Annotated in this window: 57 protein-coding genes and 1 pseudogene (1 of these 58 cut by a window edge); 31 read left to right on the top strand and 27 right to left on the bottom strand. The window is 59.5% G+C overall.

The window, feature by feature from the left end; translation table 11 throughout:
* The first annotated feature begins 103 nt into the window (after window positions 1–103).
* From ACI77D_RS17865 to ACI77D_RS17830, 8 genes are all read left to right on the top strand, one after another.
* Window positions 104–418 (top strand): YqjD family protein, encoded by a 315-nt coding sequence (locus ACI77D_RS17865; protein WP_053255177.1) that lies wholly within the window; start codon window positions 104–106, stop codon window positions 416–418.
* A gap of 4 nt (window positions 419–422) precedes the next feature.
* The gene (locus ACI77D_RS17860; RefSeq protein WP_407017150.1) at window positions 423–809 is read left to right on the top strand and encodes a phage holin family protein; all 387 of its coding nucleotides are present in this window, start codon (window positions 423–425) and stop codon (window positions 807–809) included.
* Window positions 806–1,147, top strand: coding sequence for a hypothetical protein (locus ACI77D_RS17855; RefSeq protein ID WP_064451559.1), 342 nt, complete (start codon window positions 806–808; stop codon window positions 1,145–1,147). The genes ACI77D_RS17860 and ACI77D_RS17855 overlap by 4 nt, the downstream gene beginning before the upstream one ends.
* Before the next feature lie 92 nt (window positions 1,148–1,239).
* Window positions 1,240–2,403, top strand: a complete 1,164-nt coding sequence (locus ACI77D_RS17850) for an EAL domain-containing protein (RefSeq protein WP_064451558.1) — start codon at window positions 1,240–1,242, stop codon at window positions 2,401–2,403.
* A gap of 71 nt (window positions 2,404–2,474) precedes the next feature.
* Entirely contained in the window at window positions 2,475–3,806 is a 1,332-nt protein-coding gene (locus ACI77D_RS17845) for a deoxyguanosinetriphosphate triphosphohydrolase (RefSeq protein ID WP_407017149.1), read from the top strand.
* Window positions 3,807–3,963: 157 nt separating this feature from the next.
* A complete protein-coding gene (locus ACI77D_RS17840; protein WP_064451556.1) occupies window positions 3,964–4,359 on the top strand; it encodes a response regulator in 396 nt (131 codons plus the stop codon).
* 256 nt (window positions 4,360–4,615) lie between these two features.
* A complete protein-coding gene (locus ACI77D_RS17835; protein ID WP_064451555.1) occupies window positions 4,616–5,242 on the top strand; it encodes a response regulator transcription factor in 627 nt (208 codons plus the stop codon).
* 8 nt (window positions 5,243–5,250) lie between these two features.
* A complete protein-coding gene (locus ACI77D_RS17830) occupies window positions 5,251–8,886 on the top strand; it encodes a transporter substrate-binding domain-containing protein (RefSeq protein ID WP_407017148.1) in 3,636 nt (1,211 codons plus the stop codon).
* 25 nt (window positions 8,887–8,911) lie between these two features.
* On the opposite strand, the gene ACI77D_RS17825 is transcribed toward ACI77D_RS17830, so the two are convergent.
* A complete protein-coding gene (locus ACI77D_RS17825; protein ID WP_064451553.1) occupies window positions 8,912–9,394 on the bottom strand; it encodes a GAF domain-containing protein in 483 nt (160 codons plus the stop codon).
* The gene (locus ACI77D_RS17820) at window positions 9,391–10,281 is read right to left on the bottom strand and encodes an ATP-binding protein (RefSeq protein WP_064451552.1); all 891 of its coding nucleotides are present in this window, start codon (window positions 10,279–10,281) and stop codon (window positions 9,391–9,393) included. The genes ACI77D_RS17825 and ACI77D_RS17820 overlap by 4 nt, the downstream gene beginning before the upstream one ends.
* Window positions 10,282–10,444: 163 nt before the next feature.
* Here ACI77D_RS17820 and ACI77D_RS17815 point away from each other — a divergent pair, with 163 nt between their 5' ends.
* A complete protein-coding gene (locus ACI77D_RS17815; RefSeq protein WP_407017147.1) occupies window positions 10,445–12,754 on the top strand; it encodes a response regulator in 2,310 nt (769 codons plus the stop codon).
* Here ACI77D_RS17815 and ACI77D_RS17810 read toward each other — a convergent pair.
* The 3 genes from ACI77D_RS17810 to msrB all read right to left on the bottom strand — a co-directional run bounded on the left by ACI77D_RS17810 (window position 12,708) and on the right by msrB (window position 14,206).
* Complete coding sequence (locus tag ACI77D_RS17810) at window positions 12,708–13,199, bottom strand: MarR family winged helix-turn-helix transcriptional regulator (RefSeq protein ID WP_407017146.1); 492 nt, start codon at window positions 13,197–13,199, stop codon at window positions 12,708–12,710. The two genes, ACI77D_RS17815 and ACI77D_RS17810, sit on opposite strands and share 47 nt — an antisense overlap.
* Window positions 13,196–13,681, bottom strand: coding sequence for a glutathione peroxidase (locus ACI77D_RS17805; RefSeq protein WP_053255166.1), 486 nt, complete (start codon window positions 13,679–13,681; stop codon window positions 13,196–13,198). Before ACI77D_RS17805 ends, ACI77D_RS17810 begins: the two co-directional genes overlap by 4 nt.
* Window positions 13,682–13,813: 132 nt before the next feature.
* On the bottom strand, window positions 13,814–14,206 hold the full coding sequence (msrB, locus tag ACI77D_RS17800) for a peptide-methionine (R)-S-oxide reductase MsrB (RefSeq protein WP_064451550.1): 393 nt from the start codon (window positions 14,204–14,206) through the stop codon (window positions 13,814–13,816).
* Window positions 14,207–14,408: 202 nt separating this feature from the next.
* Here msrB and ACI77D_RS17795 point away from each other — a divergent pair, with 202 nt between their 5' ends.
* Both ACI77D_RS17795 and htpX read left to right on the top strand, forming a co-directional pair.
* Window positions 14,409–15,620 carry a pyridoxal phosphate-dependent aminotransferase gene (locus ACI77D_RS17795; RefSeq protein WP_058411776.1) on the top strand — a complete coding sequence of 404 codons (1,212 nt, stop codon included), beginning with the start codon at window positions 14,409–14,411 and terminating at the stop codon, window positions 15,618–15,620.
* A gap of 304 nt (window positions 15,621–15,924) precedes the next feature.
* The gene (gene htpX, locus ACI77D_RS17790; protein WP_064451549.1) at window positions 15,925–16,812 is read left to right on the top strand and encodes a protease HtpX; all 888 of its coding nucleotides are present in this window, start codon (window positions 15,925–15,927) and stop codon (window positions 16,810–16,812) included.
* Window positions 16,813–16,869: 57 nt separating this feature from the next.
* Here htpX and ACI77D_RS17785 read toward each other — a convergent pair whose 3' ends face one another.
* Complete coding sequence (locus tag ACI77D_RS17785) at window positions 16,870–17,526, bottom strand: thiopurine S-methyltransferase (RefSeq protein WP_407017145.1); 657 nt, start codon at window positions 17,524–17,526, stop codon at window positions 16,870–16,872.
* A 103-nt stretch (window positions 17,527–17,629) separates the two neighbouring features.
* On the opposite strand from ACI77D_RS17785, the gene ACI77D_RS17780 reads away from it, so the two are divergent.
* Window positions 17,630–18,397 (top strand): class III extradiol ring-cleavage dioxygenase, encoded by a 768-nt coding sequence (locus ACI77D_RS17780; protein WP_064451547.1) that lies wholly within the window; start codon window positions 17,630–17,632, stop codon window positions 18,395–18,397.
* A 389-nt stretch (window positions 18,398–18,786) separates the two neighbouring features.
* Here the strand turns inward: ACI77D_RS17780 and ACI77D_RS17775 are convergent, their stop codons facing one another.
* Window positions 18,787–20,460, bottom strand: coding sequence for a DEAD/DEAH box helicase (locus tag ACI77D_RS17775; RefSeq protein WP_053255160.1), 1,674 nt, complete (start codon window positions 20,458–20,460; stop codon window positions 18,787–18,789).
* Window positions 20,461–20,883: 423 nt separating this feature from the next.
* Between ACI77D_RS17775 and ACI77D_RS17770 the strand changes: the two genes are divergently transcribed.
* Window positions 20,884–21,675 (top strand): crotonase/enoyl-CoA hydratase family protein, encoded by a 792-nt coding sequence (locus ACI77D_RS17770; RefSeq protein WP_064451546.1) that lies wholly within the window; start codon window positions 20,884–20,886, stop codon window positions 21,673–21,675.
* Between the two features lie 99 nt (window positions 21,676–21,774).
* On the opposite strand, the gene ACI77D_RS17765 is transcribed toward ACI77D_RS17770, so the two are convergent.
* A complete protein-coding gene (locus ACI77D_RS17765) occupies window positions 21,775–22,530 on the bottom strand; it encodes a spermidine synthase (RefSeq protein WP_128591332.1) in 756 nt (251 codons plus the stop codon).
* A 124-nt stretch (window positions 22,531–22,654) separates the two neighbouring features.
* Between ACI77D_RS17765 and ACI77D_RS17760 the strand changes: the two genes are divergently transcribed.
* Entirely contained in the window at window positions 22,655–24,001 is a 1,347-nt protein-coding gene (locus tag ACI77D_RS17760; protein WP_064451544.1) for a class II 3-deoxy-7-phosphoheptulonate synthase, read from the top strand.
* A gap of 97 nt (window positions 24,002–24,098) precedes the next feature.
* Here the strand turns inward: ACI77D_RS17760 and ACI77D_RS17755 are convergent, their stop codons facing one another.
* A complete protein-coding gene (locus ACI77D_RS17755; RefSeq protein WP_407017144.1) occupies window positions 24,099–25,331 on the bottom strand; it encodes a winged helix-turn-helix domain-containing protein in 1,233 nt (410 codons plus the stop codon).
* Window positions 25,332–25,376: 45 nt separating this feature from the next.
* Complete coding sequence (locus tag ACI77D_RS17750) at window positions 25,377–25,583, bottom strand: DUF1127 domain-containing protein (RefSeq protein ID WP_064451542.1); 207 nt, start codon at window positions 25,581–25,583, stop codon at window positions 25,377–25,379.
* A gap of 70 nt (window positions 25,584–25,653) precedes the next feature.
* On the opposite strand from ACI77D_RS17750, the gene ACI77D_RS17745 reads away from it, so the two are divergent.
* Window positions 25,654–26,535 (top strand): LysR family transcriptional regulator, encoded by an 882-nt coding sequence (locus ACI77D_RS17745; protein WP_407017143.1) that lies wholly within the window; start codon window positions 25,654–25,656, stop codon window positions 26,533–26,535.
* On the opposite strand, the gene ACI77D_RS17740 is transcribed toward ACI77D_RS17745, so the two are convergent.
* On the bottom strand, window positions 26,525–27,274 hold the full coding sequence (locus ACI77D_RS17740; protein ID WP_407017142.1) for a sulfite exporter TauE/SafE family protein: 750 nt from the start codon (window positions 27,272–27,274) through the stop codon (window positions 26,525–26,527). The two genes, ACI77D_RS17745 and ACI77D_RS17740, sit on opposite strands and share 11 nt — an antisense overlap.
* Window positions 27,275–27,382: 108 nt before the next feature.
* Here ACI77D_RS17740 and ACI77D_RS17735 point away from each other — a divergent pair, with 108 nt between their 5' ends.
* The 3 genes from ACI77D_RS17735 to ACI77D_RS17725 all read left to right on the top strand — a co-directional run bounded on the left by ACI77D_RS17735 (window position 27,383) and on the right by ACI77D_RS17725 (window position 29,548).
* Window positions 27,383–28,333, top strand: coding sequence for a LysR family transcriptional regulator (locus tag ACI77D_RS17735; RefSeq protein ID WP_064454883.1), 951 nt, complete (start codon window positions 27,383–27,385; stop codon window positions 28,331–28,333).
* An 80-nt stretch (window positions 28,334–28,413) separates the two neighbouring features.
* Window positions 28,414–28,866 carry a MarR family winged helix-turn-helix transcriptional regulator gene (locus tag ACI77D_RS17730; protein WP_064451539.1) on the top strand — a complete coding sequence of 151 codons (453 nt, stop codon included), beginning with the start codon at window positions 28,414–28,416 and terminating at the stop codon, window positions 28,864–28,866.
* 262 nt (window positions 28,867–29,128) lie between these two features.
* Window positions 29,129–29,548 carry an organic hydroperoxide resistance protein gene (locus ACI77D_RS17725; RefSeq protein ID WP_034126737.1) on the top strand — a complete coding sequence of 140 codons (420 nt, stop codon included), beginning with the start codon at window positions 29,129–29,131 and terminating at the stop codon, window positions 29,546–29,548.
* Window positions 29,549–29,613: 65 nt separating this feature from the next.
* Here the strand turns inward: ACI77D_RS17725 and ACI77D_RS17720 are convergent, their stop codons facing one another.
* A complete protein-coding gene (locus ACI77D_RS17720) occupies window positions 29,614–30,186 on the bottom strand; it encodes an elongation factor P (protein ID WP_064451538.1) in 573 nt (190 codons plus the stop codon).
* Between the two features lie 49 nt (window positions 30,187–30,235).
* The gene (gene earP, locus ACI77D_RS17715) at window positions 30,236–31,369 is read right to left on the bottom strand and encodes an elongation factor P maturation arginine rhamnosyltransferase EarP (RefSeq protein WP_407017141.1); all 1,134 of its coding nucleotides are present in this window, start codon (window positions 31,367–31,369) and stop codon (window positions 30,236–30,238) included.
* A 132-nt stretch (window positions 31,370–31,501) separates the two neighbouring features.
* On the opposite strand from earP, the gene ACI77D_RS17710 reads away from it, so the two are divergent.
* The gene (locus tag ACI77D_RS17710) at window positions 31,502–31,870 is read left to right on the top strand and encodes a hypothetical protein (protein ID WP_064451536.1); all 369 of its coding nucleotides are present in this window, start codon (window positions 31,502–31,504) and stop codon (window positions 31,868–31,870) included.
* Window positions 31,871–31,882: 12 nt separating this feature from the next.
* Window positions 31,883–32,365, top strand: coding sequence for a GreA/GreB family elongation factor (locus ACI77D_RS17705; RefSeq protein WP_262667404.1), 483 nt, complete (start codon window positions 31,883–31,885; stop codon window positions 32,363–32,365).
* 5 nt (window positions 32,366–32,370) lie between these two features.
* On the opposite strand, the gene cysB is transcribed toward ACI77D_RS17705, so the two are convergent.
* The 5 genes from cysB to ACI77D_RS17680 form a co-directional block, all read right to left on the bottom strand.
* Window positions 32,371–33,345 (bottom strand): HTH-type transcriptional regulator CysB, encoded by a 975-nt coding sequence (gene cysB / locus ACI77D_RS17700; RefSeq protein ID WP_003189876.1) that lies wholly within the window; start codon window positions 33,343–33,345, stop codon window positions 32,371–32,373.
* A gap of 103 nt (window positions 33,346–33,448) precedes the next feature.
* Entirely contained in the window at window positions 33,449–33,949 is a 501-nt protein-coding gene (locus tag ACI77D_RS17695) for a universal stress protein (RefSeq protein ID WP_221294281.1), read from the bottom strand.
* 70 nt (window positions 33,950–34,019) lie between these two features.
* Window positions 34,020–34,937: a 5'-nucleotidase gene (locus ACI77D_RS17690; RefSeq protein WP_064451533.1), complete on the bottom strand. Its 918-nt coding sequence runs from the start codon at window positions 34,935–34,937 to the stop codon at window positions 34,020–34,022.
* Window positions 34,938–34,952: 15 nt separating this feature from the next.
* Window positions 34,953–35,918 (bottom strand): putative 2-dehydropantoate 2-reductase, encoded by a 966-nt coding sequence (locus tag ACI77D_RS17685; RefSeq protein ID WP_407017140.1) that lies wholly within the window; start codon window positions 35,916–35,918, stop codon window positions 34,953–34,955.
* Window positions 35,915–36,301 (bottom strand): hypothetical protein, encoded by a 387-nt coding sequence (locus ACI77D_RS17680; protein WP_064451531.1) that lies wholly within the window; start codon window positions 36,299–36,301, stop codon window positions 35,915–35,917. The genes ACI77D_RS17685 and ACI77D_RS17680 overlap by 4 nt, the downstream gene beginning before the upstream one ends.
* Here ACI77D_RS17680 and ACI77D_RS17675 point away from each other — a divergent pair.
* Together ACI77D_RS17675 and ACI77D_RS17670 are read left to right on the top strand one after the other, a co-directional pair.
* Entirely contained in the window at window positions 36,300–36,734 is a 435-nt protein-coding gene (locus ACI77D_RS17675; protein WP_064451530.1) for a PilZ domain-containing protein, read from the top strand. The genes ACI77D_RS17680 and ACI77D_RS17675 overlap by 2 nt on opposite strands.
* A gap of 131 nt (window positions 36,735–36,865) precedes the next feature.
* On the top strand, window positions 36,866–37,942 hold the full coding sequence (locus ACI77D_RS17670) for a 3-deoxy-7-phosphoheptulonate synthase (RefSeq protein WP_053255142.1): 1,077 nt from the start codon (window positions 36,866–36,868) through the stop codon (window positions 37,940–37,942).
* Window positions 37,943–38,006: 64 nt separating this feature from the next.
* Here ACI77D_RS17670 and ACI77D_RS17665 read toward each other — a convergent pair whose 3' ends face one another.
* On the bottom strand, window positions 38,007–38,288 hold the full coding sequence (locus ACI77D_RS17665; RefSeq protein ID WP_407017174.1) for a GNAT family N-acetyltransferase: 282 nt from the start codon (window positions 38,286–38,288) through the stop codon (window positions 38,007–38,009).
* 612 nt (window positions 38,289–38,900) lie between these two features.
* On the opposite strand from ACI77D_RS17665, the gene oprI reads away from it, so the two are divergent.
* On the top strand, window positions 38,901–39,152 hold the full coding sequence (gene oprI / locus ACI77D_RS17660; RefSeq protein ID WP_003172710.1) for an outer membrane lipoprotei OprI: 252 nt from the start codon (window positions 38,901–38,903) through the stop codon (window positions 39,150–39,152).
* 134 nt (window positions 39,153–39,286) lie between these two features.
* Here oprI and ACI77D_RS17655 read toward each other — a convergent pair whose 3' ends face one another.
* The 3 genes from ACI77D_RS17655 to ACI77D_RS17645 form a co-directional block, all read right to left on the bottom strand.
* On the bottom strand, window positions 39,287–40,258 hold the full coding sequence (locus tag ACI77D_RS17655; protein ID WP_064451528.1) for a L,D-transpeptidase family protein: 972 nt from the start codon (window positions 40,256–40,258) through the stop codon (window positions 39,287–39,289).
* An 84-nt stretch (window positions 40,259–40,342) separates the two neighbouring features.
* Window positions 40,343–40,633 carry a hypothetical protein gene (locus tag ACI77D_RS17650; RefSeq protein WP_064451527.1) on the bottom strand — a complete coding sequence of 97 codons (291 nt, stop codon included), beginning with the start codon at window positions 40,631–40,633 and terminating at the stop codon, window positions 40,343–40,345.
* 58 nt (window positions 40,634–40,691) lie between these two features.
* A complete protein-coding gene (locus ACI77D_RS17645; RefSeq protein ID WP_064451526.1) occupies window positions 40,692–41,297 on the bottom strand; it encodes an arylesterase in 606 nt (201 codons plus the stop codon).
* 10 nt (window positions 41,298–41,307) lie between these two features.
* On the opposite strand from ACI77D_RS17645, the gene ACI77D_RS17640 reads away from it, so the two are divergent.
* Together ACI77D_RS17640 and ACI77D_RS17635 are read left to right on the top strand one after the other, a co-directional pair.
* Window positions 41,308–41,991 carry an ABC transporter ATP-binding protein gene (locus tag ACI77D_RS17640; RefSeq protein WP_064451525.1) on the top strand — a complete coding sequence of 228 codons (684 nt, stop codon included), beginning with the start codon at window positions 41,308–41,310 and terminating at the stop codon, window positions 41,989–41,991.
* Window positions 41,991–44,501, top strand: coding sequence for an ABC transporter permease (locus ACI77D_RS17635; RefSeq protein WP_064451524.1), 2,511 nt, complete (start codon window positions 41,991–41,993; stop codon window positions 44,499–44,501). The genes ACI77D_RS17640 and ACI77D_RS17635 overlap by 1 nt, the downstream gene beginning before the upstream one ends.
* Window positions 44,502–44,544: 43 nt before the next feature.
* On the opposite strand, the gene greB is transcribed toward ACI77D_RS17635, so the two are convergent.
* Together greB and ACI77D_RS17625 are read right to left on the bottom strand one after the other, a co-directional pair.
* Entirely contained in the window at window positions 44,545–45,018 is a 474-nt protein-coding gene (greB, locus tag ACI77D_RS17630) for a transcription elongation factor GreB (protein WP_064451523.1), read from the bottom strand.
* A 125-nt stretch (window positions 45,019–45,143) separates the two neighbouring features.
* Window positions 45,144–46,148, bottom strand: coding sequence for a hypothetical protein (locus tag ACI77D_RS17625; RefSeq protein WP_064451522.1), 1,005 nt, complete (start codon window positions 46,146–46,148; stop codon window positions 45,144–45,146).
* Between the two features lie 239 nt (window positions 46,149–46,387).
* Here ACI77D_RS17625 and ACI77D_RS17620 point away from each other — a divergent pair, with 239 nt between their 5' ends.
* The 3 genes from ACI77D_RS17620 to ACI77D_RS17610 are packed head-to-tail and all read left to right on the top strand — an operon-like array spanning window position 46,388 to window position 49,794.
* Window positions 46,388–47,314: an ABC transporter ATP-binding protein gene (locus tag ACI77D_RS17620; RefSeq protein ID WP_407017173.1), complete on the top strand. Its 927-nt coding sequence runs from the start codon at window positions 46,388–46,390 to the stop codon at window positions 47,312–47,314.
* The gene (locus ACI77D_RS17615; protein ID WP_064451520.1) at window positions 47,311–48,036 is read left to right on the top strand and encodes a hypothetical protein; all 726 of its coding nucleotides are present in this window, start codon (window positions 47,311–47,313) and stop codon (window positions 48,034–48,036) included. Before ACI77D_RS17620 ends, ACI77D_RS17615 begins: the two co-directional genes overlap by 4 nt.
* A 15-nt stretch (window positions 48,037–48,051) precedes the next feature.
* A complete protein-coding gene (locus ACI77D_RS17610) occupies window positions 48,052–49,794 on the top strand; it encodes a Gldg family protein (RefSeq protein ID WP_407017139.1) in 1,743 nt (580 codons plus the stop codon).
* A gap of 4 nt (window positions 49,795–49,798) precedes the next feature.
* On the opposite strand, the gene ACI77D_RS17605 is transcribed toward ACI77D_RS17610, so the two are convergent.
* The 3 genes from ACI77D_RS17605 to ACI77D_RS17595 form a co-directional block, all read right to left on the bottom strand.
* Window positions 49,799–50,107 (bottom strand): class I SAM-dependent methyltransferase, encoded by a 309-nt coding sequence (locus tag ACI77D_RS17605; protein ID WP_128591366.1) that lies wholly within the window; start codon window positions 50,105–50,107, stop codon window positions 49,799–49,801.
* A gap of 259 nt (window positions 50,108–50,366) precedes the next feature.
* Window positions 50,367–50,801, bottom strand: a complete 435-nt coding sequence (locus ACI77D_RS17600) for a DoxX family protein (protein WP_407017138.1) — start codon at window positions 50,799–50,801, stop codon at window positions 50,367–50,369.
* Window positions 50,802–50,904: 103 nt separating this feature from the next.
* Entirely contained in the window at window positions 50,905–52,326 is a 1,422-nt protein-coding gene (locus ACI77D_RS17595; RefSeq protein WP_407017137.1) for a transglycosylase SLT domain-containing protein, read from the bottom strand.
* Window positions 52,327–52,562: 236 nt separating this feature from the next.
* Between ACI77D_RS17595 and ACI77D_RS17590 the strand changes: the two genes are divergently transcribed.
* The 3 genes and pseudogenes from ACI77D_RS17590 to ACI77D_RS17580 form a co-directional block, all read left to right on the top strand.
* Window positions 52,563–53,369, top strand: coding sequence for a TatD family hydrolase (locus ACI77D_RS17590; protein WP_064451515.1), 807 nt, complete (start codon window positions 52,563–52,565; stop codon window positions 53,367–53,369).
* Between the two features lie 96 nt (window positions 53,370–53,465).
* Complete coding sequence (locus ACI77D_RS17585; RefSeq protein WP_407017136.1) at window positions 53,466–54,941, top strand: methyl-accepting chemotaxis protein; 1,476 nt, start codon at window positions 53,466–53,468, stop codon at window positions 54,939–54,941.
* A 115-nt stretch (window positions 54,942–55,056) separates the two neighbouring features.
* Window positions 55,057–55,158 (top strand): annotated as a pseudogene (locus ACI77D_RS17580) (terminase) (its annotated part continues 147 nt past the right edge of the window); the annotation flags it as partial.

Raw genomic sequence — 55,158 nt, 5'->3', positions numbered from 1 at the left:
CACCAAGGCAAAGCAAAAGCTGTACCAGACAATTGAAGTGAACCTTCACAGAAGCCTGTGACTCGAAACCACACGTACAGATCAGCCAATCACGGAGATAACCATGGCCAGAAGAACTGCAAAGACTGCTCAAGAGATACTGATGGCGGATTTTCAAACCCTGGTCAGTGACACTGAAAAGTTGCTCGACGACACCGCCGTGCTGGCCGGTGATCAGGCCGATGAGCTGCGTACCAAGATCCACGACAGCTTGCTCAAGGCCCGCGAAACCCTGCAACTGACCGAAGACTCCCTGCGCGAACGCGGCGCGGCGGCGGTCACTGCAACGGAAGATTACGTGCAGGCCAACCCTTGGCAGTCGGTGGGCATTGCCGCCGGCGTTGGTTTTCTGATCGGTCTGCTGGCTACAAGGCGCTAACATTATGTCTATCGGCGAATCCGGCTCGTCCACGAGCTCAAGCTCCACTTCCCGACGCCTGGGCGCGGCCGTTCTGGGCTTGCTGCACAGCCACGTCGAGTTATTTGGCATCGAGTTGCAAGAGCAGAAATCGCGCACGGTGAGCCTGTTGCTGTTCGCAGGCCTGGCGCTGGTGTTTGCCCTGCTGCTGTTGGTGGGGCTGTCGGCGCTGGTGATGATTCTGGTGTGGGACACTTACCGTCTCACCGGGATCATTAGCCTGTGCGTGTTCTATTCCCTGGCCGCAGTGTTCTGCGGAGTGCGCTTGAAGGCGGCGATATTCGATGAGTCCACGCCGTTCCATGCCACCCTTGAAGAACTGGCCAACGACCGGGAGCGCCTGCTGCCATGAGCATGACTGAAATCCCGCAAACCGCTTCCCGCCGCGAAATGCGCAAGGCGTTGATTCGCCTGCGCATGGAAATGCACCGCCAGGAAATCCGCCACGAGTCCCAGCAACTGATGGCCCCCCTGAACAAAATGCGCGACATGCGCCATAACTGGCAGGACAGCCTGGGCATCAAGCACGCGCCACTGTGGGGCGTGGCCGCGGTGACACTGATGGGCTTTTTTACCGGCAAGGGCGCCAAGGGCGGCAGCATCAGCAGCCTGACACGCTTGGTGCGGCTGGGCGCCGGTTTGATCCCGCTGATTAAATTGGCCATGCAAGGGGCTTCGCGTAAAGGCTGAACCGCGCTGGCTGCATTCTTGCAAACAGAATCGGCCCGGCCCTCGAACATGAGGGCCGGGCCTTTTTTTGCCAGCTCTCTTAAGGAGGCCCCGTGATCGACGGGCAACCGCTCGCCTGCTTCCAGCCGTTCATCGACACCGCCACCGGGCGCATTGCCGGTGTAGAGGCCCTCGGCCGCCTGCGCCAGGCTGATGGCCGCTTGCTGTCCGTGGGCCCGCTGTTTGCTGACCCGCGGACACCCGGCGTAACCTTGCGCCGCCTTGACCGACAAATCCGTGACAATGCTTTAAGTCGCCTCCATGAAGCGCCCGAAGACTGGTTTCTCAGCCTGAACATCTCGCCACGCTGGATCAATCGCCTGCGCCCTGGCCAAGCCTTGCCCAGTTTGAAACAGGTGCACGCCTACGGTATCGATCCGCGGCGCATCGTGTTTGAAATCACCGAGTTGGGAGGCGACATCCAGCGCCTGGCCGACGTGGTGGTGCGTTATCGCAACGCCGGTGCGCGGATCGCCATTGATGACTTCGGCGCCGGCTATTCCCAGCTCGACCGCGTTCTGGCGCTGCAACCGGATATTCTCAAGCTGGACATGCGCCTGTTCCAGGAAGCCGCTAAAGGCGGGCCGAGCAGTGACGTGGTAAGGGCGTTGGCGCAGATGGCGGAAAAAACCGGGTGCTGGATTATCGCCGAAGGCGTGGAAACCGAGGCGCAATTGAGTTTCGCCCTGGAATGCGGGGCGCGGTATGTGCAAGGTTACCTGTTTGCTCAGGCGCAGCTGGAATGGTTTGCAGCGGATGCCTTCGTAACGCGATTTGCCCAACTGCGTACGGTTTACGTCCAGCACAAACTCGCAGAGCGGGGCCGCTTGATGCAGTTGCGTCTGCAATTGGTCGAGCTGATGCGAATCCTGCAAACCTGGGCACAGTGCCGGGCGCCTCTGAATCAATTACCCCAATTGCCGGACTTCCCCTGGCTGCTGCGCTTTTACCAGTGCGACCGCCATGGCACCCAACTCACACCCAACTTCGAATGGCGCCAGGATGCCTGGCAGGCGGACAGCCGCTACCTGGGCCACAACTGGTCGTGGCGCCCCTACTTCTATCATCTGCTCGCCGAAGGCTGGGAGGAGCGACGCCTGACGCTCTCGTCGACCTACCGCGACGCCACCACCAACCAGTATTGCCTGACCGCCGGACAATTCTTCGATAACGGCCAGCGCTTGCTGTTAATCGATATCGATGCGGCCGGCCTGTAGATTTTCGCTTGCCGAGGCCCCGCTGAACCGGGAAGCTGGGAGGGTCATTCACCGTACGGAGAGTACCCGCCTTGGATTGGCCCACCCTGCTGACACGCGAACGTCTTGGAAAGCCCCTGCACAGCCCCGAAGAACTCGGCCGCAGCCCGTTTCACAAAGACCACGACCGTATTATTTTCTCCGGCGCATTCCGCCGACTTGGCCGCAAGACCCAAGTGCACCCGGTATCGAGCAATGACCATATCCATACCCGCCTGACCCACTCCCTGGAAGTCAGCTGCGTCGGCCGCTCTCTCGGTATGCGCGTGGGCGAAACCCTGCGCAGCGCCCTGCCCGACTGGTGTGAGCCGAACGACCTGGGCATGGTGGTGCAATCGGCCTGCCTGGCCCATGACATCGGCAACCCGCCGTTCGGGCATTCCGGTGAAGACGCCATTCGCCACTGGTTCCAACAGGCGGCCGGGCGCGGCTGGCTGGATGACATGAGCACTGCCGAGCGCAATGACTTCCTCAATTTCGAAGGCAATGCCCAGGGTTTTCGGGTACTGACCCAGCTGGAATACCACCAGTTCGACGGCGGCACACGGCTGACCTATGCCACCCTCGGCACTTATTTGAAATACCCATGGACCGCCCGCCACGCGGACTCATTGGGCTACAAGAAACATAAGTTCGGCTGTTATCAGAGCGAGCTGCCAATCCTTGAGCAGATCGCCCACAAACTCGGCCTGCCGCAGTTGGAAGAACAACGCTGGGCCCGTCATCCGTTGGTCTACCTGATGGAGGCGGCAGACGATATCTGCTACGCCTTGATCGACCTCGAAGACGGCCTGGAAATGGAATTGCTGGAATATGCCGAGGTGGAGTCGTTGTTGCTCGACCTGGTGGGTGACGATTTGCCCCAGACTTACCGGCAACTGGGCCCGGAGGACTCTCGTCGGCGAAAGCTGGCGATCCTGCGCGGTAAGGCGATCGAGCATCTGACCAATGCAGCCGCTCGGGCCTTTGTCGAACAACAGGACGCCTTGCTCGCCGGTACGCTGCCGGGTGACCTCGTGGAGCACATGCACGGCCCCGCCAAGCGCTGCGTACTGGATGCCAAGGACATGGCGCGTAAAAAAATCTTCCAGGACAAGCGCAAGACCCTGCACGAAATCGGCGCCTACACGACTTTGGAAATCCTCTTGAACGCCTTTTGCGGTGCCGCACTGGAGCAGCATGGGGGACGCACGCCGTCGTTCAAGAACCGGCGCATCCTCGACTTGCTGGGCAACAGCGCGCCAAATCCAGCCTGGTCGCTGCACACTTCGTTTTTGCGCATGATCGACTTTATCGCGGGCATGACAGACAGCTATGCCACCGAGATGGCACGGGAGATGACCGGGCGTTCCAGCCCGCAGTGAAGATGATGGTCGCGCCGCCTGCTTCCCGTACAGATTTTACCTACGACGGGAACAGAGCGGCCTGATCGAATTCGCACACCCACTCGAGGAATAATCGCGCACGCTTCTGGCGGACTTGCTACGCCCGCGCCCCCTCTGAATGAGCCATGTGCCTTCTATGCCCCTACCCCGTCTTCGAATCCTGTTGGTGGAGGATCATCCCTTTCAGCTCCTGGCCACTCAGTGCCTGCTCAAAAGCTTCGGCTTCGAGCACGTGACCCTTGCAGAAAATGCCGAACAGGCCATCCGCACGATGTCCAGCGCCACGACTCCGTTTGACCTCATGCTGTGCGACCAATGCCTGCCTGATCTGCCAGGGCTGGAACTGGTGGAAATTGCCAGCCGCCGCCACTTCATAAGCGGCGCCATTCTACTGAGCGGGCTGCCGGCGACGGAACTGTCCACCCTGACAACACAAGCCTTGCAACGCGGCCTGCCACTCCTTGGCTATTTATTGAAGCCTCTGAATAAAGACGAACTTGCAGCGTTGATCGCGCCAATAAGCCCACTATAAATACCGGACTTTAAACGCTCTTCAGCGACGGATGAGCGTCTGAAAACCAGCGCTGAATCTGTAGCTCCGTCCATCAGCACACTGATTCAAACATTGCTTACATCCGACGGCGCAAAGCCTTAATGGAGGGTAGGCAACTACCTTTTTTTATGTAGGAATTCTCCTGTTTTATATCTACTCCCCCAAAGGCTCATCCTACTCCGTCATCTTCTGAGCTAATGTGCCCGCTTTATTTGCACTTGCATGGAATATGATTATGAACACAGTTTTTATCATTGATGACCACCCGGTTATCAGGTTGGCGATTCGTATGTTGTTGGAGCACGAAGGTTATAAAGTCGTTGGCGAAACGGACAACGGTTGTGACGCGATACAAATGGTTCGCGAATGCCTGCCGGACCTGATCATTCTGGATATCAGCATCCCGAAACTGGACGGCCTCGAAGTGCTGTGCCGATTCAACGCCATGAACACCTCCATGAAAACCCTGATTCTGACCGCCCAGAGCCCGACGTTGTTTGCCACGCGTTGCATGCGCTCGGGCGCAGATGGCTATGTGTGCAAGGAGGGTGACCTGAGCGAACTGCTGAGTGCCATTCGCGCGGTGCTGTCCGGTTACAACTACTTTCCCAGCCAGGCATTGAATAGCAATGGCGCCGACGGCAAGGACGGCCTGGAACTTGAACTGTTCAAGGCGGTAAACGACCGGGAACTGATGGTGTTGCAACTTTTCGCACAGGGCCGCACCAACAAAGAAATCGCCAAAGGTATGTTTCTAAGTAACAAGACAGTAAGTACTTACAAAAAAAGGCTGATGCAAAAACTTAAAGCCAAATCCTTGGTAGAACTTATCGAGATGGCAAAACGAAACGCGCTAGTGTGAGAAAGCGGATGCCCAGGCGTATAAAGGACTATCTGATTGTATTAATTGCCAGTATGTGCTTGAGCACTACTGTGCCCGCGACCCCTCAACCCGGTCCGGAACACTTCACCTTATTGAGCCGCGCGGGTACCGTTCAAATGGATACTCAACTGGACAAGGCTCAGCGCCAGTGGTTGCAGAACAAACGCGAACTGGTGCTGGGCACCTCGGCACCTGACTACCCACCCTTCGACCTGACCTCCAGCGGCCACGACTATGAGGGCCTGACCGCCGATTACGCCGGGCTATTGGCCAAAGCCATGGCCCTGCCCATCAAGGTAGTGCGCTACCCAACGCGGGAAGCATCGATCCGCGCTCTGGAAACAGGTGAAATTGACCTGCTGGGTTCTTCCAACGGCTTTGAGGCCGCCAACCCGAATCTCATCCTGTCACAGCCGTACGCGGTGGATCAGCCGGTGCTGGTGACCCGCGAAAGGGAAACGCGCAGTTTGAGCGATGGCCTGGCCGGGCTGCGCTTGAGCCTCGTCTACCATTACCTGCCGCTGAGCGAAGTGGAAAAGTTGTACCCGCAGGCGGATATCCGCGCCTTTCCCTCGTATCAAAACGCCTTGAATGCAGTGGCCTTTGATCAGGCCGATGTGTTTCTGGGCGACACCATCTCCACCCATTACATGATCAACAAGGGCTACCTGAAGAACGTTCGCATGGCCAATTTCGGCAAGCATGAAGCCTATGGTTTCAGCTTTGCGCTGCGTCAGGACCAGCCCATTTTGCTAAGCATTGTCGATTCGGTACTGGCGGCCGTTCCCATCAATGAGCGGGACAGCATCGCCAAGCGCTGGAGCGCCGGCAGCGATATCTTGCTGACCGACAAGAAACTGCAACTGACCCAACGCGAAGCGCGCTGGTTGAAAGAGCACCCGGTAGTCAAAGTCGTGGTCAATGAGACCTTCGCGCCGCTGACGTTCTTTGATGCCGACGGCAACTTTCGCGGCATCACCGCCGACCTGCTGGAACTGACTCGCCTGCGTACCGGCTTGCGTTTCGAAATCCAGAGCAGTCGCGAGGTCAACGCGATGATAGAGCGGGTCATCTCGGGTAAGGCCGACGTCATCGGCGCGATCATCCCCAGCGCCGAGCGGGAGGCTCAGCTCAGTTTCAGTCGTCCCTACCTGGAAAACTCCTATGTCCTGCTGACTCGCAAGGAGCCCAACGCACCCTCGAGCCTGGAGCAGATGGCGGGCAAACGCCTGGCAATCACTGTAGGCAACCCGTTGGAAAAAATCCTGCAAAAGGAATTCCCCAAGATTCGCCTGGCGGAAGTCAGTGACACCTTCAAGGCATCAGAAATGCTGGCCCAAGGGAATGTAGACGGTGCGGTGAACTCATTGGTAATCGCCAACTACTTTCTGTCCTCCCAGGTTTTCCAGGACAAATTACAGATCAGCGCCAGCATCGGCACCCTTCCAGCCACTTTAGCCCTTGCGACACCACGCCGCGCCGTCGAGCTGAGTTCAATCCTGGACAAGGCACTGCTGAGTATTTCCCCGGATGAAATGGGGGTGATCAACAGCCGCTGGCGGGGTTACACACCCGCCTCTGACAGCTACTGGCGCAATTACCACGAGTTGATTGCGCAAATCATCATCGGTACTGGGTTGCTGCTGCTGATTTCCCTGACCTGGAACGCCTACATGCGCCGCCAGATCAAACACCGGAAGATGGCCGAACGGGCACTCAACGACCAATTCGAGTTCATGCGCGCACTGGTCAATGAAACGCCGCACCCGATTTACGTACGCGACCGTAAGGGCCTGCTGCAAACCTGCAATGACAGTTACCTGCAAGTGTTCGGAGTCAAACGCGAAGAGGTGATTGGCAAGAGTGTGGTCCAAATGGACATGGCTCTGGAGTCGGAGGCGGCGCAGTACCACGCCGACTACCAACGGGTGGTAGCGGAAGGTAACCCGCTGATCCTCGATCGCTCCCTGCATATTCACGGAAAAAAACTGACGATCTACCATTGGATTCTTCCCTATCGCGACTCGGACGGCGAAGTTCAGGGCATTATCGGCGGTTGGATCGACATCAGTGACCGGCGCCAACTGTTCGACGAACTGCGCGCCGCCAAGGAACGCGCCGACGAGGCCAACCGGGCCAAAAGCACCTTTCTCGCCACCATGAGCCATGAAATTCGCACGCCGATGAATGCGGTGATCGGGATGTTGGAACTGACCCTCAAGCGCGCCGACCAGGGCCATCTTGATCGCCCGGCTATCGAAGTGGCCTACAACTCGGCCAAGGATCTGCTGGAGCTGATTGGCGATATCCTCGACATTGCTCGCATCGAGTCAGGCCGCCTGAGCCTTGCACCTGAGCGCGTAAATCTGCGGGAAGTGATCGAGTCGGTGGTACGCGTTTTCGATGGCCTGGCCCGCCAGAAAACCCTCAGCCTGTTGCTTGAATTCGACACGGATCTGGACGACACCGCCGTGCTGATCGACCCGCTGCGCTTCAAGCAGGTGCTGTCCAATCTGGTCAGCAACGCGATCAAATTCACCGAGCACGGACAGGTGAAGATCAAGGTGCAGGTGCAAGCCACCACACTGCCGAACGAGATCCAGATGAAACTGGTGGTCGAGGACACGGGCATCGGCATCAGCCGGGACGACCAATTGCGCCTGTTCGAACCCTTTGCCCAGGCCGACAACTCCGGACACCTGGCCAGGAGTGGAGCCGGCCTGGGGCTGGTGATCTGCCGCAGCCTGTGCGAAATGATGGGGGGGCAACTGAGCCTGAGCAGCGTGCCCATGGTGGGCACTCAAGTACAGGTCAGCCTGAAGATGACGTGCCTGCAGCCAAGCGAGGTACAGGACGAACTCAAGTCACAGCCGCCCGCTGCCGCGCCGGTACTCAATGTACTGGTGGTGGACGACCACCCGGCCAATCGCTTGCTGATGTGCCAGCAATTGGGTTATCTGGGGCATCAGTTCACGGCTGCCCAGCAGGGTGCCGCCGGGTTTCTGGCCTGGCGTCAGGAGCGCTTCGACCTGGTGATAGCCGACTGCAACATGCCCGTCATGAATGGCTATGAGTTGAGTCGCTCAATCCGTGAATATGAGCAGCGAGAGCAACAGGCACCCTGTGTGATACTCGGCTTCACCGCCAATGCCCAGCCCGAGGAGAAACATCGCTGCGCGCAAGCGGGCATGAACGACTGCCTGTTCAAACCCATCAGTCTTACGGCGCTGGAGCAGCAACTGGCGCGGATCAGACCTCAATCGGCGGTCCTGCGCCTGGACCTCGACTGCCTGGATGCACTGACCGGGGGCGATCCGCAATTGAGCCGGCGCTTGCTGGAGGAACTGTTGGACAGCAGTCGTCATGACCGCCAGGACCTGCTGACCTTGATGGCCAGACAGGCGCCGCCCCACGAAATCATTGAGCAAGCTCACAAGATCAAGGGCGCCGCGCGCATCGTCCAGGCATGCTCACTGGCCGCGCAATGCGAAGCACTGGAGCAGGCGTGCGCCCATAGCGATGATCGCCCCCTGATCGAGGCCGAGGTGAAGTTCCTGGAAAAACTCATGCTGGAACTGGAGAGGACACTGCAAGTGCAGCTCCATAAGCTGGACAGCCAATAACCGAGGCCAGCCCTCTACGCCCAGGTCAGCAGTCGGTCAAGCGTAGAAAAATCGCCGCCAATTGTTCGATACCCGCCTGGTCCTGCTCGTTAAAACGGGCCAGCGACGGGCTGTCCAGATCAAGAACGCCAATCAGCACGCCATCCTTGATCAATGGCACCACCAGTTCGCTGTTGGAGGCGCTGTCACAGGCGATATGGCCGGGGAACGCATGTACATCGTCCACCCGCTGGGTTTGCCGTGATGCTGCCGCTGCGCCGCATACGCCACGACCGAACGGAATGCGTACGCAAGCAATCTGGCCCTGGAACGGGCCAAGCACCAGCTCTTCATGGCGGTTGAGGTAGAAACCTGCCCAATTCAAGTCGTCCAACTGGTTGAACAGGAATGCAGAGAACTGGGCGCTGTTAGCGATAAAGTCACGCTCATCGGCCAGCAGCGATTCCAGTTGTGCACACAACATTGCATAGCCATCCAGGCCGGTGCCGGCCTGTTGCAAATCGATCATGGTTGACGCTCCAGCAGTTTGAGTCCTACCCAGTAACGGGCGAATTGATACGCGCAACGGCCGTTGCGATTGCCACGCCCGGTGGCCCAGCGTACGGCAAGGATGTCGAGGGCTTCATCGCGCTGCCACTGCAAGCCGGCCTTGCTGGCCAACTCCCCGATCCAGTGTTCGACCACCTCCAGAAAGTGTTCCTGGCTGAACGGGTAGAACGACAGCCACAGGCCAAAACGGTCGGACAGGGCGATCTTGTCTTCCACCGCCTCACTGGGGTGCAACTCACCGTCCACCCGCTTCCAGTTGTCATTGTCGCTCTGGTTTTCCGGCACCAGGTGACGACGGTTGGAGGTGGCATACAGCAACACGTTTTCCGGCGCCTGCTCCAGGGAGCCGTCCAACACGCTTTTGAGCACGCGGTAATCGCCCTCGCCCGCCTCGAAAGACAGGTCGTCGCAGAACAGGATAAAACGCTGCGGCAGCTTGAGCAGTTGCTCGACGACGCGGGGCAGGTCAGCCAGGTGATCACGCTCGATTTCAATCAGGCGCAACCCCGCCTTGGCGTGCCGGGCCAGCAAGGCGCGCACCATCGACGATTTACCGGTGCCGCGTGAGCCCCACAGCAGCGCATGGTTGGCAGGCAGCCCATCCAGAAATTGCTGGGTGTTACGTGCCAGTTGTTCACGCTGTTTGTCTATGCCGATGAGGTCAGACAAGCGCATATCCAGGCTCACTTCCAGCGGCAGCAAAAAGCCACTGCGGCCTTCGCGCTGCCAACGGGCAGCAAGGCACTGGTTCCAGTCGATGGCTTGGCGCGGCGCAGGTAACAGCGGCTCCAGACGAGCAAGTACCGCATCGGCGCGCTCAAGAAAGGCATTCAATCGAGAATCCACGATTATTCCTCTGGCAAGTTCTTGCAAAAGATGGCGTATTGGCAACCCTGTGGCAGACCGCACAAGGCTGCGTATAAAACGATTCATGCCGGCCAAGCCAGAGCCAGTGGATGTTCAGCTATGCTTGCCGGGCGAAGGGAAACGTGAAGTGGTTCAACACTCGATGGATATCAAGTTCGCCCACCGCTTGTCTTATAAACAAGCCAGATTGACTGTGCTGGTAGGTTTCGTCTTGGGAACCTTGCTCAGCCTGATCCAAATCGGCATTGATTATGCCAGCGAAGACGCATCGATCAACCGTGAAATACGCTCACTGATCGAAATCAGCCATAACCCCGCCTCGCGTATTGCCTACAACATTGATGCTGAACTCGCCCAGGAACTGACCCAGGGCCTGCTGCATTCCCCGGCGATTACCCGCGCGCAACTGATCGACAACAATGGCGTGGTCCTGGCCGACGTGAATCGACCGCGCAAGGAAAGTGCTTACCGGCCCATCAGCGATTTTCTGTTTGGTGCCAACCGTGAGTTCGAAGACCGGCTGTTCCTGAGCCACATGCCCAATGATTCTCTCGGCGTGCTGCGTCTGGACGTGGACACCTACACCTTTGGCAGCCGTTTCCTGCACCGTGCCGAGATTACCCTGCTCAACGGGTTCGCCCGCAGCCTGCTCCTGACAGGAATCCTGCTGGGCCTGTTCTACGTGATGCTGACCCAGCCGCTGGTGCGCATTATTCGCGCACTGAGTACCAGCAAGCAGGCCCGCCTGGATTGCCCACCGGGTCACGAAAACGATGAAATCGGCGTACTGGTCAACGTCGCCAACCAGCAATTTGAAAACATGGAAACCGAAATCGAGCAACGGCGCCACGCCGAGGACCGCCTTACCGAATACTTGGGCCAACTGGAAGATATCGTCTCCGCACGCACCTTGGAGCTCAAGGCCAGCAACCAACGTTTGAGCCAATCCAACGATGAGCTGGAGGCGGCAAAATTGACCGCTTTGGGCATGGCCCAGGCCCGCGCCGCATTCCTGGCCAATATGAGTCACGAGATCCGCACGCCGCTGAATGGTTTGCTGGGCATGATCGCGTTGTCACTGGACAGCCCGTTGAACGCCGAACAGCGCCAGCAGCTGTCCATCGCCCACGACTCGGGCAAAGTGTTGGTGGAATTGCTGAACGATATTCTCGACCTGTCTAAGTTTGACGCCGGCCAATTGGAGTTGGAGCGCATCCCGTTTGATCTCGGCTCCCTGGTGGAAGACACCGCCAACTTGCTGTCGCAGAACGCGGCGCCGAGTGTCGAGTTAACCTGCCTGATCGACCCACTCTTTCCCGCCCAGGTGATAGGCGACCCGACACGTGTGCGGCAAATCGTCAGCAATCTGCTCTCCAATGCCTTGAAGTTCACCCGCTTCGGCCGTGTCGATGTGCGCCTCAGCGCACAGGATGGCCGGGTAAAAATCGAGGTCTGTGACACGGGCATCGGTATCGCCCAGGAAGCGCAGGTGAAGATATTCCAGCCCTTCACCCAGGCAGGTGCGGGGATCACACGCCAATTTGGCGGAACGGGACTTGGGTTGGCGTTGACGCACAACCTGTGTGAGGCGATGAAGGGCCGGTTGAGTATCAGCTCGGAGGTTGGTTTTGGCAGCCAGTTCTGTGCTGATCTGCCGCTGCCCATGCATTTGCCCGCCGCCCGTTACGCGCCCCTGGCGGGTGAGGTAATCGTCATCACCAGCGGCAGCAATGGCCTGACAGAGTTGCTGACCACGCTGCTGCCCCATTGGGGCCTGGCACCGCGCTGCTATTCACAGGACGATGACCTGAGCGGGCAAACCCCCGACCTGCTGATCACTGACTGCCCGGAGTGCCTGTTCCGCCTGCGCCCGGCGATTAGCGCGCCCATTCTGCTGGTCACCGCCTATGGCAACTTCATGCCCAGCGAGGAAGTCGCCGCCCTTGCGCCGCTGCAGCAACAGGCACGCCCGCTGAGCCGCAACGCGCTGTACCAGATTCTGCAGCGCAACCTGCGCAGCGATGCGCAACTGATCCTCGACCCTATCCAAATGGAAAGCACACCCCTCGCGCAGCGGGCGCGCATCCTGTTGGTGGAAGACAACCCGGTCAATCAGTTGGTGGCCAAAGGCATGCTCAGCAAGCTGGGATGCGAAGTCATTGTGGCCGCCCACGGCGGCGAAGCACTCAGGCTCCTTGAAGAACAGCGCTTCGACATGGTGTTGATGGACTGCAATATGCCAGTGATGGACGGCTACGAAGCCAGCCGGCAGATTCGCCGCAGCGGGCGCTGGCCGGACCTGCCTATCGTCGCCTTGACCGCCAACGCCCTCTCGGAAGAACGCCAGCGTTGTCGGGCGGCGGGGATGGATGACTACCTGGCCAAGCCGTTCCGCCGCGAAGAACTCAAGGCCCTGCTGGACCTTTGGGTGCCTGACACGACAAGCCTTTGATCTGCGCCAGCAACTGGTCCAGGCCGTCGCGCAAGGCGTCGGCCTGGTTCAGGTCCACGCCGCTGTCGCACAGCAGCCGGGCTTTCAAGGCATGCGCCTGGTCGCGCAACTGCAAACCCGCTGTACTTAGACTCAGGTGCATCTCACGCTCATCCAGCGTGCTGCGCTGACGCTTCACCAGCGCGAGCAGCTCCAGACGCTTGAGCAATGGCGTCAGCGTCCCGGAGTCGAGCATCAGGCGCTCGCCCAGGGCTTTGACCGTGGGTTGCAGCGGCGTTGCGTCCTGCCACTCCCACAGCACCAGCATCACCACGTACTGCGGGTAGGTCAGGCCCAACTGATCGAGCATCGGCTTGTAAGCGCGCGTCACCGCGCGGGACGCGGCATAGAGCTTGAAACACAACTGGTCGTCCAGCGCCAGGGACACGGCGGGCACGTCGGTCATTTGAGCAGGGCTTCGATCTCTTGGGTCAAGTCCTCCGGCTTGGTGGTCGGAGCAAAACGCTTGACCACCTGACCGTCGCGACCGATCAGGAACTTGGTGAAGTTCCACTTGATGCCCTTCGAGCCCAACAAGCCGGGCGCCTGTTTTTTTAACTGCACAAACAGCGGGTGGGCATCGCTGCCGTTAACGTCGATCTTTTTGAACAGTGGGAAGCTGACGCCGAAATTCAGCTCACAGAACTCGGAAATCGCGCCTTCGTTGCCCGGTTCCTGCTTGCCAAACTGGTTGCAGGGAAAGCCCAGTACCACCAGGCCTTGATCCTTGTACTGCTGCCAAAGTTGCTCCAGCCCCTTGTACTGCGGGGTGAAGCCACATTTGCTGGCGGTATTGACCACCAGGACAGCCTTGCCGGCGAAATCGGCCAAGGTCTTTTGCTCACCCTTGATGGTGGTGCACGGGATGCTCAGCAGGTTGTCACTCATGGCAGCGCCTCGAAATGAAAGGGGGTAAGAGCCAGGAAGATAGTAGGCAATTCAATTGCGTGCAATTTAATTGACCAGACTAATACCTCGTCATGGACCGCCCCGGCACCTTTGGCCGGGGCGGTACAAGGCTTAGCGCGGCACCAGGTCCAGGCACACCGAATTGATACAGTAGCGCAGGCCGGTCGGCGGCGGACCGTCGGGAAACACGTGCCCCAGGTGCGCATCGCACTTGGCGCAAGTGACTTCGGTTCGGATCATGCCGTGGCTGACATCACGGATCTCGATCATCGCGCTGTCGGCAATCGGCGCGTAGAAGCTCGGCCAGCCGCAGCCGGAATCGAATTTGGTGTTGGAGTCGAACAGTGGCTCATTGCAGCAAATGCAGTGGTATACGCCATCTGTCTTGGTGCCATTGTACTTACCGCTGAAAGGTCGCTCGGTGCCCTTGAGACGGCACACGTTGTACTGCTCTGGATCGAGCATCGCCTTCCATTCATCAACGGTTTTCTGCAACTTTTCCATCGGTACACCTCGGCAACTGAAAAAGCCTGATCTGTGTCTTTTCCATGGATCAGGCGGCACGTATGATTGCGCCTCGTCAAAACGCCAGTCTGGCACCCGCGCTATCGGCATTCAAACGTATTTATGGGTGCAGGCCTCGCAGGATTCGCAGTACGGTAGTGTCCACACCGTCTGGATCGTTCATTTTCAGGATCACATCGCCATGCAGGTCAGCAAATCGAACAAGCTCGCCAACGTCTGCTACGACATTCGCGGCCCAGTGCTCAAGCACGCCAAACGCCTGGAAGAGGAAGGCCATCGCATCCTCAAGCTGAACATTGGCAACCCGGCGCCCTTTGGTTTCGAAGCGCCGGACGAAATCCTCCAGGACGTGATCCGCAACCTGCCGACCGCCCAGGGCTACAGCGACTCCAAAGGCCTGTTCAGCGCACGTAAAGCGGTGATGCAGTATTACCAGCAAAAACAGGTGGAAGGTGTCGGCATCGAAGACATCTACCTGGGCAATGGCGTGTCCGAGTTGATCGTGATGTCCATGCAGGCCCTGCTCAACAATGGCGATGAAGTGCTGGTGCCGGCGCCCGACTACCCGCTGTGGACCGCCGCCGTGACGCTGGCGGGTGGCCACCCGGTGCATTACCTGTGCGATGAAGGCGCCGACTGGTTCCCGGACCTCGCCGACATCAAGGCCAAGATCACCCCGAACACCAAAGCCCTGGTGATCATCAATCCGAACAACCCCACTGGCGCCGTGTATTCCAAGGAAGTGTTGCTGGGCATGCTCGAACTGGCACGCCAGCACAACCTGGTGGTGTTCTCGGACGAGATCTACGACAAGATCCTCTACGACGATGCTGTGCACATTTGTACGGGTTCCCTGGCACCGGACCTGCTGTGCCTGACCTTCAACGGCCTGTCCAAGTCCTATCGCGTGGCAGGTTTCCGCTCCGGCTGGATCGCTATCTCCGGTCCTAAGCACAACGCCCAGAGCTACATCGAAGGCATCGACATGCTGGCCAATATGCGCCTGTGTGCCAACGTGCCGAGCCAGCATGCGATCCAGACCGCCCTTGGCGGCTACCAGAGCATCAACGACCTGGTATTGCCCCAGGGTCGCCTGCTGGAACAACGCAACCGCACCTGGGAATTGCTCAACGCAATTCCGGGTGTCAGTTGCGTAAAACCGATGGGCGCGCTGTACGCGTTCCCGCGAATCGACCCGAAAGTGTGCCCGATCTTCAACGACGAGAAGTTCGTGCTCGACCTGCTGTTGTCGGAAAAGCTGCTGGTGGTCCAGGGAACGGCGTTCAACTGGCCGTGGCCGGATCACTTCCGAGTGGTGACCTTGCCACGTGTAGATGACCTGGACATGGCCATTGGTCGCATCGGCAACTTCCTGAAGTCGTATCGCCAGTAATGCAAATATCGCTGTACGATCACTATCAGGTCGTACAGCGAGTATCTGGCAACACTTCTCTGCACTGCCCCCCTCCTCTGCTGTCGCTGCACACCACGGACCGGTCAGCCCCCTATGATTACAGGGCGCCAAGGCAGGGGTGCGGTTATCCCGACCTACTTTTCAGGTGGGAAATGCCTTTCAAGACTCTACATTCATGCTGTAGGACACAGTTTGAAATAGTCGCTCGGTTGAATCACCCCAGGCCGCACCTTATATACCCCGCAGTACGCGACATATTAAGCATGAGGAGAACTCTACAACCATGATGCGCATCCTGCTGTTCTTGGCCACTAACCTGGCGGTCGTGCTGATTGCCAGCATCACCCTGAGCCTTTTTGGCTTCAACGGGTTCATGGCGGCCAACGGGGTTGATCTGAACCTCAATCAGCTGCTGGTTTTCTGTGCGGTCTTTGGTTTTGCCGGCTCACTGTTCTCGCTGTTCATCTCCAAGTGGATGGCAAAGATGAGCACCAGCACCCAGGTCATCACCCAGCCACGCACCCGGCATGAGCAATGGTTGCTGCAAACCGTTGAGCAATTGTCCCGCGAGGCCGGAATCAAGATGCCTGAGGTCGGGATCTTCCCGGCCTATGAAGCCAACGCCTTTGCCACCGGCTGGAACAAGAACGACGCGCTCGTTGCGGTGAGCCAGGGCATGCTGGAACGCTTCTCATACGATGAAGTGAAGGCAGTACTTGCCCACGAGATCGGTCACGTGGCCAACGGCGACATGGTTACCCTGGCGCTGGTACAAGGCGTGGTGAACACCTTCGTGATGTTCTTCGCACGGATCATCGGCAACTTCGTCGACAAGGTGATCTTCAAGAACGAAGAGGGCCGTGGCATTGCCTACTTCGTGGCGACCATCTTCGCGGAAGTGGTGCTGGGCTTCCTGGCCAGTGCCATCACCATGTGGTTCTCGCGCAAACGCGAATTCCGCGCAGACGAAGCCGGTGCCCGCCTGGCCGGTACCGGGGCAATGATCGCAGCGCTGCAACACCTGCGCTCCGAACAGGGCCTGCCGGTGCACATGCCCGACAGCCTGACAGCCTTTGGTATCAACGGTGGCATCAAGCAAGGCTTTGCACGCATGTTCATGAGCCACCCACCGCTGGAAGAGCGTATCGACGCGCTGCGTCGTCGGGGCTGATTACCGGTAGCTACGCAAAAAGGGGCGATTTGATCGCCCCTTTTTTATACCCGCGATTTACGCCTTGTCCAACCGATAGGCACGCTCTTCAAGGCGCGTGACGCCGTCCTGCATAGCCTTCCAGCTCTCGCTCAGTATGTCTCGCTCCTCCAACACCTCCAGGCCCCAACGGGAGCCGAGCAACACCCGGACTTCTTCGTCGGTTACCGCAAACGGTGGGCCGACCTTCTGCGTCTGGTCATAATCCAGCGTGATCAACAATCCCTTGCAGCCAGGCCGCAGCAGACTATTGAGATGCTCGGTATATTGCGCCCGCATCAGTGGTGGCAACGCGATCAACGCCGCGCGGTCGTAAAGCGCTGTGCAATCGTTCACCGCACCGGCGTCGAGAGCAAAGAAGTCGCCACACCACACCTCGATCAGCCCGGACTGATACACCTTGAACACACCTTGCTGGCGAATATGCGGTGTCAGCGACTGCTCACTGAAGAAGGCTTCAACTGCCTGCTCCGACAACTCCACGCCCATCACCGAATATTCGAGACTCGCCAGCCAGATTAAATCCAGGCTTTTGCCACACAGCGGTACCAGCACCTTGGCTCCGTCAGACAAGCCCAGCGTTGGCCAGTGCCGCAGCAGGTAGGGATTGACCTCGGGCAGATGAAAACCGATCTGGTTGCGCGCCCAACGCTCTTGCCAAAACTTAGGCTCCATAAATCACCCTGAAAATTCGATCAAAAGGGGCTAAAACTTATATTAGATTTAGATCAATGATCTGATTGAAGATGAGCCCATCTTAACGCTCAGGACCCCACTTATGCTCCCCAGCCTGTTTATCTCCCACGGCTCACCCATGCTTGCGCTGCAACCTGGCGCCAGCGGCCCGGCGCTGCGGCGTTTGGCGGCTGAACTGCCACGGCCCAAGGCGATTGTAGTAGTGTCCGCGCACTGGGAAAGCCAAGAATTACTGGTCACCGGCAGCGCCGCTCCGGAAACCTGGCACGATTTCGGGGGTTTCCCCCGCGAACTGTTTGCCGTGCAATACCCGGCGCCGGGCGACCCACAGTTGGCGAGTGAAATTGTCGACCTGCTCAATGCTGACGGCCTGGATGCGCGAATCGATGATCGCCGCCCCTTCGACCACGGCACCTGGGTGCCGCTATCGCTGATGTACCCGGCGGCGGATATTCCAGTGGTGCAAGTCTCGCTGCCCAGCCGCATGGGCCCGGCCCTGCAGACCCGAGTCGGGCACGCGCTCGCCGGTTTGCGCGAGCAAGGCGTGCTGTTGATCGGCTCCGGCAGCATCACCCATAACCTCGGCGAGCTGAACTGGCACGCCGGCCCCGAGAGCATCGAGCCATGGGCACGCGACTTCCGCGACTGGGTGGTGGATAAACTCGCCGCCAACGACGAAGCGGCCTTGCACGACTATCGCCGCCAGGCGCCCCATGCCGTGCGCAGCCATCCCAGCGATGAACACCTGTTGCCGCTGTACTTTGCGCGTGGCGCCGGTGGCGACTTCAGTGTGGCGCATCAGGGGTTCACGATGGGCGCGCTGGGGATGGACATCTACCGTTTCGGCTAACAGAGATCTAAAGGTGGGAGATGTGTTGCCCATCCTGCCCAGAAGAACTGGCGCGCCTGCTGGGCTGAGCCTGAAATGCTCTCTAATCGACAACAGAGATCAACTGTGGGAGCGGGCTTGCTCGCGAATGCGGTGGGTCAGTCAGCCTCCATGTGTCTGAAAGACTGCATTCGCGAGCAAGCCCGCTCCCACATGGGATCTTGGGTGTCTGGTCGAGCGGTGACTCAGGCGGCGGTGTGTCAGTTGCCCGAAATGTTGGCGGGTACACCGCTATCGCAGGCAAGCCAGCTCCCACAGTTGATCGCGTAGTCCTCCAGAAATGCCAGGCAAAAAAAATCCCCGAACCAGTCGGGGATTTTTTATGTGCGATCAATCAGCCCAAGGGCGGATCAATCTTCGCGGTAGCGACGCAGCTTCAGCTGCTTACCGGCAACGCGAGTGTCTTTCAGCTTGGCCAGCAGTTTTTCCAGGCCGTCTTCCGGCAGTTCCACCAGGGAGAAGCTGTCACGGACCTGAATGCGACCGATCGCTTCACGTGCCAGGCCACCCTCGTTGAGGATAGCGCCCAGCAGGTTCTTGGCTGCGATGCCATCACGCGCGCCCAGCGCGGTACGGCAGCGAGCACGGCCTTCAGCCAATGGAACCGGAGCGCGACGCTCACGATCACCACGGTCTGGACGGTCACCGGTACGCTCTGGACGATCACCGCGTGGCGCGTTGTTCGGAACCAGTGGGCGTTCTTTCTCGATGGCTGCCAGGGTCAGGGCCTGACCGTTGGTTGCTTTGCGCAGCAGAGCTGCAGCCAGGGCACGTGGGGTGCAACCGATATCGGCAGTCAGGCGGTCCAGCAGTTCGCCGTGGGTCGATTCAGCATCAGCCACCAGCGGCGACAAGCTGTTGGTCAGTTTCTTGATGCGCGCATCGAGAACAGCCTGGGCATCCGGCAGGCGGACTTCGGCAACTTTCTGACCGGTAACGCGCTCGATCACTTGCAGCATGCGGCGCTCACGTGGAGTCACCAGCAGCAGTGCACGACCTTCGCGACCGGCACGGCCGGTACGGCCGATACGGTGAACGTAGGACTCTGGGTCGTACGGCATGTCAACGTTGAACACGTGGGTGATACGTGGAACGTCGAGGCCACGGGCAGCAACGTCGGTCGCCACAACGATGTCCAGACGGCCATCCTTGAGGGAGTCGATCACGCGCTCACGTTGGTTCTGGGCAATGTCACCGTTCAGCGCAGCGGCTTTGTAGCCTTTGGCTTCCAGGGCACTGGCCAGGTCCAGGGTCGCTTGCTTGGTGCGCACGAACATGATCAGGGCGTCGAAGTCTTCAACTTCCAGCAGGCTCAATACAGCCGAGGTCTTCTGGTCAGCGTGAACCAACAGGTGAGCCTGTTCGATCGCGGTAACGGTCTGAGTCTTGGTCTGGATCTTCACGTGTTGCGGATCGCGCAGGTGGCGTTCGGCAATGGCACGGATCGACTGTGGCAGGGTCGCCGAGAACAGTACGGTCTGACGGGTCGGTGGCAGTGCCTTGAAGATGACTTCCAGGTCATCCATGAAGCCCAGCTTCAACATTTCGTCAGCTTCGTCCAGAACCAGGTGGTTCACGGTCGACAGGACTTTTTCGTCACGACGCAGGTGGTCGCACAGACGGCCCGGGGTGGCGACAACGATCTGTGCGCCGTTACGGATTGCTTTCAGTTGTGGGCCCATAGGCGCGCCGCCGTAAACGGCCACAACGGTTACGCCTGGCATTTGCTTGGCGTAGGTTTCGAAAGCGGTTGCTACTTGCAGCGCCAACTCACGGGTTGGCGCCAGGATCAGGGCTTGCGGCTCGCGCTTGGCAGGATCGATGCAATGCAGAATAGGCAGGGCGAACGCGGCGGTTTTACCGGTACCGGTTTGCGCCTGGCCAATCATGTCCTGGCCGGCCATGATGATCGGGATCGATTGCTGCTGAATAGCCGAAGGTTCTTCGTAGCCAGTCGCGATGACGGCAGCAAGAATGTTCGGGTTAAGATTAAAAGCGGCGAAGCCGCCGGTTTCCTGGGTCATGGGTCTGCCTCTAAGTGCATCCGCAAAGACCCATGCTCCAAAGCTGCGCATGCCGTGTTGAGACTCAAGAGTCGCCCTGGCTGCTTTGTCGGCGGGGATTTGCGAAAACGAATGAATGAAAAAGATTCGTCAAGGGAGAGTCCGCTATGCGGACGTGCAGCCGAAGCTGACTTCGGGGAATTGCGCTACCTAAACGCGGCCCGGTTAAAGGCCGGCGCGCACTATACCGGAAATACCTGAAAAAGGGAGCTTTTTTTATCTGAAAGCGCCGATAAACCGCGCTGCGTCACAGTCTTTGCAGATACCCGCTCCAGGGTCTATTTTTCAAAGGCCCGGCCCTGTTGGTCATAACACTTAAACGCTTCACCTATCCATCAAGACCCTTTGGTCTGAAACCTTAACCAAGCCCTGAGGGCCCACCCGATGAATCAAGCCAACAGCCGTCGCGTCAGCCGTGAATTACAGGGCCATGTCCTGCTGTTGGGCCTGAACCGGGTGGAAAAGCGCAACGCCTTTGACCTGGAGTTGCTCAATGAGCTAAGCCTGGCCTACGGCGAATTTGATCGAAACGACGACGCCCGGGTCGCCGTGGTGTTTGCCCACGGCGACCACTTCACCGCCGGGCTGGACCTGGCCAATGTCAGCGGCGTGATGTCGGGCGGCTGGCAACCGCCCTTGGGTGGGTGCGATCCGTGGGGCGTGTTCGCCGGGCCCAGGGTCAGCAAACCGGTGATCGTCGCGGCTCAGGGTTACTGCCTGACTATCGGTATCGAGTTGATGCTGGCGGCGGATATCAATATTTGCGCGAGCAACACGCGCTTTGCGCAGATGGAAGTACAGCGTGGGATCTTTCCGTTTGGCGGCGCGACATTGCGCTTCCATCAAGTGGCCGGTTGGGGAAATGCAATGCGCTGGTTGCTCACCGGTGATGAATTCGACGCGCATGAAGCGCTGCGTCTCGGGCTGGTGCAGGAAGTGATGGCCAGTGAAGACCTGCTGCCCCGTGCCATCGAACTGGCCAGCCGCATTGCCCGCCAGGCGCCGCTGGGCGTACAGGCGACGTTGATGTCGGCGCGTCAGGCGCGCATGGAGGGCGAGACCGTCGCGGCGGCAGGGTTGCAGCCATTGGTGGAGAAGCTACTCAACAGCGAAGATGCCAAAGAGGGTGTGCGGGCGATGATTGAGAAGCGCCCGGGGGTGTTCAAAGGTATTTGAACACCCAGCTGACGCCATCGCGGGCAAGCCCGCTCCCACACTTGGAATGCATTTCAAATGTGGGAGCGGGCTTGCTCGCGAAGGCGTCGGAACAGTCGACTAGGTCGCCGGCCGAATAGCCTTGATCAACGCCTGCAACGAATACCCCAACCGCGGCGCCAGCGCTTCGGCACGGGCCGACAGCGCAGGCAGGTCCAATTCCTGATCAAGCTCCGAAGGCACCAGCAGAATCACATTGCCCTCCTTCACCGGCAGCTCCCAGTAGTGCCGGTGATACAACCCGCGCAGCAAGGCCGCGCCCAGTGGTTTGCCGTCGTCGGTCGCCCACTGGTTGATCACCAGCCAGCCACCCGGGTTGAGTTTCTTTTGGCAGTTTTCCAGAAAGGTCCAGGCCAGATGCCCGACGCCCGGGCCAACATCGGTGTACAGGTCGACGAAAATCAGGTCGGCCGTCTCCGCGGTGTCGAGCAATTGCAGCGCGTCACCAATGCGGATGTACAGGCGCGGATCGTCATCCAGCCCCAGGTACTCAATAGCCAGGCGTGGCACATCCGGGCGCAGCTCGATGGCTTCGACGTCTTCCAGCGGCAGGAACTTGAGGCACGCCTGGGTCAGCGTGCCGGCGCCAAGGCCCAGGAACAGCGCGCTTTCCGGCTGCTCATGGCACAACGCACCAATCAACATTGCACGGGTGTAGTCGTACTCCAGCCAGCTCGGGTCGGCGGTAAATACGCAACTTTGCTCGATGGCATCGCCAAACTCGAGAAACCGGTAATCGGCCACTTCGAGCACACGGATCATGCCGAAATCATCATGGACTTCGGCCAGCAGGCGCTCGACACGCTCCTCGGTCATCACTACTCCTAAAGGGTTTACCGCACGGCAAAGGCGCGATTGTCGGCCAACCGGCGGCAACAGGTCACGCACTAATTGCTGATAACATTGGCGCCCGACCGTCAATCAACCAATCGAGTTCACGATGAGCCAACCCTGGAGCCCCGATAGCTGGCGCGCCCTGCCGATCCAGCAACAACCCCAGTACCCGGACGCTGCACACTTGCTGCAAGTGGAGCAGAACCTGGCCAGCTACCCGCCACTGGTGTTTGCCGGGGAAGCCCGCGAGTTGCGCCGTCAGTTTGCCGAAGTGACCCAGGGCCGCGCATTCCTGTTGCAGGGCGGCGACTGCGCCGAGAGCTTCGCCGAGTTCTCGGCTGCAAAAATCCGCGACACCTTCAAGGTGCTGCTGCAGATGGCGATTGTGATGACCTTCGCCGCCGGCTGCCCGGTGGTGAAAGTAGGGCGCATGGCCGGCCAGTTCGCCAAGCCGCGCTCGGCCAACGATGAAACCATCGACGGCATTACCCTGCCCGCCTACCGCGGCGACATCGTCAACGGCATCGGTTTCGACGAAAAAAGCCGCGTGCCGGACCCTGACCGCCTGCTGCAGTCCTATCACCAGTCCACCGCCACGCTTAACCTGCTGCGCGCGTTTGCCCAAGGCGGTTTTGCCGACCTGCATCAAGTGCACAAGTGGAACCTGGACTTCATCGCCAACTCCGCGCTGGCCGAGAAGTACAGCCAACTGGCGGACCGCATCGACGAAACCCTGGCCTTCATGCGCGCCTGCGGCATGGACAGCTCGCCGCAGCTGCGCGAAACCAGCTTCTTCACCGCCCACGAAGCGCTGCTGCTCAACTATGAACAGGCCTTCGTGCGCCGCGACAGCCTGACCAACGACTACTACGACTGCTCGGCCCACATGTTGTGGATCGGCGACCGCACCCGTCAGTTGGACGGTGCCCACGTCGAATTCCTGCGCGGGGTCAACAACCCGATCGGCGTCAAGGTCGGCCCGAGCATGAACCCGGAGGACCTGATCCGCCTGATCGACATCCTCAACCCGGACAACGACCCCGGCCGCCTCAACCTGATCGCGCGCATGGGCGCAGGCAAGGTCGGCGACCACCTGCCCAACCTGATCCGCGCCGTGCAGCGTGAAGGCAAGCAGGTGCTGTGGAGCTCGGACCCGATGCATGGCAACACCATCAAGGCCAGCAGCGGCTACAAGACCCGCGACTTTGCGCAGATTCTTGGCGAGGTGAAGGAGTTCTTCCAGGTGCATCAGGCCGAGGGCTCGTATGCCGGCGGGATTCATATCGAGATGACCGGGCAGAACGTTACCGAATGCATCGGCGGTGCACGGCCGATCACCGAAGATGGCTTGTCGGACCGCTACCACACCCATTGCGACCCACGGATGAATGCCGATCAGTCGCTGGAACTGGCGTTCCTGATTGCCGAGACCTTAAAACAGGTCAAACGCTGAGACGTTGACTTGACCGGCCGACGCCATCGCGAGCAAGCCCGGCTCCCACATTCCACCGCGTACTCCTGTGGGAGTCGGGCTTGCCCGCGATGGGGCCCTAAAGGCCACTATCCAAGTCGAGCATTGCCGCTCTTAACCGAGCGGCACTCGGCCGCTGACAATTGAGCTGGACCTGTTCCAACCCCAACCAGTCAGCCATTTGCCGCAGGTTCAACGCCAGTGCCTGCATCCCCGCTTCGTCCAGCCCCGGCTCTTCTTCGTGCACTGCATGCACCGCCAGGCGCCCGTTGGCGCGTTCGGCGCGCAGGTCCACACGCGCAGCGATCCGTTCGTTGTTCAAAAACGGCAGCACGTAGTAGCCGTACACCCGTTTTGCCTGCGGGGTGTAGATCTCCAGCCGATAGCGGAAACCGAACAGACGCTCGGTGCGGCTGCGCTCCCAGATCAGCGAATCGAACGGCGACAGCAATGCACTGGCCACCACCTTGCGGGATACTTTCGGCTCGGGCAGGCAGTAAGCCGGTTGCGTCCAGCCCTGCACCCGGCACGCCAGCAGTTGCCCATCCTCGACCAACTCCGCCAGGCGGTTACGGCCGTCGGCGGGGTCCAGGCGGAAATAATCGCGCAGGTCCTTTTCGGTTGCCACACCCAATGCACTCGCACTGTGCAGCAGCAAGCCGCGCTGGGCCTCAGCTTCGCTCAAGGTAGCCTGGTGAAGGATGTCGCCGGGGATGACCCGCTCCGGCAAATCGTAGAGCCGCTCAAAACCACGCCGCCCGGCGACGGTGACCAGGCCGGCAGCGAACAGCCATTCGAGCGCATGTTTTTCATCACTCCAATCCCACCAGGGGCCGGCGCGCTCTTCACGGGTGGACAAACTGCCCGCGCCCAACGCGCCCAGCTCCTCGACGGCGCGCAGGACGCGATGAACAGTGGCCTGCTGTTCACGCCCAAAACGCGCCATCTGCGCATAAATCCCCTGCCCCAGCTTTGCCCTTTCCATGCGCCAGCGCATCAACGGGTACAACGCCATCGGCAGCAAAGAGGCCTCATGGCCCCAATATTCAAATAGCGAGCGCCGCCGCCCCTGGCTCCAGGCGGCGTCCTCAAGGAGCAAAGGGGCGTAATGACCCAGGCGGGAAAACAGCGGCAGGTAGTGGGAGCGCACCACCGCATTGACCGAATCGATCTGCAACACGCCCAAGCGATCAATCACGCGGTTGAGGTGCGCAGCCTTGATCACTGCAGGCGCCTGGCGCCCGGAAAAACCCTGGGCCGCCAGCGCCATGCGTCGAGCTTGCTTGAGTGAAAAACACAGGTCGACGGGCATGGAATTCTCCGTATGGGCTCGCCGACTACCCTACTGCATCCTGGGTCACTTGCGCAGCGGGTCTTGCCAGAAATGCAGGTGACGGTCCTGCTCCACGTCGCCACGATTGAGCCCGATGTCCTTGAGCGCATCATCACTCAAGTTCGCCAGCACCTGACGCTCATGGTGCAGCGCCTGCCAACGGGCCACCACCTGAAACAGCCCGAAAAACGGGCGTTTCGTCATCAACACAAAACCTTTCTGACCTTTCATCTTCTCGCCCTCCAGTGGGGATGACGAGAGTGTGTGCCCGGCCTTATGATCAATCCAACGAATGTTTCTTATGCAATACATCTCGGAGATTGATCAATTGTCCGGCTACCCGAGCATCGACACAGAAGTGCTGCGCACCTTCGTCGCCATCGCCGATCAGGGCGGGTTTACCCGTGCTGGCGAGCTGGTCAATCGCACGCAATCGGCGGTGAGCATGCAGATGAAGCGCCTGGAAGAAGACGTGCTGCAACGCAAGCTATTCGAACGCGACGGCCGCCAGGTGCGACTGACACCTGAAGGCCAGGTCCTGCTGGGCTATGCGCGGCGCATTCTCAAGCTGCACAGCGAAGTGTTCAACACCCTGCGCGAGCCCCATATGGTCGGATTGGTGCGCATCGGTACGCCGGACGATTACGTGATGCGCTTCCTGCCGGGGATTCTCAAGCGGTTCTCCAAAGCGTACCCGCTGATCCAGATCGAAATGCACTGCGAATCGTCATTGGTGTTGATGCAGCGCCGCGATCTGGCCCTGACGGTGATCAGCCGGGAGCCAGGGAGTGAAATCGGCGAACTGTTGCGCAATGAGCGCATGGTCTGGGCGGCGGCGCCATGCTTCTGTGTGGACGAGCATGAGTCGCTGCCGCTGGCCATTTCCGGGGTGGACAGTTTCTGCACCCACTGGACCCGCTCCGCCCTCGAATCCATTGGGCGCGACTATCGCCTGGCCTACCACAGCTCCAACGGGGCGGCGATCCAGGCGGTAGTCAGCGCAGGCCTGGCAGTGACCGTCAGCATGGAAAGCCTGGTGACAGACGACCTGCGCGTACTCGGCAGTGACGAGGGATTTCCGCCGTTGCCGTCGGTTAATTTGCGGCTGCTGCGCAACCCGGCCATGACTTCGCCGATCACCGAATGCCTGGCCGAGTACATCCTCGAAGGCTTCAAACTTTAAAGGTCAGCATCACCGCGCACACCGCCAGAAAACCGCAGAACAAGCCGCGCAGCACCCGCTCCGGCAGCGCGTGGGCAACTTTCACGCCCCAACTGATACTCAACAGGCCACCCACCGCCAGTGGAACGCCGATCATCCAGTCCACTTCGTGGTGCCAGGCGTAGGTGACCAGGGTGACGCCGGTGCTGGGCAACGCCAAGGCCAGGGACAGGCCTTGGGCGACCACCTGGGAGGTGCCGAACAGGCTGGTCAACACCGGCGTGGCGACCACCGCCCCGCCCACTCCAAACAAACCGCCCATGGAACCGGAAGCGGCACCCAGCACGCCGAGCCAGGGCCAGGAATACCGCATCTGCGCAGTCAGTGGCGCATTACGGGTGAACATGCGCAACAGGTTGTACGCCGACAGCGTCAGCAAGAACGCGATAAAACCGATGCGCATGGCGCCGGCATCCAGGCCGACTGCCCAGATCGAGCCGAGCCAGGCGAAGCAGAAGCCCATGACGCCCAACGGGAGCGCGTGGCGCAGTTCGATGCGGTTGCGCTGGTGGTAACGCCACAGGGCCAGCATTACGTTGGGCACCACCATCACCAGCGCCGTGCCTTGCGCAAGCTGTTGATCGAGGCCGAACAACACGCCGAGTACCGGGATCGCAATCAGCCCGCCACCAATGCCGAACAGGCCGCCCACGGTGCCGAGGGCCGCGCCCAATACCAGATACATCGCTAGATCCAACACCGCTCATTACTCCAAAAGCCCAGGCCTCGCATGCTACGCAGTCGACTCTGGCGCGCAAAGGCACAGCAACGCACAATGGCTGTGCCAATCTCGCATAAGCGTTCGCCGATGAACCCGAATACCCTGACTGATCAACTGGGCCTGTTTCTTGATGTACTCGAGACCGGTAGCTTTTCCGCCGCCGCCCGCCGCCATCCGCTGACCCCGTCGGCAGTGGCCCGGCGCATCGACAGCCTGGAAAACTCGGTGGGCAGCCGCTTGTTTCAGCGCAGCACCCACGCGGTGGTGCCGACCCCGGCCGGCCTGGCCTTTGCGGAGCGAGCGCGGCGAATCGTCAGCGAGTTGCAGTTGGCGCGTGCCGAGGCGGTGTCGTTGAGCCATGCGCCGGAAGGCTTGATTCGTGTGGACGCCCCGGCCGCGTTCGGGCGACGGCACTTGGCGCCGGTGATTGCGGACTTTTTGAACGTATACCCGGGGCTGGATGTGCACCTGCATTTGATCGACAGTTTCGTCGATATGCAGGGAGCGCACCTGGGCAAGGTCGACCTGGTGCTGCGCGCGGGGCATATCGTCGATACCCGCCTGATCGCCACACCCTTGGCCAGCATCGTGCGTATCGCCTGCGCCAGCCCGGCGTACCTGAAAAACCGTGGCACGCCGACCCATCCCCGGGACCTGAGCGAGCATGACGGGCTCGACTGGGACGGCCTGGCGCCGATGTTCGCCTGGCGCTTTGAACTGGACGGGCGCCGCGCCACCTATCGCCCGCGGCGCATTCGCATGAGTGCCAATAACGCCGAAGCGCTGCTCTCGGGCGCTCTCGCCGGGCTGGGTATTGCGCATCTGCCGACCTGGCTGGCCAGTGAATACCTGGTGCGTGGCGAACTGCTGCCACTGTTTTGCGAAAACGGCCTGCCCAGCCCGGAAACCACCGGCATCTATGCCCTGCGCCTGGAACAGCAGGCCAATGCCCGTAGCCGGTTGTTGCTGGAATACCTCAAGTCGCGCTTCAGCCCCGTGCCACCGTGGGATCTGGCACTGCAAAGCGGCCTGGTCTGACTACTCGGCCAGAATTATCTGGCGCATTAAAGATTTGCCCGCTAGATTCCAGCTCAGACACGCTTTTTCGAGGCACCGCCATGAGCAAAAATCCCGCCCCTTGCGAATCCCTGATGCTGGACAACCAGCTGTGTTTCGCCCTGCACTCCACTTCGCTGCTGATGACCAAGGTTTACAAGCCCTTGCTGCAAGCCCTCGGCCTGACCTATCCGCAGTACCTGGCCATGATGGTGCTGTGGGAAGAAGATGGTTTGACCGTCGGCGAAATCAGCAGCCGTCTGCTGACCGATCCGGGCTCCCTGACACCCTTGCTCAAGCGCCTGGAAGCCGAAGGCCTGCTCAGCCGCACCCGCAGCCGTGAAGATGAGCGCGTGGTAGTGGTGGAGCTCACCGCCGCCGGCCGCGGCTTGCAGGAAAAAGCCAAGGGGATTCCCCACTGCATCCTCGGCGCCAGCGGCCTGGAGCTGGAGCAGTTGCGCACGTTGCAAAGCGATTTGATTGCATTGCGGGGAAAGCTGCAGGCTAACGTCTGACGCGGTAGACCAAACGCCAACTACCAAATGTGGGAGTTGGCTTGCCTGCGATCGTGGTACTTCAGTCATGAATACATCGACTGACACACCGTAATCGCAGGCAAGCCAGCTCCCACATTTGTTTGTGTGGTGGGCCAGTAGATTACGCAATGCAAAATTTTTTGTAATTTATCTTGCGCACTAAACATTAGCGCTATACATTTGCCTCACCAACTACTTAGCGCGCAAACATTTAGCGCTAACAACCCAAAAGGACGACACCATGCAAACTCTCTATACCGCAGTAGCCACCGCCACCGGCGGCCGTGATGGTCGTGCGGTTTCCAGCGACAACATCCTCGACGTCAAACTTTCTACCCCCAAAGAGCTGGGCGGTGCCGGCGGCCAAGCCACCAACCCTGAACAACTGTTTGCCGCCGGCTACTCGGCTTGCTTTATCGGTGCCCTGAAGTTCGTCGCCAGCCAGACCAAGCGCAAAATCCCGGATGACGCTTCGATCACCGCCCACGTCGGCATTGGTCAAATCCCCGGTGGTTTCGGCCTGGACATCGACCTGCACGTGAGCTTGCCGGGCCTGGCCCAAGATGATGCGCAAAGCCTGGTCGATGCCGCTCACCAAGTCTGCCCATACTCCAACGCCACCCGTGGCAACGTCGATGTGCGCCTGCACGTGACGGTCTGATTAATAAACGCCCATAAAAAAACCCGACGCCAGGTCGGGTTTTTTTCGTATCGGCAGGGCCAGAATTACTTCTTGGCGCGACCTTTGTACGAACCGCCTTCGCGGGTGTCGATCTCGATCATGTCGCCGATCTCGATGAAGTCTGCAACGGCCAGTTCGGTACCGTTTTTCAATTTGGCAGGTTTCATTACCTTGCCCGAAGTGTCGCCGCGAGCGGAACCTTCGGTGTAGTCAACCTGACGCACGATGGTGGTCGGCAGCTCTACGGAAACCAGGCGGTCTTCAAAGAAGATAGCTTCGCAGACGTCTTCCATACCTTCTTCCACGAACGGCAGAACGGCTTCGATATCTTCAGCGTTCAGTTCGTACATGGTGTAGTCGGAAGTGTCCATGAACGTGTAGGTGTCGCCGCTGATGAAGGACAGGGTCGCTTCTTTGCGGTCGAGGATCACGTCGTCCAGTTTGTCATCGGCGCTGTAGACGATCTCGGTCTTGTAACCGGTCAGCAGGTTCTTCAGCTTGGTCTTCATGATTGCGCTGTTACGACCAGACTTGGTGAACTCAGCTTTCTGAACCAGCCAAGGGTCGTTTTCGAGACGGATCACTGTACCGGGTTTCAGTTCTTTACCAGTTTTCATTGCGTATATCCGAAATTTGGATGGGATTTACAAAAATCAAGGTCGCGTATCATATCCAACTTTCATAAAACTGTACCAGCGCCGTCGCAAGATCGGCCTGCAAGCCTTGTTCCAGACACCACGTCTCGGCGTTCTGAGACACCTCAGGCCAGTGCTCCAGCAGCATTTTCCACGGTTGTGCCATATCGCCATCAGCGTTCCAGGCTTGCCAGAGCGCAACCAGCGCGACTTTGGCTGCCGGCGATAAGGCCGCGGTGTAGAGCTCGAGAAAAGCATCAAGCTTGTCCAGGTGGATGTCTTCATCCTGGCGATAGATGTGCCACAACAACGGGCGCCCGGCCCACTGGGCGCGTACGAACGAGTCTTCGCCGCGCACGGCGTTGAAGTCGCAGCACCACAGCAGGCGGTCATATTGTTCCTGGCGTACGAACGGCAGTACCTGCACGGTCAGGGCATCACGCTGATGGATATCCCCCACCGCCAGCCCTTCTACACCGAGCCAACGCTGTACATCGCCGAGGATGCGCCCTTCCGGCACCAATAGATGAGTGGCACGCCCGTCCGTCGCCAACACCTCCAGCCAACTGGCGAGCCCGGCGTTTTCGTAGGCAAACAGCAACATCAACCGTGTACCAATCGCAGGAAATACGCCCAGCGCTTGCAGGAATTGTTGCTGCGCGGCGCGATCCTGCTGAAAGGCATGACGCTGCTCCAGCAAGCCGGACTCTCGCAGCAACCCACCCGTACCCGGGCGAAAGCCAGGGAAGAAAAAGTACTTCTGCACGCCCTTGAACTTCACCGACGGCAAGCGATGGCACCCCACCACCCAGTCTTCAGCGCTAAGGTAATCCAGGTTCATCCACAACGGCGTGCGTTCCCGAGCGGCCATGGCTTCCATATAATCGGGCGGCAACTGGCAAGCGAAAGCGGCAATGACGACATCGGCAGAGGGCGTGTCGTGCCACGGCGCCGGCCAGTGGCGAACCTCCACACCCTCTTGCCATTGCTGGTCCAGTCGCACATCAATTTCGGGGCACATGCGCTCGAAGGCGCGTAGGTCATCGACCCACAAGCGCACTTCGCACCCATGCTCCACCACCAATTGCCGGGCCAGGCGCCAGGTCACGCCAATGTCGCCGTAGTTGTCGACGACGCTGCAAAAAATATCCCAGCGGGCTTTCATTCCGGGCTCCAACGCTCAAAGGCTCGATTGTCCGCATAAATGCGCTGATGCAGAAGGCTTGATCGCGATTATTCTGCACAGTGGCTGTGCGACAATCGCCGTCACGCCGCAACTACCTGCCAGGAGACAATCATGTCTGATCGTCCGTTATCGCTGTTCAAACTCAGTATGGCTGTGGCTTTTGGCCTGTGGCTTGGGTTTATCGCCATCGTGCTGACCGCGTGGCTGGCATCGCGCTACGTGTTTGTGCAAACCCTGGCGCCGGTTGCTCAGGCGGTTCAACAATTGGGCAAGCCCGCGGTTGTTGCGCCAGAGCCACCGAACCGCATGTTCGAGCAGTATCAGGAGAACCTGCGCAAGCAGGAACAACAGCAAACCCTGGACCAGGCGCGCAACAATGCGCGCAACCTGTCCAACCCCAAATGCCAGTTCTGGCTGCAGCAGGACCAGAACGCCCCCAATGAAAAGAGCAAGGCGAACGTCCTGCAATTTTGCGAATGATCAAGCACAGCCATGAATAAACACGCCGTTCACCAGTTGATCCTGGAAAAGCTCACCGTCGACCTCGACATCGCCCAGCGCGCCGCGCAGACCGCCTACGAAACCGCGACCCACGAAGAAAACATTGCGGAAAACAAGTACGACACGCTGGGGCTGGAAGCTTCCTACCTGGCGGCCGGGCAGGCCAAACGCGTCGAGGAAATCAAACAGGCGCTGACGCTGTGCCATACCCTGCAACTGCGTGCCTATGATGATCAGCGCGGCATAGAAGTCGGTGCGCTACTGGGGCTGGAGGACGAGAACGGTCGCCAGCAGTGGCTGTTCCTGGCGCCGGATGCAGCAGGTCTGAAAGTGGATGTGGTGGGGCAACCGATAACCGTCATCACCCCGCGCTCGCCTCTGGGCAAAAGCCTGTTGGGCAAGTTCGAAGGTGATGAGGTGGAGATTCTGGTGGCAGGCGCTCGGCAACATTTTACGGTTACCGAGGCCAAATAAACCACTCAGTGGACGGGCAATTCTACGCCGTCGAACAGCTCTTCCAGTTCCTGCTTATTGTGGCACTGGATCGCCTTGGCCATGACTTCGCGGGTCAAGTGCGGTGCGAACTTCTCGATGAAATCGCACATGAAGCCGCGCAGGAATGTGCCACGACGGAAGCCGATTTTGGTCACGCTGGACTCGAACAGCTCACTGGCGTCGAGTACCACCAGGTCTTTGTCGAGGTTGGTGTCGACCGCCATCTTGGCGACGATCCCCACGCCCAGGCCCAGGCGCACGTAAGTCTTGATCACGTCGGCGTCGGCGGCGGTGAACACCACTTTCGGGGTGAGGCCGCGATGGCTGAAGGCTTCGTCGAGCTTGGAGCGGCCGGTAAAACCGAACACGTAAGTCACGATCGGGTATTCAGCCAGGGCTTCCAGGGTCAACTTCGGCAGCTTGGCCAGCGGGTGACCCTGGGGCACGACGACGCAACGGTTCCAGCGGTAGCACGGCATCATCACCAGGTCGCCGAACAGCTCCAGGGCTTCGGTGGCAATGGCGAAGTCAACGGTGCCATCAGCGGCCATCTCGGCGATCTGCATCGGCGAACCCTGGTGCATGTGCAACGCCACGTCGGGGTACTGCTTGATGAAATCGCGGATCACCGGCGGCAAGGCATAACGCGCCTGGGTGTGGGTGGTGGCGATCGACAGGGTGCCTTTCTTCTCGTTGGAGAACTCCTGGGCAATCTGCTTGATGCTTTCGACTTTACGCAGGATCTCGCCGGCGGTGGTGATGATGCGCTCGCCAGCCGGGGTGACGCGGGTCAGGTGCTTGCCGCTGCGCGCGAACACTTCGACGCCCAGCTCGTCTTCGAGCAGGCGGATCTGCTTGCTGATACCGGGTTGCGAGGTGTAGAGGCTTTGAGCGGTAGCGGAAACGTTGAGGTCGTGGTGCGCCACTTCCCAGATGTAGCGCAGTTGTTGAAGCTTCATAGATGTCCCTCAAAGCAAATAGACGCCACGGGTATCAGCGACGGTATATAACTATATTAAAGGTCAGACGGATAAATCTAGAACTTTTTATCGCTTTTACCGATCAACTGTCATCACTGCGCCGACGCTGCAGCGACGGCACCATGTAAACCGGCACTGTCGCCAGTTGCAGCACCCTCGCTGCCGTGCGCCCGAGCGGTGTGGCGGCGGCGGTTGCATGGCTGTGACTACCTACGATCAGCAGGTCGACGGAAAGTTTACGCAGCTGGTCGAGAATCACCTCGCACGGGTCCCCCTGAATCACACGCACCGAGCGAATCAACTTCAAGTCTTGCTCCCCTTCCCCCAACTCCTCGCGAAAACTGTCCAGTACCCGCTGCTCAATCGTCGCCATCACGGTGTTAAGCCCCTGGCTTTGCCATTCACTCAAGGCTTTCTCATCAAGATAGCTCTGCAACACCGATTCGGCGAACAGCCCAATCGGCTCGACCACATGGATCACATACAAATCCGCCTTGAACGTTCGGGCCAGCGCCAGCGCGTGTTGCATGACATATGGCGCATACAGACCAAGGTCCGTGGCATACAGCATCGAACGAATCATAGAACCTCCTGGACTGCCAGGATGGCGGGGATTGAATGAGCTTAGCAGCGCCTTGACGACTTCGGCTGACTTAGCGCTCGGTCTGGATTTTCAGCTCATTACTGATGCCATGGGGCACATGCCCGGTGGCCACCACCTCCCTGGCTTTCTCACAATGACCGGCCTGGTCATCGAAAAACACGTCAGCGGCAAACGCCTCCAGAAATGCAGATTTCTCCAGGCCGCCAAGGAACAGCGACTCGTCCAGGCGGATATCCCATTCGCGCAATGTGCGAATCACGCGCTCATGCGAGGGCGCCGAGCGCGCAGTCACCAGCGCCGTGCGGATCGGGCACGCGTCATCCGCGAACTCACGTTGCAACAGGTTGAGCGCCGCAAGGAAGCCCTTGAACGGACCGCCGTGCAAAGGCTGGCGCGCCGACTCGCGCTCGCTGGCCTGAAACGCCTCGAGCCCGCCGGCCTGGTACACACGCTCCGACTCATCGGAAAACAGCACTGCATCACCGTCGAACGCAATCCGCAGTTCTTCACTCGATGCCCGACGCGCACCGCCCGACAGAATCGTCGCCGCCGCAAAACCGGCATCGAGTGCGCTGCGCACGTCTTCAGCATGGGTCGAAAGAAACAGATGGCAACCAAACGCAGCCAAATAAGGATAGGGACTACGCCCGCCGACGAAAGCAGCACGGGAAATATCCAGACCGTAATGCTGGATCGAATTGAACACCCGCAAGCCGGTATCGGCACTGTTGCGCGACACCAATACCACCTCGACGCGAGCACGCCCCAGGCTGGCGTTAAGACTGAGCAACTTCTTGACCAGTGGGAACGCGTCGCCGGGCTCGAGGGTTTCTTCCTCGTGTTCGATCTGGTATTTGCGGTAAGCCTCCACACCTTCGGCCAGGTAGACCTTGTGGCTGTCGCTCAGGTCGAACAGTGCCCGCGACGAAATCGCCAGCACCAACTTGTCGCCCAATCCTTTCGCCATGGTGTGCCCCCCGAATCAGCGGTTGTGCCGATCAATAAAACTCAATGCCTGATAAAGCGCTTCCATGCGTGGCAATTCGCAACCTGCGGCTTTGGCGGCGGCCAGTGGCCGTGCGTAAATCGCCGCCAACTCCAGCGGGCGTTTGTGCACATGGTCGTGGTACATGCTCGGCAGGTAGTCAACCATGGTTTCGGTCATGGCGAACATCTGCTCGGCATAACTGGCAGGGATTTCATGACCGCAGGCATGGGCGCCCTTCACCAATTCAGCCATCAATGCCTGGATCAGTTCGCGGCTCGATTCATCCGCCATCATTGCGGTAGTGCCGGTGCCCAACAACACGGAGAGGCCGTTGTAAGGCACATTCCACACCAGCTTGTGCCAGCGGGCCAAGTGGACGCTGGCCATGGCCTGGGACTCGATACCGGCCTTGTGAAAGAGCGCGGCGCCCTCTTCGACAATCGCCTTCTGGCGCGCCTCATCATTGGCCGCCGTGCCACTGTGATAGCCAAGATTGACCCGGCCCAGGGCCTGATGCTCGACGACGCCAGGCGCGGCACGATGCACGCCGATATAACACAGGCCGCCCAGCAGGTGCAGCGACGGCGGCAGGTGTTCACGCAGGCTGTCTTCGACGTCGAGGCCGTTTTGCAACAGCACCACCCTGGCGTCCGGCGCTGCGACCTGGGCGATGGTTGGGGCCAGGTCCACATTGCCGGTGGACTTGGTCCCGACCAACAGCCAATCGCAGGCAGGCATATCGGCGGCGCGGGCATAAGCCTGCACCGGGTGCAAGTGCAACTGGCCATGCAGCGTGCTGTTGAGGCGCAGGCCATGTTCGCTGACCGCTGCATATTCGCTGCGCAACAGAAAGTGCACATCGAACCCGGCCCGCGCCAGCATCACCCCATAGAACCCACCGATCGCACCGGTGCCAATAATGCCAATACGTGGAGACGACTCGGGTGCAACTGCGCTCATGGCAAATCCTCTGGTGTGCGGGTGAGTGCGTGATTCACCGCGTCGGTAAGGTCTTTATTCGTAAGGCGTGACTGTAATTGCCCAAGAAATTGACCCTCGCACACGAGGAACAACGCGGGCAAATGAAAGATCTGGTAGCGCTCGACCGCTCCGCCGTTGTTCCCGGCATCGACCCAGCACACGCGGTCCACCGGCAACGTCCAACTCGGTAACTGCTGGCGTGCCCAGCGGCAACTGGAGCAGCCTACGCTGGTAAACACCACCAGCGAAATACCTGGCAATCCCAGCAATTGCTGGTCAATATCCAGGTCGGTCAATTCCTGTTCCTTCACTATACTGCTGCCACTGCCGTCAACTGGACGGCGCTCGGAGTCCGTGTACATGGGTCGTTTTTTACCTCACCCTGATGATGTCGCTGTCGAGTTGATCCAACGTCCCTCCCCTGCCATTCCCCGGCAACGCCTGCACACTATCGGCCTGGGCGGCGTCGCCTGCAATTGCCCGCGTGCCTTGCGCCAGGGCACAGCCGTTGATTTGTACATCCCGTCCCTTGGCGCCACCGCCCGTTATCCGGGCTATGTAGCCTGGTGCCGCAAAGTCGACCAGGGCTATCGCGTCGGCATCTCTTTTACCGATGAGCACGCGTTGTTCGGTGCACGCATGGGCGAGCAAGTGTGCCAGATAGAACGCTACTGTCGCCTGCACGAAGACACGGAGCCGACCCCTGCCCAGCTCGAAGCCATGGCTCGCGAGTGGGTCTCGCGCCATGCCGTTGAGTTCTCCCACGAGGCTTTTGTGGCGCCAGCGCTGGATTAAAGCCGGTTTTGCCCATTGTCGCGGGCCCGTGTTACGCGCTAAGGTTCCTCCCCCCTGCATTCAAATCATGCTGTGCTCCGCCGCACGGGGATGGCTGGCGGCCGGCACCCGTGACCCTGACGAGTAACACGATGGCTGATTTACCGATCAATGACCTAAACGTCGAATCCAACGAGACCCTGATCACGCCCGATCAGCTCAAGCGCGAAATCCCTCTGAGCGACGCTGCCCTGCAGACCGTCACCAAGGGCCGCGAAGTCATCCGTGACATTCTCGACGGCACCGACCACCGCCTCTTCGTCGTCATCGGGCCGTGCTCGATCCACGACCTCAAGGCGGCCCACGAATACGCCGAGCGGCTCAAGGTACTGGCGGCGGAAGTGTCCGACACCCTGTACCTGGTGATGCGCGTCTATTTCGAAAAACCGCGGACCACCGTCGGCTGGAAAGGCTTGATCAACGACCCGTACCTGGACGACTCGTTCAAGATTCAGGACGGCTTGCACATTGGTCGTCAGTTGCTGCTGGACCTCGCCGAAATGGGCCTGCCCACCGCCACCGAAGCCCTCGACCCGATCTCCCCGCAATACCTGCAGGACCTGATCAGCTGGTCGGCCATCGGCGCGCGCACCACCGAATCCCAGACCCACCGCGAAATGGCGTCCGGCCTGTCTTCGGCCGTGGGCTTCAAGAACGGCACCGATGGCGGCCTGACGGTCGCGATCAACGCGCTGCAATCGGTTTCCAGCCCGCACCGTTTCCTCGGTATCAACCAGGAAGGTGGCGTGTCCATCGTCACCACCAAGGGCAACGCGTATGGCCACGTGGTATTGCGCGGTGGCAACGGCAAGCCGAACTATGATTCGGTCAGCGTTGCACTGTGCGAACAGGCGCTGAACAAAGCCAAGATCAAGCCGAACATCATGGTCGACTGCAGCCACGCCAACTCCAACAAGGACCCGGCCCTGCAACCGCTGGTGATGGAAAACGTCGCCAACCAGATTCTTGAAGGCAACCAGTCGATTATCGGTCTGATGGTCGAGAGCCACTTGAACTGGGGCTGCCAGGCGATTCCAAAAGACCTGGCCGACTTGCAGTACGGCGTGTCGATCACCGATGCCTGCATCGACTGGGCCGCCACCGAAACCACCCTGCGCAGCATGCACGCCAAGCTCAAGGACGTGTTGCCCAAACGCAAACGCACCTGAACCACGCAATTGCGCACACAAAAACGCCGGGCTAAGCCCGGCGTTTTTGTGTGCGACTGATCAGTTACAGCTTCGCGGCATGGTGCTGGTGGCGCTCCATGTAGCGTTCGACGTAGGAGCACGAAGGGATGACTGTGTACCCGGCGTCTTCTGCGAACTTCAACGCTTCCTCGGTCAACGCAGCAGCAATGCCACGGCCACGCAGTGCGTTGGGCACGAAGGTACGATAGATGTCCAGGGTCTGCTTCCCGAGGTCCATATAGGTCAGATAGGCACGATGACCGTCCACATTGGTCTCGAACTGATGACCAGCCTGGTCATGGTGGATGGACAACGCCTCGCTCATCACTACTCCTCGCGGGTCTTGAATTTCGACCCCTACCTTACCGATGTTTTTCCGGCGAAGGAACATCTACGCCACCCCGTGCCGGTTTCGACAACGAGAAAACCTATAGCGCTCACAACCAGCACGTAGAGAATAGTAGGCACCAATCCTGCAATAGCTCAAGGCGCACTCGTCATCCCCTGCCGCTGGTGGTTACAGAAAGAGCCTCGATCAATCAGCAATCGATAGCCTGAACATTGCCGGCAGTTGAAGCTTGAGACGAACTGCCGCTCTTAAAGTCACCTCTACATGCGCAAAAGATACCGGGTGAGGCAAAGGCAACCTGAAAAAAAGTGTCAACGTCGATATATAAATCTTCACGTGTTTGGCAGGCCCAACACATGCGGGCCGGACCTTTCAGCTTGGATCCAGTTCCCACTGATATGAAAATTCCCGGAGGGTTTTTATACAAACCCCCAAAAGATTAGCCAAAATAGATTCGGCGCAAGAATTTTTTTTGCTTCTTGCGCTACGTCAGTTTACTTACTACAAGTAATGAGTAGTATGTACGCCGGCTATCAGCTCACTCTGAGAAAGTAGCCATTTAATAGAAAGTCCTTGAAGGGGAACACGATGAACAACGTTCTGAAATTCTCTGCTCTGGCTCTGGCCGCAGTTCTGGCTACCGGTTGCAGCAGCGTCTCCAAAGAAACCGAAGCTCGTCTGACTGCAACTGAAGACGCAGCAGCTCGCTCCCAGGCTCGTGCAGACGAAGCCTACCGTAAAGCTGATGAAGCTCTGGCTGCTGCTCAAAAAGCACAACAGACTGCTGACGAAGCTAACGAGCGCGCTCTGCGCATGCTTGAAAAAGCAAGCCGCAAGTAATAATCCTTCGGGGTTGTTATCAAGCCGATCCATTCTTGGATCGGCTTTTTATTGCGCGGAATTCAGCCCTGAATCGCGTGCAATAAAAAGCCCGCCGCAGCGCAAGGCCAGGGCGGGCGTTTGATCGAGCCCGCTTATTGCTGCAGGTCGACCGGCGTACTCGACACCACTGGCGCGTTGCCGCCCGGCACACCAATCTCCGTTGGCAAACCGTCTTCCGCCGCCACCACGTCACGCACCTGATCCCAATTGACCCGCAGGTTATTGGCCAGGTCTTCGCGCTTGAGCAAGGCGTTGATCACCGCGGTGTGCTTGTCGACGACCGACGGTGTGCCGTCATCATTGAGCGGCGTATGCGCTTCCAGGTAGACCTTGCCGCCACTGCTGCCGAACTTGTAGGCATCGCTGATGATTCGCACCGACGTGCCAACCGGCACCATGCTCGCCATTTCCAGCACGTTGTTGTTGAACATGCGGAAGCAGCCGTGGCTTGTACGCGTGCCGATACCAAATTTCATGTTGGAACCGTGGATCAGATACCCCGGCGTGCCCAACGTGAACTTGAACGGCCCCAGCGGGTTATCCGGGCCGGCCGGCACCACGTTAGGCAGCGGGTCGCCGTTGGCGGCATGCTCGGCCTTGATCGAGGCGGGTGGCGTCCAGGTCGGGTTGGGGATCTTGCCCGTGATGGTGGTGTGCGCGACGGGTGAACCCCAGCCCTCGCGGCCAATCCCCAACGGGAACGTGTAAACCACGTTCTGGCCCTTGGGATAGTAATAAAGCCGATATTCCGCCAGGTTGATCACAATGCCTTCGCGGGGGCCAGGCGGCAGGATGAAACGCGTGGGCAGCACAATTTCCGTGCCCGCGCCGGGCAACCAGGCATCGACACCCGGGTTGGCCGCGACCATTTCCGAATAGCCCAGGTCATAGGTAGTACCCAGGTCGGCGAAGGTGTCTTCGTACTTGGCCTTGATCACCTGGACCTGACCAACGATGTCTTCACCCGGCGGTGGCAAGGGCAACTGCAAGGCTGACGCCGAACCGGCCGCACAAAGCGCAGCGAGAGACAGGCAGCAGGTAACGACGGAAAGGCGCGACAACATCCGGAAAATCCTTCGCAGAACGACGGGTAGGAAAAAACTGATTGTATACGTGAAGCGCACTTCAAGCATCAGTCTGCCCTGCTGCTATTCGAAGCGCAGTTCCGGCCAGATCAGCGGCGTGCCGCGCTTTTGCGATTCGAGAATCGCCCGGCACAATGGGCACAACCGCTGGTCCTGAAAGATCGAGCGACCCACCGACGACCAGCGCGGTTGCGCCGGCAATAATGTGCCGCAGAGTGTGCGGTCGATCGAGCCGCCCAACTCCAGTTGACGCGCCACCAGATGCACCCGGACTTCCTGGCAGGCGAACAGATCCAGCTGCTCGTCAGGCTCGATCAGTTGGTAGTTGAACAGGGACCAGGCAGGGCGCGACATCGGGGGCTCCAGATCGGGGGGGCGCCACCTTAGCCGAAAGCCTGCCGCTAGAAAAGCGTCATAGCAGCGGTTTTAGCGTCGGCCAGACATTTTCCAGCAACTTGCCCTGGGCGCCGACCGCCGGATGAAGCTGATCCGCCTGCATCAGTTCCGGGTGGCCACCGATTCCCTCGAGAAAAAACGGCACCAACGGGACACTTTTCTCCTTGGCCAAGGCCCCGTACACCTCGGCAAATGCCGTGGTGTATTTCGGCCCGTAATTAGGTGGCAACTGCATGCCCAACAGCAGCACCTTGGCACCACCGGCCTTGGACTGGTCAATCATCGAAGCAAGATTTTGTTTCAATTGCGCGGGCGGCTGGCCGCGCAGACCGTCATTGCCGCCCAACTCGAGGATCACGACATCTGGCTTATGCTCTGCAAGCGCCGCCGGCAGCCGCGCCAGGCCTCCGGCACTGGTGTCGCCGCTGATGGAGGCGTTAACCACTTTATCGTCGAAACCTTCGCTCTTGAGCCGTTGTCCCAACAACGCTACCCACCCTTTGCTGGTATCCAGTCCGAAACCGGCACTGATACTATCCCCAACGATCAGGACTGTACCCGCCGCTGCGTTCTGGGCCATGCACATCAAGGCCAGGCCAGCACTCAAAAACCACATTCGCATCGGATTCTCCATGGGCGCAAGCATTCTCACCGCGCGAAACCTTAGCAAAGTGGTTCCCAGCGCGGAAGGTGAACTGACTATCCTGCACGAACTGAGCCTGGAACTGAACAAGGGCGATAGCCTGGCGATCGTCGGCAGTTCCGGTTCCGGCAAATCCACCCTCCTCGGCCTGCTGGCCGGCCTCGACCTGCCCAGCAGCGGTGAAGTCACCCTCGCCGGCCAAGCCTTGAGCACCCTCGACGAAGACCAGCGCGCGCGCATTCGTGCCGAGCACGTGGGTTTCGTTTTTCAATCGTTTCAGCTGCTCGACAGCCTCAACGCCCTGGAAAACGTCATGCTGCCGCTGGAACTTGACGGTCGCAAAGACGCCCGGGAACGCGCCAGGTACCTGCTGGAGCGCGTCGGCCTGGGCCAACGGCTGACCCACTCGCCACGCCAGCTTTCCGGTGGCGAGCAACAGCGGGTCGCCATCGCCCGGGCCTTTGCCGCCGAGCCGGAGGTGCTGTTTGCCGATGAGCCTACCGGCAACCTCGACAGCCACACCGGCGAGCGCATCAGCGACCTGCTGTTCGAGCTCAATAAAGAGAGCGGCACGACCTTGGTGCTGGTCACCCACGACGAGCGCCTGGCCCACCGTTGCCGACGCCTGATCCGCCTTGAAGCCGGCCTGATGGTCGCGCCCCTGGAGCCTTGATGGCACGTATGCCGCTGTTGCGCCTGTTCAGCCTTGCCATGCGCCAATTACTGCGTGACGCCCGCGCCGGCGAATTGCGCGTGTTGTTTTTCGCCTTGCTGGTGGCGGTGACGGCCAGCACGGCCATCGGCTACTTCGGCGCACGCCTCAATGGCGCCATGCTGTTGCGTGCCACCGAGTTTCTCGGTGCCGACCTGGTGCTCGAAGGCAGCTCGCCGGCACGTCCCGAACAAATCAGATCCGGGACCGAACTGGGCCTGGATCACGCGCGCATCGTCGAATTCTCCAGCGTTATCGCCACGGATAACGGCATCCAGCTCTCCAGTATCAAGGCGGTCAACGAGCAGTACCCGTTGCGTGGCGAGCTGAAAAGCGCGACAGAGCCCTTCGGTGCCGAAACCCCGGGAGGCGGCCCAAAACCCGGCGAAGCCTGGGTGGAAGCTAGGCTGTTGACGGCGCTGAACCTGAAGGTCGGCGACAGCATCGACGTCGGTATGAAAACCCTGCGACTGGCTCGCATCCTGACCTATGAACCCGACCGCGCCGGCAACTTCTACAGCCTCACGCCTCGGGTGATGATCAACCTTTCGGACCTGGACGCGACCGGTGTGGTGCAGCCCGGCAGCCGCGTAAGCTACCGCGAACTGTGGCGTGCCCCCCAAGGCAGCACGGCGCTGCAAACCTATCGCGACCTGGTCAAGCCAGGCCTTGCCGCCAACCAGCGCCTGCAGGATTCGCGAGACGGCAACCAGCAGATCGGCGGCGCCCTGGGCAAGGCCGAACGTTACTTGAACATGGCCAGCCTGGTGGCGGTGCTGCTGGCCGGCGTGGCCGTGGCGCTGTCGGCCAACCGATTTGCCAGCCGACGTTTCGACGCCAGTGCACTGCTGCGCTGCCTCGGGTTGTCACGCCGCGAAACGATGGTGTTGTTCAGCCTGCAACTGAGCGTACTGGGCCTATTGGCGAGCCTGACCGGTGCCGTGCTCGGATGGCTGGCGCAATTTGGCCTGTTCTATTTCCTGCACGACCTGTTGCCGGCCGACGTGCCGCCCGGCGGGCTGCTGCCGGCAGTTGCAGGCATCGGCACCGGGCTGGTTGCGCTCGCCGGCTTCGCCCTGCCGCCGTTGGCGGCGCTGGGCCGCGTGCCACCGCTGCGGGTATTGCGCCGTGACATGCTGCCGATACCTTCCAGCACCTGGATGGTGTACGGCGCCGCACTGTTCGCCCTCGGCCTGATCATGTGGCGCCTGAGCCTCGATCTGGTGCTGACCTTTGCGTTGCTGGGCGGCGGCGTGATGGCGGCGCTGATCCTCGGCGGCCTGCTCTTGTTGTTGCTGCAGAGCTTGCGACGGCTATTGGCGCGCGCCTCCCTGCCCTGGCGCCTGGGCTTGGGCCAATTGCTGCGTCACCCACTGGCGGCGGCCGGTCAGTCCCTGGCGTTTGGGCTAATCCTGTTGTCCATGGGCTTGATCGCCCTGCTGCGCGGTGAACTGCTCGACACTTGGCAAAACCAGCTGCCCAAGGACGCCCCCAACTATTTCGCCCTGAATATCCTGCCGGCCGACAAGGACGCCTTTGGCGCGCGCCTGCTGGACCTGCAGGCGCAAGCGGCGCCGCTGTATCCGGTGGTGCCGGGCCGGTTGATCAGCATCAATGGCGAACCCGTGCAGCAAATCGTCAGCAAAGACTCCAGCGGTGACCGTGCCGTGCAGCGCGACTTGAGCCTGACCTGGGCGGCCGACCTGCCGCCGGGCAACGTCCTGACCGCAGGTTCCTGGTGGTCGCAGCAACCGGGCGATGAAATCCCTGGGGTGTCGGTAGAAGCCAAGGTCGCCGAAAGCCTGAAGCTCAAGCTGAACGATCACCTGGTGTTCACCATCGGTGGGGAGAATCGCGAAGCGCGGGTCACCAGCCTGCGGACCATCAACTGGGATAACTTCCAGCCCAACTTCTTCATGATCTTCCAGCCGGGCACGTTGAAGGACCTGCCCGCCACCTACCTGACCAGCTTCTACCTGGCGCCTGGGCACGACCAGCAGATCGTCGACCTGTCCCGAGCATTCCCGGCAGTCACGATATTGCAGGTCGAAGCCTTGCTGGAGCAGTTGCGCAGCATTCTCGCCCAAGTGACCCTGGCGGTGGAGTACGTATTGCTGTTTGTGTTGGCTGCCGGGATGGCCGTGTTGTTTTCGGGCCTGCAGGCCACGCTGGATGAGCGAATTCGCCAAGGTGCGCTGTTGCGTGCACTGGGCGCCGAGCGCAGGTTGCTGGTCAAGGCTCGGCGGATCGAGTTCGGCTTGCTGGGCGCGGTCAGTGGCCTGCTGGCGGCCCTGGGCACGGAACTGGTGACATGGGTGCTGTACCGCTACGCCTTCGACCTGGTATGGCATCCACATGCGTGGCTGCTACTGCTGCCAGTGATCGGTGCCGTGCTGATCGGCGGTGCCGGTGTATTGGGTACGCGCCGCGCGCTGAATGCCAGCCCGTTGACCGTACTGCGCGAAGGCTGAAACGACCGATGGCCAGCACGCGAAATCGCGTGCCGGCCATCGTCTACTTCACATACTCGATACCGGTAATCCACCAGCACACCTCACCATTCGGTGTCTGCACGATAGCCTCATCGTCGACTTCCTTACGCAACAGCGCCCGGGCCATGGGTGAGTCGATGGAGATGTAATCCATGCGCTCATAAATTTCGTCATAGCCGACGATTCGAAAACGCTTGGTCTCACCCTGCTCATTTTCGATATCGACCCAAGCGCCGAAGAACACCTTGCCTTCCTGCTCAGGCATGTACTCCACCACCCGCATGTCTTCCAGACGCTTGCGCAAGTAGCGCACGCGCCGATCAATCTCACGCAGCAGTTTCTTGTTGTATTGGTAATCCGCGTTCTCGCTGCGATCTCCGAGGGAAGCCGCCCAGGTCACCTTGCGGGTGGTATCCGGACGTTTCTCACGCCACAGGTAATCCAGCTCTTTTTTCAGCGCTTCATGACCTTCTTTGGTAATCAGCTTGGTACTCAAACGCTTGCATCCCCAGACAATGTCCAATGGTGCCGATACGCCACGGCATCATGCCTTGGCGTCGGCTGGCTGGGGTTGATAATAAATGAACCCTGAAAAGTAGCCAGACCAGAGAACCCATCGGTTCAACCCTGGCCATCCAAGGCGTGATCCAGCTCAAGGAGCACACCCTGCAGACGCTCACGCATCCCCGACACCTGCGATAGCGCCAGCGCCAACTTCTCAGCCTTCCGGCCAACCTCCAATGTCTGGTTCTGCAACTGCGTGGCGTGCTGCTCCAACTCAACACCCTTTTTATCCAACGCGCTCTGCTCTTGCTCCAGTCGAGCCTGCCACTGCTCCAGTATTTCTTCGCGTTCGATAACGGCGAGTTTCTGTTGTGCCAGCTCCTGGGCGACCTTGGCGAGGCTGGTCAGCGTGCTGTCCACCTCAACCATTGATGCATGTTCCATCTTGGCAGGGAGTTTGTGCGGCGCCGGTTCTCGGGGCTCAAGCCGAGCCGCTGGCGCACTGGGCTCGGCCGGCTCCGGCGCCTGCGTTGTCGCAACGGGAGAGTCCAGGGGTTGTGGCACGACGGGCTCGGAAACAGGCTGCTCGGCGGCCTTGGGTGGAGTCGTGGTTCGGGGTGGCGAAACCATCTGCGACGAGAAGCGAATGGACGGCACGATCAATGAAGCACTTTCGATCACAGGCAATGTGGGCGCGGACATGCCCAAGGTAATGACCTTCATGACCAAGGCTTTCTTGATCATCATTGAATGATGATCCTCAGGCCTCGCAGGTGGCAACTTGCAGCCTTTCAAATCAATGAAATGAAACGGGATCGAAGACTCGAGAACCGCGCCCGTCTTAGTGCCGGAAGCTGCCGCCATCATCAGGATTTGCTTAAAGACTTGCATGGCAACTTGCAGGTCTTCCTTGGACTCCACACCGCCCAGGAAATACCGATCGAGTTTCTTGCGTAACGCCGCGATATAGACCCTCGAGTTACCGGGTTCGATCTCTTCATCCAGGCTATAGACAAGAAAGTTGGAGTCGGTCTGCGCTACGGCAAACCCGCAGAGCAATGCACCGTTGACCGGTGCGTCCTGGCCGCTGCGTTCAAGAACAAGGGTACGTAGAAGCATCATGCTATTCAGGCCTCATTGCGAAAGAGTAAACCTTATATAAACGCCAGATAAACATCCGGCCATTAATAAGCTCGAAACAACGCAATTGTTTCAGCAAGTTATCCAATCTGACGTAGGACTTATCTGATAAACATGTCCCCACGTTCCCAAGTCCAATGTTTAAACGTAACCTTCTTGGCGCTCAACCGTTCATGACGGGCACATGCTCATACGCCTCGCAAAACTTATTCGGTAAACAAATGCTCGAGATAAGCAGCCTGACAAAGCACCTGGGCAAAAGAAACGTCATTACCCAACTCTCGTTTTGCGCCGAACGCCAGGAATGCATAGGCCTGTTCGGGGAGCATGGCGCAGGCAAAACCACACTGCTGAACCTGATATCCGGCGTAATAAAACCCTCTGCCGGGCATATCACTGTCCAAGGGTTCGACACTCAATCGCACCCACTTCAAGCCCGAAAAGCCCTGGGCTATCAACTCCAGGGCGGCCTCAGCCATCATTCGATGTCGGTCAAAGGCCTGCTCAATTTCATCGCTGACGTACGAGGTTTCAGCGGCGCTGAAAAACGCAGCCGGGTAGATCGAGCAGCCATGCGCCTGGAATTGTCCCGCGTGCTCAACGCCCCACTCGCCACGCTTTCCATCGGTTTGAAGCGCAAAGTAGCCATCGCCCAAGCGATCCTGCATACACCCGACCTGCTCTTGCTGGATGAACCGATCGAGGGGCTGGCGCCGGATCAATTGCTCAAGTTTAAGACATTTATCCAGTCTCTGGCCGAAGAAATGACGGTCATCATCGCCTCCCGTCATTGCGATGACCTTTCCAATCTCTGCACGCGCGCGCTGGTTATCGCAGACGGCCATCTTGTGGCCGACACCCCGCTGCCCGATTTGCAGCGCAACTCCCGGCATTACCAAGCCGTCACGCTGGCCGCGCAAACACCTCTGGATTTACTGGCCCTTGCCGTATTACCCGGCGTCGCTGGCATAGAGGAGGACCGGCACACGCCAGGCACCGTGACTGTTCTCGCGATGCCGGGGCACACCATCTACCCCCCTATAAACGCACTTATCGCCAGCCGCGGCTGGAATATCACGTCACTGAGCCTGGAACTAGGGCGCCTGAACGACGTTGTTCACCGCCTTAGCCACGAGGTATCCCTTTGAAGCTGCTGCCCGTTATTTTCAAGCGTCAACTTGCCAGTTACGCCTGCACGCCAAGCACCTACCTGAGTGTTGCTGCTTTCCTAGTGCTGTGCGCAACGCTGGGGTTGTATACGAGCCCGTGGATGGAACGGGACAGCGGCGACTTGCACGTATTTTTCCAGTTGCACCCCTGGCTCTATCTGCTGCTGATTCCAATGTTATCGACACACCTGTGGGCGGACGAACGCACCACGGGCCTGCGCGACATGATGAAAACACTGCCCATTACGTCAGCAGAACGCGTAATGGGAAAATTTCTGGCCGCGTGGGTCGTGTGTGGTATCGCGTTGATGCTCACGTTTCCTATAGTGATCCTCGCCAACTGTCTCGGCACTGCCGACAACCGTGTTATCAGCTCACAATTTCTGGCCAGTTGGTTACTGGCGGGAAGCTATCTGTCTGTCGGTAGTTTTATTTGCACATTCACGCGCCAACGCCTGGTTATTTTCCTGGTGACGTTGGGTTTATTGCTGACAGCCAGCGGACTTTCTTCTGTCCTGGATGCACTCGAACATCAGGCGCCCATCTGGGTGGTAGACAGTTTGATTGCGCTTGACCCCATCTCGCGTTTCGAGACGATCGACAATGGCAAACTGACACTTCGTGACAGTTTGTACTTCATCAGCATGATCCTTGCCTTTCTCTCGGCAACGACGGTCACACTCAACTACAAAACCAGTTGAGAAGGGAAGCAACGTATGCGATCCGTTCTTAGTACGGGCATGACACTGTTGGTCATACTGTTACTGTTCCTCGCGTTTAATCTGGCCTGGGTAAATAACCTGCCTGAGGTACGCTGGGACTTTTCACAGCAAAAAAAACACACTTTGTCGCCCTCGGCGCGACACTTGCTCGCGACACTGGAACATCCGCTGGATTTGTATTACTTCAACTCAAGCCATGATCCAAACAGAAGCCACGCATTAAAGCGCTACGGTGAACGCGTCGAAGACTTGCTCAATGAGTTCGAAAAAGCGTCAAAGGGCATGATTAACCTGCACGTTATTGATCCGGTACCTTATTCAGAAGATGCCTACAAAGCCGGCTTATTCGGCCTGGATGACAAGCAGGGTTTCATGGGCCTTATCGGTACCCGTGCCGGCCAGACTGCACAACGTATCGATGTATTCAGCCGCGATGACGAGCCACTGCTTGAATATGAAATCAGCCACCTGATCTACAAGTTGATGCACCCCGAACCGCCCACCATTGGCGTGCTGACGGGGCTGGCGCTGAATGAGTCTGCAGGCCGAGTGATGGCGCAGATGCATCAACATTTCAACCTTGTGAGCCTGGCATCAAGCACCTCCAAGGTGCCTGAATCGATCGGAACGCTGATGGTCGTGCACCCGCGCGCACTGCCCGAACACACCTTGTATGCGATTGAACAGTTTGTATTGAGGGGCGGCAAACTGATGATCTTCATTGATCCCGTGAGCGCGTTGGATGGGAAAACGCCATCGGCGGACTCCCGGCTCGACGGGCTACTTGCCGCGTGGGGCATACAGATGCCGACGGACAAACTACTGGTCGATCATCTCTATACCCTATCGTCTTCGCTCAGCCCTGAGGCGCCGGCATTACGCCTCGCAGCCAGGTTGAACCTGCCACGGCAAGCGATGACAGCCAACGATGTGAGCACCTGGAAACTGAATGCTGTTGTCGTATCAAGCAGCGGCGCACTTTCGCGCGTCAGGAAAGGCCGTACGACGCTGACGCCTCTGCTGCAAAGCTCCAGGCAGTCCGCATTAATGGACACTGACCGGGTTGCAGCGGCGCCTGCATTCGACTCACTCATCGACTGGACGACTCCCGGACAACGCCAGGTGATAGCGGCCCGCATCGATGGCCCTGCCTACTCCGCATTTCCAGAGGGTGTCAGTGGACAGCCCCCTGGTTTGCAAAAAGCCGCACACATCCAGGTGGTGGTGGTCGCCGACACGGATTTGCTGATGGATTCTGTCATCAGTTCGGCGCCCAACAACAACGTGCTGTTTGTCTTAAATACATTGGATAACCTGGCTGCCCCCGACATTCTCGCGAGCGTTCAACCCCGTGCGATGGCGAGCGATGCCCCCCAGGCACTGGAACAAATGCGCGAGGCCGCCGCACAGGCCTATACGCAAAAGGCGGGAGAACTGCAAAAACGGCTTGAGCAAACCGAACAGGAATGGCAACGATTGAACCCGCCGAGAATAGATTTCGGCACCCAAGCGGTGGATACCAATACCCAGTTGCAAGCGCTCAACAAGGAGCGCCTGCGACTGCCCATGGAGTTGCAAGCACTCAAGGCCCAGGCTTACGCCTCGGTGCATCGCATGGAACGAAACCTGAAACTGCTGATGATCGGCGCGGTACCGCTGCCGTTATGCTTGATCGCCTGGGCAGTTTTTGTGTACCACCGGCGGCGGCGAGCAGTCGTTGCTAAAGCCTTCCACTGACGCCTTAACGACGCGCAATCAAGCCTTGCCGGGCAATGCGCGTCAGTTGGCGAATCACCTCGTCGGCATCGCCGGCACTTGGCGCCTGAATAACCGCAAGATCAAAGCTGTTGCTGGCAAAACGGGCCAGGGAGTCGCCATCTTCCACAAACTGGATCAGGAAGGCCGAAGGCCGCCCCGTGCGACGCGGCCAACCGTCCAGATAACGCAACAGCGTTGGCTGGTGCTTGCCGCCCAGCAGAATTCTCGGATTACGTTGAGTCAGGCCCGCAGTGATCGGGGCCAGGCGTATGAGGGGGCGTAGTGCATTCATCGTGTCGTGTCTCTGCCTCAAAAGTCTGCGGGCAGGTGAGAGGCAACACCGAACCAGCGCTTTAGCGGTATTTCGAAGCCTGGCGCGGAATAAGCGCAGGCTTCTGTCGGGCTGCAATGAGTCCCAGTGGCGCCCCGCAATTAGCTGTTTAAATCGGCGCATGAGCAGCATCCTAGAGAAGCCGATGGGGCGGTGTCAAGAATCGCGAGCAACGAAAAAACCCGCTCATGGCGGGCTTTTTCAAGGTGCGTCGTGGGTATCAGTTGGCGATGGCACGGTCGACTGACAGTTTGCCAGCGCCTTCCAGCAAGACCGCAAGCGCGCCGCCGAGCAAGGCCAATGCAAACTCATAACCGTTGTTCGCCATGAACAGCCCGTTGTGGATGTGCACCGAGAAAATCGCCACCAGCGACAGGAAGGTCAGGCCCAATGCGGCCGGGCGCGCCAGCAAACCGATGATCAATGCCAGCCCGGCGAAGAACTCCGTACCGCCTGACAGCACCGCCATCAAGGTACCCGGTGTCAGGCCGAGGCTTTCCATATACTGCGCAGTACCCGCCAGGCCGTAGCCACCAAACCAGCCAAAGAGTTTTTGCGAGCCGTGTGCCGCGAAAATGATACCGACGAAAATTCGCAGGATGGTCAGGCCGTAACCGGCGCGGGTGGACAGGATGCGGTTGATCATTGGGCTCATGCAGATAATCCTTTTCAAAGTAGGGGTTGGTTGGCCGCTATATTAATCGAATTAAACAATGATAAAAGCCGAAAAAATGCCTAATACTTATCGATAAAAACGATTATTTTCGCGAGGCGATCTTCGGTGTCGACGTTTCCAGGGACCCGCGCTCCCGATCAAACGCCAAGTAGTACTTGTTCACGCTATTAACATAGCTGACGCCACCCATTCCCACCTGCTCCATGGCAATACGTTCAACCTGGAAGAACCACTGATTGGGGTTCAACCCCCGGCGGCGTGCCTCCGCACGCATGCCCTGCACACGCTCCGGCCCCATGTTGTAAGCCGCCAGCACAAAGGCCATGCGTTCACGCTCGTTCAGTTTTGGGCTGGCAAAGAATTTGCGGCGAATCATCGCCAGGTAGCGCGCGCCAGCCTGCACGTTGCTGTCGAGGCTCTCGATATTATTGACGCCCACCCGCTGCGCCGCGGAGGGCGTGATCTGCATCAGGCCGGTAGGTCCGCCACTGCTGCGCGCGCCGGGGTCAAAGGCCGACTCCTTGAACGCCAGTGCCGCCAGGTTCAACCAGTCCATGCCCTGCTCACGGGCGTGTTTTTGCAGGACCGGGCGCAGCTTTTCCAGACGCTGGCGATCGGCGCGTGCCAGGGGGTTACGCACTTGATAGAGGCGTCGGTAGATACGCTGGAACGCCACGTCCTGGTCGGAGGGCGTGCGATAGGACTTGAGGAACCGATCAATACTGGCCCGTAGCATCGAGGCATCCTGGCGCACGAACCAGTACTCATCGCCCGGCTCGCTGATCGCCACCTGCCGATCAAAGCGCAACTTGGGCAGGATTTTCGACCAACGCTCGGCAATCGGTTTTTCGACAATGGTGAGGTGGAAGATACCGGCCTGGACCATCTCCAATACATCTTCCACGGCCAATGTCGGGTCGACCCACTCCACCTTCACCGGCGGCTGCTTGTGTAGGGCCAGTTTCTGGTTGACCTGATTAATCGCGTCCGCCGCCGCACTGCCGGTGGTCAGCGCCAGGGTACGCCCGGACAGTTGCTCCAGCTTGGTAAACCGCCGCTCGCCCTTGACGCCCACCAGCCACAACGGCACATCGCTGGCAATCGGGTCGCTGGTGCTGATTTTGTGCGCGGCCTTCACATCGAGCAATTCACCCGGCGCCACCAGGTCACCTTCGCCACGCGCCAGCGCGCCGAGCAGTTGATCCTTGGCCTTGGGAATAATCTTGAGGTTGATTTCTTCACCGTCACGGGCGTGGCCGTTCAGGTATTGCTCGAAGGCCCGCAGGCGATGGTATTCGACACCGATGGCCTGGCCCTGGACCTCACCGGAACTGTTGCGGCTCTGGTTGACCAACACACGCAGGGTGCGGCTGGAGCGAATTTGCGCCAGGTCACGTACCTTGCCGGGCTTGGTCACTTCCAGCGGCCCATCCAGACGTGCGACCGCCGCCATGGGCAGCAGTAACGTCAGGCACAACACAAGCAACGCCGAGGGTCGGATCATCCGCTCTCCGGAAAGAATACTGGCCAGCCTCTTCGCGAAAGGCGAAGGGCTGGAGGTCAGAAACAGAGCGCTTTATGCGCTGGCAAGGCACGCAACGGCGGCATGGCAGAAGGCGTGTTACCCACCACAATGTCGCTTGCGACGTTCAAAGACAGCTATAACTCGTTGTAGTTCTTAGTTTTTCTTATAAATCTACAGCTCTGATATGCTTTCCGGCCGCAGGCGGAGATAGCACCATGCAACTCATTGATATCGGCGTCAACCTGACCAACCCCTGTTTCGACGAGAGGCACCAGGCCGTTCTCGACCGCGCCTATGCCGCCGGCGTGGAACAATTGGTGCTCACCGGCACCAGTGTCGACGGCAGCGAACAGGCCCTGGAACTGTGCGTAAAACTTGATCAAAGCGGCCAACGTCTGTTCAGCACCGCTGGCATCCACCCGCACTCGGCCAGTGACTGGAACGGCGACAGCGCTCAGCGCTTGCGCGCACTACTCAGCGAAAACCGCGTGCGTGCGGTGGGTGAATGCGGGCTGGATTTCAACCGGGATTTTTCCCCGCGGCCCCAGCAGGAAAAAGTCCTCGAAGAACACCTGGCGCTGGCCGTCGAGCTGAAGTTGCCGGTGTTTCTCCACGAGCGCGACGCCAACCAGCGCCTGCTGGAAATTCTCAAGGGCTACCGCGACCACCTGACGGCTGCCGTGGTGCATTGCTTTACCGGCGAACAACACGCGTTATTCAGCTACCTCGACCTCGACTTGCACATCGGCATCACCGGTTGGATCTGCGACGAGCGCCGTGGGGCTCACCTGCATCCGCTGGTCAGGGAAATTCCCCGGGGCCGTCTGATGCTCGAAAGCGATGCGCCCTACCTGCTGCCGCGCACCCTGCGCCCCAAGCCGAAAAATGGCCGCAATGAACCGGCCTACTTGCCTGAAGTGCTGCGTGAAGTCGCCCTGCACCGCAACGAAACCATCGAAGACCTGGCCGAGCACAGCAGCGCGTGCTCGCGCGCATTTTTTGGCTTGCCCCACGTCGGTTGATGCGGCGCATTGACCCATGTCAAAACCGATTGCCTGAGTAGCGGCACAATAATGGCACCTTGCCAATACTGTTTCCGCTATCAGAGAAAACCTTCCATGGGTGCCTGGCTTAGCAATATCTCGCTGAAATACAAATTCTGGGCGGTCAACGCGGTCGCTTTCATCACCACATTGCTGCTGGTGCTGTACGCCGTGCAGCTTGAACAACAGGCACGCAACGCGGCGTCCCAAGCCCAGGCGCAGGCGCGATTGCTCGGCAGCTGGCCGGCCGACAAGGCGCTGCCTGAGGGCGAGCACTGGTTGACGTTTGCCCGTGGCCAAATCCCGCAGTTGGCCGATCAGGACCTGTCAGCCCTGAGCACAGCCAGTGGCTGGGTCGAGCTGAATCACCTGCCCTTGCTGGGTGAAAACCCGCTGATCGGCGCTGAAGTCATTGCACGCGCCGATGGGCGACAGATCGCCGTGCTGGCCTATGGGCAGAGCCTGAGCCAGGTATTCGCCGAACGCTTCGCCAACTACGCTGTGGCCGTGCTGATCCTGATGCTGGCGATGCTCGGCGCCTCGCAGTTGCTGATCCGCTTCCTGCTCAGCCAACTCAATACCCTCAAGGACGTGATGCTGCACGTCGAGAAGACCGGCGATTTGTCGGCCCGCGTGCCCCTGGCCTGCACAGATGAAGTCGGCCAAATGGCCAGTGCATTCAACGCCATGCAAGCCGGCTACCAGCGGGTGGTCAACACCGTGGCGCGCACCGCCCGGCAGCTCGATGAAGGCGCCGCTCGCCTGGCCAGCAGCATGAACGAGGTGCAACACGGCATGCTCGGCCAGCAAAGCGAAACCGACCAGGCCGCCACCGCGATCAACGAGATGACCGCCACCGTCTACCATATCGCCCAACACGCCGGCGCCACGCGCGACCTGTCACAGACCGCCGACACCCTGGCGGGCAGCGGCCGGGAAGTGGTCGACCGGGTACAACGTTCGATTGCCGGGCTGTCCACCGGCGTGCAACAGACCGCCGAAATGATTCAGAAACTCGCCGAAGACAGCCAGAAAATCAACGGCGTAGTCAGCGTGATCCATAGCATCGCCGAACAGACCAACCTGCTCGCCCTCAACGCCGCCATCGAAGCCGCCCGTGCCGGTGAAATGGGCCGTGGTTTTGCCGTGGTCGCCGATGAAGTGCGCAACCTGGCCAAACGCGTGCAAACCTCCACAGACGAAATCACCCGCATGGTGTCAGCCCTGCAATCGGGCACCCGCGACGCCGTGGACTTCATGCAGGAAAGCTCACTCAAGGCCGACGACTGCGTGCAACAGGCCCAGGAAGCCGGCGCGGCGCTCGCCGAAATCACCGGTGCCGTGGCGCAGATGCGCGAAAGTAACACCCAGATTGCCGTCGCCGCCGAACAGCAAAGCCATGTCGCCGAAGAGATGAACCGCGCAGTGGTGAGCATTCGTGATGTGACGGAGAACACGGTGCAGCAGACGGTGGGCTCGGCCACTACCAGCAATGAACTGGCGACGCTGGCCGGGGAGTTGAGCAAGGCGATCGGGCAGTTGAAGTTGTAGCTGATAGCTGAACAAGGCTGGCTATGGCCCCCATAGCGAGTCTTGATTCGCCGCCCCACCCGCCTGCGACCTAAACTTTGTCCATGTTGTTTCAACGGACAGAGGATTAATCATCATGGGCAAACGTCATCCTAACTTCCCCGCCTGGCAATGGCGCAATCAGCCACAAAGCCTTCAGCACCCGACCAACCTGGGGCTGCAGTTGATTGCCGTACCG

Source organism: Pseudomonas sp. O39 (assembly GCF_045447295.1).
Taxonomy (GTDB): domain Bacteria; phylum Pseudomonadota; class Gammaproteobacteria; order Pseudomonadales; family Pseudomonadaceae; genus Aquipseudomonas; species Aquipseudomonas antarctica_A.
The sequence above is the reverse complement of the archived record's forward strand: the minus strand, read 5'-3'. Positions and strand labels throughout refer to the sequence as shown.

Bases quoted from the DNA above. Each gene is read 5' to 3' on its own strand.
- htpX (WP_064451549.1), top strand. From the start codon at position 15,925: ATGATGCGCATCCTGCTGTTCTTGGCCACTAACCTGGCGGTCGTGCTG.
- ACI77D_RS17710 (WP_064451536.1), top strand. From the start codon at position 31,502: ATGTCTGATCGTCCGTTATCGCTGTTCAAACTCAGTATGGCTGTGGCT.
- ACI77D_RS17645 (WP_064451526.1), bottom strand. From the start codon at position 41,297: ATGCGAATGTGGTTTTTGAGTGCTGGCCTGGCCTTGATGTGCATGGCC.
- ACI77D_RS17765 (WP_128591332.1), bottom strand. From the start codon at position 22,530: ATGACCGAGGAGCGTGTCGAGCGCCTGCTGGCCGAAGTCCATGATGAT.
- ACI77D_RS17665 (WP_407017174.1), bottom strand. From the start codon at position 38,288: ATGAGCGAGGCGTTGTCCATCCACCATGACCAGGCTGGTCATCAGTTC.
- ACI77D_RS17755 (WP_407017144.1), bottom strand. From the start codon at position 25,331: ATGCCCGTCGACCTGTGTTTTTCACTCAAGCAAGCTCGACGCATGGCG.
- ACI77D_RS17690 (WP_064451533.1), bottom strand. From the start codon at position 34,937: ATGGCGAAAGGATTGGGCGACAAGTTGGTGCTGGCGATTTCGTCGCGG.
- ACI77D_RS17675 (WP_064451530.1), top strand. From the start codon at position 36,300: ATGGGTCGTTTTTTACCTCACCCTGATGATGTCGCTGTCGAGTTGATC.
- msrB (WP_064451550.1), bottom strand. From the start codon at position 14,206: ATGGAAAAGTTGCAGAAAACCGTTGATGAATGGAAGGCGATGCTCGAT.
- ACI77D_RS17585 (WP_407017136.1), top strand. From the start codon at position 53,466: ATGGGTGCCTGGCTTAGCAATATCTCGCTGAAATACAAATTCTGGGCG.
- ACI77D_RS17720 (WP_064451538.1), bottom strand. From the start codon at position 30,186: ATGAAAACTGGTAAAGAACTGAAACCCGGTACAGTGATCCGTCTCGAA.
- ACI77D_RS17670 (WP_053255142.1), top strand. From the start codon at position 36,866: ATGGCTGATTTACCGATCAATGACCTAAACGTCGAATCCAACGAGACC.
- ACI77D_RS17730 (WP_064451539.1), top strand. From the start codon at position 28,414: ATGAGCAAAAATCCCGCCCCTTGCGAATCCCTGATGCTGGACAACCAG.
- ACI77D_RS17695 (WP_221294281.1), bottom strand. From the start codon at position 33,949: ATGATTCGTTCGATGCTGTATGCCACGGACCTTGGTCTGTATGCGCCA.
- ACI77D_RS17705 (WP_262667404.1), top strand. From the start codon at position 31,883: ATGAATAAACACGCCGTTCACCAGTTGATCCTGGAAAAGCTCACCGTC.
- ACI77D_RS17805 (WP_053255166.1), bottom strand. From the start codon at position 13,681: ATGAGTGACAACCTGCTGAGCATCCCGTGCACCACCATCAAGGGTGAG.
- ACI77D_RS17860 (WP_407017150.1), top strand. From the start codon at position 423: ATGTCTATCGGCGAATCCGGCTCGTCCACGAGCTCAAGCTCCACTTCC.
- ACI77D_RS17750 (WP_064451542.1), bottom strand. From the start codon at position 25,583: ATGAAAGGTCAGAAAGGTTTTGTGTTGATGACGAAACGCCCGTTTTTC.
- ACI77D_RS17590 (WP_064451515.1), top strand. From the start codon at position 52,563: ATGCAACTCATTGATATCGGCGTCAACCTGACCAACCCCTGTTTCGAC.
- ACI77D_RS17815 (WP_407017147.1), top strand. From the start codon at position 10,445: ATGGATATCAAGTTCGCCCACCGCTTGTCTTATAAACAAGCCAGATTG.
- ACI77D_RS17620 (WP_407017173.1), top strand. From the start codon at position 46,388: ATGCTCGAGATAAGCAGCCTGACAAAGCACCTGGGCAAAAGAAACGTC.
- ACI77D_RS17680 (WP_064451531.1), bottom strand. From the start codon at position 36,301: ATGTACACGGACTCCGAGCGCCGTCCAGTTGACGGCAGTGGCAGCAGT.
- ACI77D_RS17595 (WP_407017137.1), bottom strand. From the start codon at position 52,326: ATGATCCGACCCTCGGCGTTGCTTGTGTTGTGCCTGACGTTACTGCTG.
- ACI77D_RS17625 (WP_064451522.1), bottom strand. From the start codon at position 46,148: ATGATGCTTCTACGTACCCTTGTTCTTGAACGCAGCGGCCAGGACGCA.
- ACI77D_RS17780 (WP_064451547.1), top strand. From the start codon at position 17,630: ATGCTCCCCAGCCTGTTTATCTCCCACGGCTCACCCATGCTTGCGCTG.
- ACI77D_RS17865 (WP_053255177.1), top strand. From the start codon at position 104: ATGGCCAGAAGAACTGCAAAGACTGCTCAAGAGATACTGATGGCGGAT.
- ACI77D_RS17785 (WP_407017145.1), bottom strand. From the start codon at position 17,526: ATGGAGCCTAAGTTTTGGCAAGAGCGTTGGGCGCGCAACCAGATCGGT.
- ACI77D_RS17835 (WP_064451555.1), top strand. From the start codon at position 4,616: ATGAACACAGTTTTTATCATTGATGACCACCCGGTTATCAGGTTGGCG.
- ACI77D_RS17745 (WP_407017143.1), top strand. From the start codon at position 25,654: ATGCAATACATCTCGGAGATTGATCAATTGTCCGGCTACCCGAGCATC.
- cysB (WP_003189876.1), bottom strand. From the start codon at position 33,345: ATGAAGCTTCAACAACTGCGCTACATCTGGGAAGTGGCGCACCACGAC.
- ACI77D_RS17830 (WP_407017148.1), top strand. From the start codon at position 5,251: ATGCCCAGGCGTATAAAGGACTATCTGATTGTATTAATTGCCAGTATG.
- ACI77D_RS17770 (WP_064451546.1), top strand. From the start codon at position 20,884: ATGAATCAAGCCAACAGCCGTCGCGTCAGCCGTGAATTACAGGGCCAT.
- ACI77D_RS17725 (WP_034126737.1), top strand. From the start codon at position 29,129: ATGCAAACTCTCTATACCGCAGTAGCCACCGCCACCGGCGGCCGTGAT.
- ACI77D_RS17760 (WP_064451544.1), top strand. From the start codon at position 22,655: ATGAGCCAACCCTGGAGCCCCGATAGCTGGCGCGCCCTGCCGATCCAG.
- ACI77D_RS17640 (WP_064451525.1), top strand. From the start codon at position 41,308: ATGGGCGCAAGCATTCTCACCGCGCGAAACCTTAGCAAAGTGGTTCCC.
- ACI77D_RS17600 (WP_407017138.1), bottom strand. From the start codon at position 50,801: ATGAGCCCAATGATCAACCGCATCCTGTCCACCCGCGCCGGTTACGGC.
- ACI77D_RS17635 (WP_064451524.1), top strand. From the start codon at position 41,991: ATGGCACGTATGCCGCTGTTGCGCCTGTTCAGCCTTGCCATGCGCCAA.
- ACI77D_RS17775 (WP_053255160.1), bottom strand. From the start codon at position 20,460: ATGACCCAGGAAACCGGCGGCTTCGCCGCTTTTAATCTTAACCCGAAC.
- ACI77D_RS17855 (WP_064451559.1), top strand. From the start codon at position 806: ATGAGCATGACTGAAATCCCGCAAACCGCTTCCCGCCGCGAAATGCGC.
- ACI77D_RS17840 (WP_064451556.1), top strand. From the start codon at position 3,964: ATGCCCCTACCCCGTCTTCGAATCCTGTTGGTGGAGGATCATCCCTTT.
- ACI77D_RS17655 (WP_064451528.1), bottom strand. From the start codon at position 40,258: ATGTTGTCGCGCCTTTCCGTCGTTACCTGCTGCCTGTCTCTCGCTGCG.
- earP (WP_407017141.1), bottom strand. From the start codon at position 31,369: ATGAAAGCCCGCTGGGATATTTTTTGCAGCGTCGTCGACAACTACGGC.
- ACI77D_RS17610 (WP_407017139.1), top strand. From the start codon at position 48,052: ATGCGATCCGTTCTTAGTACGGGCATGACACTGTTGGTCATACTGTTA.
- oprI (WP_003172710.1), top strand. From the start codon at position 38,901: ATGAACAACGTTCTGAAATTCTCTGCTCTGGCTCTGGCCGCAGTTCTG.
- ACI77D_RS17650 (WP_064451527.1), bottom strand. From the start codon at position 40,633: ATGTCGCGCCCTGCCTGGTCCCTGTTCAACTACCAACTGATCGAGCCT.
- ACI77D_RS17795 (WP_058411776.1), top strand. From the start codon at position 14,409: ATGCAGGTCAGCAAATCGAACAAGCTCGCCAACGTCTGCTACGACATT.
- ACI77D_RS17825 (WP_064451553.1), bottom strand. From the start codon at position 9,394: ATGATCGATTTGCAACAGGCCGGCACCGGCCTGGATGGCTATGCAATG.
- ACI77D_RS17605 (WP_128591366.1), bottom strand. From the start codon at position 50,107: ATGAATGCACTACGCCCCCTCATACGCCTGGCCCCGATCACTGCGGGC.
- ACI77D_RS17685 (WP_407017140.1), bottom strand. From the start codon at position 35,918: ATGAGCGCAGTTGCACCCGAGTCGTCTCCACGTATTGGCATTATTGGC.
- ACI77D_RS17735 (WP_064454883.1), top strand. From the start codon at position 27,383: ATGAACCCGAATACCCTGACTGATCAACTGGGCCTGTTTCTTGATGTA.
- ACI77D_RS17810 (WP_407017146.1), bottom strand. From the start codon at position 13,199: ATGACCGACGTGCCCGCCGTGTCCCTGGCGCTGGACGACCAGTTGTGT.